At 70.8% G+C, this 57190-nt stretch carries 48 protein-coding genes; 23 read left to right on the top strand and 25 right to left on the bottom strand.

The window, feature by feature from the left end:
- Window positions 1-305: 305 nt before the first annotated feature.
- From ABIB16_RS09875 to ABIB16_RS09855, 5 genes are all read left to right on the top strand, one after another.
- Window positions 306-1523: a thiolase family protein gene (locus ABIB16_RS09875; RefSeq protein ID WP_354436253.1), complete on the top strand. Its 1218-nt coding sequence runs from the start codon at window positions 306-308 to the stop codon at window positions 1521-1523.
- A 4-nt stretch (window positions 1524-1527) separates the two neighbouring features.
- On the top strand, window positions 1528-2313 hold the full coding sequence (locus ABIB16_RS09870; RefSeq protein ID WP_100056935.1) for an enoyl-CoA hydratase/isomerase family protein: 786 nt from the start codon (window positions 1528-1530) through the stop codon (window positions 2311-2313).
- Window positions 2314-2321: 8 nt separating this feature from the next.
- Window positions 2322-3209, top strand: coding sequence for a 3-hydroxyacyl-CoA dehydrogenase family protein (locus ABIB16_RS09865; RefSeq protein ID WP_145950836.1), 888 nt, complete (start codon window positions 2322-2324; stop codon window positions 3207-3209).
- A gap of 114 nt (window positions 3210-3323) precedes the next feature.
- On the top strand, window positions 3324-3707 hold the full coding sequence (locus ABIB16_RS09860; protein ID WP_237069487.1) for an MmcQ/YjbR family DNA-binding protein: 384 nt from the start codon (window positions 3324-3326) through the stop codon (window positions 3705-3707).
- Window positions 3707-4201, top strand: a complete 495-nt coding sequence (locus tag ABIB16_RS09855) for an SRPBCC family protein (RefSeq protein WP_095695021.1) — start codon at window positions 3707-3709, stop codon at window positions 4199-4201. Before ABIB16_RS09860 ends, ABIB16_RS09855 begins: the two co-directional genes overlap by 1 nt.
- A 21-nt stretch (window positions 4202-4222) precedes the next feature.
- Here the strand turns inward: ABIB16_RS09855 and panD are convergent, their stop codons facing one another.
- Window positions 4223-4660: an aspartate 1-decarboxylase gene (gene panD / locus ABIB16_RS09850; protein ID WP_036318106.1), complete on the bottom strand. Its 438-nt coding sequence runs from the start codon at window positions 4658-4660 to the stop codon at window positions 4223-4225.
- Window positions 4661-4843: 183 nt separating this feature from the next.
- Window positions 4844-5836, bottom strand: a complete 993-nt coding sequence (locus tag ABIB16_RS09845) for a DUF559 domain-containing protein (protein ID WP_095353734.1) — start codon at window positions 5834-5836, stop codon at window positions 4844-4846.
- 277 nt (window positions 5837-6113) lie between these two features.
- Here ABIB16_RS09845 and paaZ point away from each other — a divergent pair, with 277 nt between their 5' ends.
- From paaZ to ABIB16_RS09830, 3 genes are all read left to right on the top strand, one after another.
- Window positions 6114-8234, top strand: a complete 2121-nt coding sequence (paaZ, locus tag ABIB16_RS09840) for a phenylacetic acid degradation bifunctional protein PaaZ (protein WP_354436252.1) — start codon at window positions 6114-6116, stop codon at window positions 8232-8234.
- A gap of 138 nt (window positions 8235-8372) precedes the next feature.
- Window positions 8373-9305, top strand: coding sequence for a 3-hydroxyacyl-CoA dehydrogenase (locus ABIB16_RS09835; RefSeq protein ID WP_354436251.1), 933 nt, complete (start codon window positions 8373-8375; stop codon window positions 9303-9305).
- A 115-nt stretch (window positions 9306-9420) separates the two neighbouring features.
- Window positions 9421-10371: a hypothetical protein gene (locus ABIB16_RS09830; protein WP_354436250.1), complete on the top strand. Its 951-nt coding sequence runs from the start codon at window positions 9421-9423 to the stop codon at window positions 10369-10371.
- 13 nt (window positions 10372-10384) lie between these two features.
- Here ABIB16_RS09830 and ABIB16_RS09825 read toward each other — a convergent pair whose 3' ends face one another.
- The 3 genes from ABIB16_RS09825 to ABIB16_RS09815 all read right to left on the bottom strand — a co-directional run bounded on the left by ABIB16_RS09825 (window position 10385) and on the right by ABIB16_RS09815 (window position 12929).
- Window positions 10385-10996, bottom strand: coding sequence for a TetR/AcrR family transcriptional regulator (locus ABIB16_RS09825; protein WP_002854256.1), 612 nt, complete (start codon window positions 10994-10996; stop codon window positions 10385-10387).
- Window positions 10997-11091: 95 nt separating this feature from the next.
- Entirely contained in the window at window positions 11092-12441 is a 1350-nt protein-coding gene (locus ABIB16_RS09820) for a phenylacetate--CoA ligase family protein (RefSeq protein ID WP_192593722.1), read from the bottom strand.
- A 71-nt stretch (window positions 12442-12512) separates the two neighbouring features.
- Entirely contained in the window at window positions 12513-12929 is a 417-nt protein-coding gene (locus ABIB16_RS09815; protein ID WP_145032636.1) for a PaaI family thioesterase, read from the bottom strand.
- A 215-nt stretch (window positions 12930-13144) separates the two neighbouring features.
- Here ABIB16_RS09815 and ABIB16_RS09810 point away from each other — a divergent pair, with 215 nt between their 5' ends.
- Window positions 13145-16735 carry a TM0106 family RecB-like putative nuclease gene (locus tag ABIB16_RS09810; protein ID WP_354436249.1) on the top strand — a complete coding sequence of 1197 codons (3591 nt, stop codon included), beginning with the start codon at window positions 13145-13147 and terminating at the stop codon, window positions 16733-16735.
- A gap of 1 nt (window position 16736) precedes the next feature.
- On the opposite strand, the gene ABIB16_RS09805 is transcribed toward ABIB16_RS09810, so the two are convergent.
- A complete protein-coding gene (locus ABIB16_RS09805) occupies window positions 16737-18317 on the bottom strand; it encodes an AMP-binding protein (RefSeq protein ID WP_206452512.1) in 1581 nt (526 codons plus the stop codon).
- A 184-nt stretch (window positions 18318-18501) separates the two neighbouring features.
- Here ABIB16_RS09805 and purB point away from each other — a divergent pair, with 184 nt between their 5' ends.
- From purB to ABIB16_RS09785, 4 genes are all read left to right on the top strand, one after another.
- Window positions 18502-19941 carry an adenylosuccinate lyase gene (gene purB / locus ABIB16_RS09800; RefSeq protein WP_206452513.1) on the top strand — a complete coding sequence of 480 codons (1440 nt, stop codon included), beginning with the start codon at window positions 18502-18504 and terminating at the stop codon, window positions 19939-19941.
- Between the two features lie 32 nt (window positions 19942-19973).
- A complete protein-coding gene (locus tag ABIB16_RS09795; protein WP_326847854.1) occupies window positions 19974-20870 on the top strand; it encodes a trimeric intracellular cation channel family protein in 897 nt (298 codons plus the stop codon).
- Between the two features lie 71 nt (window positions 20871-20941).
- Window positions 20942-21955 (top strand): trimeric intracellular cation channel family protein, encoded by a 1014-nt coding sequence (locus ABIB16_RS09790; RefSeq protein ID WP_230278222.1) that lies wholly within the window; start codon window positions 20942-20944, stop codon window positions 21953-21955.
- A gap of 67 nt (window positions 21956-22022) precedes the next feature.
- A complete protein-coding gene (locus ABIB16_RS09785) occupies window positions 22023-23579 on the top strand; it encodes a DUF1846 domain-containing protein (RefSeq protein WP_002858124.1) in 1557 nt (518 codons plus the stop codon).
- A 104-nt stretch (window positions 23580-23683) separates the two neighbouring features.
- Here the strand turns inward: ABIB16_RS09785 and ABIB16_RS09780 are convergent, their stop codons facing one another.
- From ABIB16_RS09780 to ABIB16_RS09750, 7 genes are read right to left on the bottom strand one after another with little or no spacing between them, the layout of a single operon-like run.
- On the bottom strand, window positions 23684-24082 hold the full coding sequence (locus tag ABIB16_RS09780; protein ID WP_230278223.1) for a very short patch repair endonuclease: 399 nt from the start codon (window positions 24080-24082) through the stop codon (window positions 23684-23686).
- 56 nt (window positions 24083-24138) lie between these two features.
- Window positions 24139-25038, bottom strand: a complete 900-nt coding sequence (locus ABIB16_RS09775) for a DUF6339 family protein (protein WP_230278224.1) — start codon at window positions 25036-25038, stop codon at window positions 24139-24141.
- A complete protein-coding gene (locus ABIB16_RS09770) occupies window positions 25035-25937 on the bottom strand; it encodes a hypothetical protein (RefSeq protein WP_230278225.1) in 903 nt (300 codons plus the stop codon). Before ABIB16_RS09770 ends, ABIB16_RS09775 begins: the two co-directional genes overlap by 4 nt.
- Window positions 25937-27922, bottom strand: a complete 1986-nt coding sequence (locus ABIB16_RS09765; RefSeq protein ID WP_230278226.1) for a hypothetical protein — start codon at window positions 27920-27922, stop codon at window positions 25937-25939. The genes ABIB16_RS09770 and ABIB16_RS09765 overlap by 1 nt, the downstream gene beginning before the upstream one ends.
- A 4-nt stretch (window positions 27923-27926) precedes the next feature.
- Window positions 27927-28910, bottom strand: a complete 984-nt coding sequence (locus ABIB16_RS09760; RefSeq protein WP_354436248.1) for a PD-(D/E)XK motif protein — start codon at window positions 28908-28910, stop codon at window positions 27927-27929.
- Window positions 28894-31605: a Z1 domain-containing protein gene (locus ABIB16_RS09755; protein WP_354436247.1), complete on the bottom strand. Its 2712-nt coding sequence runs from the start codon at window positions 31603-31605 to the stop codon at window positions 28894-28896. Before ABIB16_RS09755 ends, ABIB16_RS09760 begins: the two co-directional genes overlap by 17 nt.
- Before the next feature lie 35 nt (window positions 31606-31640).
- A complete protein-coding gene (locus ABIB16_RS09750; protein ID WP_206495987.1) occupies window positions 31641-32756 on the bottom strand; it encodes a DNA cytosine methyltransferase in 1116 nt (371 codons plus the stop codon).
- Window positions 32757-33135: 379 nt separating this feature from the next.
- Here ABIB16_RS09750 and ABIB16_RS09745 point away from each other — a divergent pair, with 379 nt between their 5' ends.
- Window positions 33136-33318, top strand: coding sequence for a hypothetical protein (locus ABIB16_RS09745; RefSeq protein WP_354436246.1), 183 nt, complete (start codon window positions 33136-33138; stop codon window positions 33316-33318).
- A 2-nt stretch (window positions 33319-33320) separates the two neighbouring features.
- Here ABIB16_RS09745 and ABIB16_RS09740 read toward each other — a convergent pair whose 3' ends face one another.
- The 7 genes from ABIB16_RS09740 to ABIB16_RS09710 are packed head-to-tail and all read right to left on the bottom strand — an operon-like array spanning window position 33321 to window position 43142.
- Window positions 33321-34280 carry an LD-carboxypeptidase gene (locus ABIB16_RS09740; RefSeq protein WP_502915477.1) on the bottom strand — a complete coding sequence of 320 codons (960 nt, stop codon included), beginning with the start codon at window positions 34278-34280 and terminating at the stop codon, window positions 33321-33323.
- Complete coding sequence (locus ABIB16_RS09735) at window positions 34277-35857, bottom strand: long-chain-fatty-acid--CoA ligase (protein ID WP_230278206.1); 1581 nt, start codon at window positions 35855-35857, stop codon at window positions 34277-34279. Before ABIB16_RS09735 ends, ABIB16_RS09740 begins: the two co-directional genes overlap by 4 nt.
- A gap of 39 nt (window positions 35858-35896) precedes the next feature.
- The gene (locus tag ABIB16_RS09730) at window positions 35897-37084 is read right to left on the bottom strand and encodes an acyl-CoA dehydrogenase family protein (protein WP_230278205.1); all 1188 of its coding nucleotides are present in this window, start codon (window positions 37082-37084) and stop codon (window positions 35897-35899) included.
- 46 nt (window positions 37085-37130) lie between these two features.
- On the bottom strand, window positions 37131-37982 hold the full coding sequence (locus ABIB16_RS09725; protein ID WP_044658735.1) for a CoA transferase: 852 nt from the start codon (window positions 37980-37982) through the stop codon (window positions 37131-37133).
- Window positions 37979-40156, bottom strand: coding sequence for a 3-hydroxyacyl-CoA dehydrogenase NAD-binding domain-containing protein (locus tag ABIB16_RS09720; protein WP_061866816.1), 2178 nt, complete (start codon window positions 40154-40156; stop codon window positions 37979-37981). Before ABIB16_RS09720 ends, ABIB16_RS09725 begins: the two co-directional genes overlap by 4 nt.
- Before the next feature lie 46 nt (window positions 40157-40202).
- Window positions 40203-41417 carry an acetyl-CoA C-acetyltransferase gene (locus tag ABIB16_RS09715; protein WP_036336657.1) on the bottom strand — a complete coding sequence of 405 codons (1215 nt, stop codon included), beginning with the start codon at window positions 41415-41417 and terminating at the stop codon, window positions 40203-40205.
- 45 nt (window positions 41418-41462) lie between these two features.
- A complete protein-coding gene (locus ABIB16_RS09710) occupies window positions 41463-43142 on the bottom strand; it encodes a long-chain-fatty-acid--CoA ligase (protein ID WP_061866815.1) in 1680 nt (559 codons plus the stop codon).
- Window positions 43143-43360: 218 nt separating this feature from the next.
- On the opposite strand from ABIB16_RS09710, the gene ABIB16_RS09705 reads away from it, so the two are divergent.
- The 3 genes from ABIB16_RS09705 to ABIB16_RS09695 all read left to right on the top strand — a co-directional run bounded on the left by ABIB16_RS09705 (window position 43361) and on the right by ABIB16_RS09695 (window position 47388).
- A complete protein-coding gene (locus ABIB16_RS09705) occupies window positions 43361-43966 on the top strand; it encodes a TetR/AcrR family transcriptional regulator (RefSeq protein ID WP_061866814.1) in 606 nt (201 codons plus the stop codon).
- 230 nt (window positions 43967-44196) lie between these two features.
- The gene (locus ABIB16_RS09700) at window positions 44197-44763 is read left to right on the top strand and encodes a DinB family protein (RefSeq protein ID WP_206451682.1); all 567 of its coding nucleotides are present in this window, start codon (window positions 44197-44199) and stop codon (window positions 44761-44763) included.
- Between the two features lie 93 nt (window positions 44764-44856).
- Window positions 44857-47388, top strand: a complete 2532-nt coding sequence (locus ABIB16_RS09695; protein ID WP_354436244.1) for an HAD-IC family P-type ATPase — start codon at window positions 44857-44859, stop codon at window positions 47386-47388.
- Window positions 47389-47394: 6 nt separating this feature from the next.
- Here the strand turns inward: ABIB16_RS09695 and ABIB16_RS09690 are convergent, their stop codons facing one another.
- Window positions 47395-48216, bottom strand: coding sequence for a hypothetical protein (locus ABIB16_RS09690; RefSeq protein WP_354436243.1), 822 nt, complete (start codon window positions 48214-48216; stop codon window positions 47395-47397).
- Between the two features lie 125 nt (window positions 48217-48341).
- On the opposite strand from ABIB16_RS09690, the gene ABIB16_RS09685 reads away from it, so the two are divergent.
- On the top strand, window positions 48342-48794 hold the full coding sequence (locus tag ABIB16_RS09685) for an acyl-CoA thioesterase (protein ID WP_010080066.1): 453 nt from the start codon (window positions 48342-48344) through the stop codon (window positions 48792-48794).
- Between the two features lie 97 nt (window positions 48795-48891).
- Here the strand turns inward: ABIB16_RS09685 and ABIB16_RS09680 are convergent, their stop codons facing one another.
- Genes ABIB16_RS09680 through ABIB16_RS09670 form a run of 3 tightly spaced genes read right to left on the bottom strand, consistent with a single transcriptional unit; the run spans window position 48892 to window position 50950 of the window.
- The gene (locus tag ABIB16_RS09680; protein WP_354436242.1) at window positions 48892-49527 is read right to left on the bottom strand and encodes an energy-coupling factor transporter transmembrane component T family protein; all 636 of its coding nucleotides are present in this window, start codon (window positions 49525-49527) and stop codon (window positions 48892-48894) included.
- Window positions 49527-50288, bottom strand: coding sequence for an energy-coupling factor ABC transporter ATP-binding protein (locus ABIB16_RS09675; RefSeq protein ID WP_354436241.1), 762 nt, complete (start codon window positions 50286-50288; stop codon window positions 49527-49529). The genes ABIB16_RS09680 and ABIB16_RS09675 overlap by 1 nt, the downstream gene beginning before the upstream one ends.
- Window positions 50285-50950, bottom strand: coding sequence for a biotin transporter BioY (locus ABIB16_RS09670; RefSeq protein ID WP_101963387.1), 666 nt, complete (start codon window positions 50948-50950; stop codon window positions 50285-50287). The genes ABIB16_RS09675 and ABIB16_RS09670 overlap by 4 nt, the downstream gene beginning before the upstream one ends.
- Window positions 50951-51252: 302 nt before the next feature.
- On the opposite strand from ABIB16_RS09670, the gene ABIB16_RS09665 reads away from it, so the two are divergent.
- From ABIB16_RS09665 to ABIB16_RS09645, 5 genes are all read left to right on the top strand, one after another.
- Window positions 51253-51669 (top strand): SUMF1/EgtB/PvdO family nonheme iron enzyme, encoded by a 417-nt coding sequence (locus ABIB16_RS09665; RefSeq protein WP_227448837.1) that lies wholly within the window; start codon window positions 51253-51255, stop codon window positions 51667-51669.
- A 112-nt stretch (window positions 51670-51781) separates the two neighbouring features.
- The gene (gene merA, locus ABIB16_RS09660) at window positions 51782-53218 is read left to right on the top strand and encodes a mercury(II) reductase (RefSeq protein WP_354436240.1); all 1437 of its coding nucleotides are present in this window, start codon (window positions 51782-51784) and stop codon (window positions 53216-53218) included.
- A gap of 59 nt (window positions 53219-53277) precedes the next feature.
- Window positions 53278-53940, top strand: a complete 663-nt coding sequence (gene merB / locus ABIB16_RS09655; RefSeq protein ID WP_036336638.1) for an organomercurial lyase MerB — start codon at window positions 53278-53280, stop codon at window positions 53938-53940.
- 163 nt (window positions 53941-54103) lie between these two features.
- Window positions 54104-55474, top strand: coding sequence for a dihydrolipoyl dehydrogenase family protein (locus ABIB16_RS09650; protein ID WP_036336637.1), 1371 nt, complete (start codon window positions 54104-54106; stop codon window positions 55472-55474).
- 122 nt (window positions 55475-55596) lie between these two features.
- Window positions 55597-55986 (top strand): heavy metal-responsive transcriptional regulator, encoded by a 390-nt coding sequence (locus tag ABIB16_RS09645; RefSeq protein WP_036334145.1) that lies wholly within the window; start codon window positions 55597-55599, stop codon window positions 55984-55986.
- Window positions 55987-56531: 545 nt separating this feature from the next.
- Here ABIB16_RS09645 and ABIB16_RS09640 read toward each other — a convergent pair.
- Window positions 56532-57190, bottom strand: a 659-nt coding sequence (locus ABIB16_RS09640; protein WP_354436239.1) for an IS3 family transposase, incomplete at its 5' end; no start/stop codon positions are given.

Raw genomic sequence — 57190 nt, 5'->3', positions numbered from 1 at the left:
GCGTCCTCCTCCGGAAGGGCGCGCCGTCGTCGTGCGGTGCGCGGGCCGGACCGGGCCGGCGCCGAGGCCCGCAGACACGCCGCCACGTCGGGGACGAAACGGCGCGTCTGCGGGCCTCCGTGCGGGGTGCGCCGGGTCAGACGCTGATCGACGTGGCCTCGGCGCGGCCGCCCGGCCCCGTCTCCGCCCCGTCACACCCCGCCCCCGCAGTTGACCCCCGTCACACCGGCCCGGGATACTGAACCTGAACGCACGGTCGGTAATTCGCCGCGCCCGCCTCGTCGTCGGTCACTCAAGGAGTCTCCATGTCCGCACAGTCCCAGGCCCTGCTCGTCGGCGGTCGCCGCACGCCCGTCGGCAAGTACGGCGGCGCCCTCTCCTCCGTCCGCCCCGACGACCTCGCCGCCCTGACCATCAAGGCCGTGGTCGAGGACGCCGGCATCGACCCGTCGGTCGTGGACGACGTCATCCTCGGCAACGCCAACGGCGCGGGCGAGGAGAACCGCAACGTCGCCCGCATGGCCTGGCTGCTGGCCGGCTTCCCGGACACCGTCCCGGGCATCACCGTGAACCGTCTCTGCGCTTCGGGCATGTCCGCGATCGGCATCGCCACCGCGATGGTGCGCTCCGGGATGGCCGACGTCGTCGTGGCCGGCGGCGTGGAGTCGATGTCCCGCGCCCCCTGGGTGATGGAGAAGCCGACGACGGCGTTCGCCAAGCCCGGTGCGGCCTTCGACACCGCGATCGGCTGGCGCTTCGTGAACCCGCGCTTCGCGGACGGCGAGTTCGGGGAGAAGTTCACCTTCTCCATGCCGGAGACCGCCGAGGAGGTCGGCGAGGTGGACGGCATCACCCGCGAGGACGCCGACGCCTTCGCCGCCCGCTCGCATGAGCGTGCGCTGGCCGCCATCGGGGCCGGCCGCTTCGCGGACGAGATCGTGCCCGTCGTCGTCACGGGCCGCAAGGGCGCGGAGACGATCGTGGACACGGACGAGGGCCCCCGCCCCGGCTCCACCCCCGAGGTGCTCGCCGGCCTGCGCCCGATCATCAAGAAGGACGGCGTGGTCACCGCCGGCAACTCCTCCTCCCTCAACGACGGCGCCTCGGCGATCCTCGTCGTCTCCGAGCGGGCCGCGCAGAAGTACGGCCTGACCCCGCGGGCCCGCGTCGTCGAGTCCACCTCGGCGGGCCTGGCCCCCGAGATCATGGGCCTGGGCCCCGTCCCGGCCACCGAGAAGGCCCTCGAGCGCTCCGGCTGGTCCGTGGCGGATCTGGGCGCCGTCGAGCTCAACGAGGCCTTCGCCACCCAGTCCCTGGCCTCGATGCGGCGCCTCGGCCTGGACCCGGAGACCGTCAACGCCGACGGCGGCGCGATCGCCCTGGGCCATCCGCTCGGCTCCTCGGGCTCGCGCCTCGTGGTCACGCTGCTCGGTCGGATGGAGCGTGAGGGCGCGGACAGGGGCCTGGCCACGATGTGCGTGGGCGTGGGCCAGGGCTCCGCGATGCTCGTCGAGAGGGTCTGAGCAGATGACCGGCTTCAGCCACTTCACGGCACTGCGCGTCGAGGAGCGCGAGGACCGCGTCCACGCGCGCATGGACCGCCCGGGCGTGCGCAACGCGATCGACCAGACCATGGTCGACGAGTTCCACGAGCTCTGCGCCCACCTCGAACGCGAGCCGAAGATCCTGATCATCTCGGGCACACAGGTGGAGTCGAAGCGCGAGCCGGGGACGTTCTCCGGCATCTTCGCCTCCGGCGCGGACATCGGACAGCTGCGCGAGCGCCGCCGCGACGACGCCCTGCGCGGCGTGAACTCCCAGGTCTTCGACCGCATCCACCGGCTGCCCATGCCCGTGATCGCGGCGATCGACGGCTTCGCCCTCGGCGGCGGCGCGGAACTGGCCTACGCGGCCGACTTCCGCATCGCCACCCCGGCGCTGAAGATGGGCCAGCCCGAGACGAGTCTGGGGATCACGGCCGCTGCGGGCGCCCAGTGGCGGCTCAAGGAACTGGTGGGTGAGCCGGTGGCCCTCGAGCTGCTGCTCGCCGGACGGATCCTGGACGCGCAGGAGGCCCTCGAGCTCAAGCTCGTCACCGAGCTGCACGAGCCGGACGCCCTCCTCGACGCCGCCGACGCCCTCGCCGACCGCATCGCGCAGCAGGACCCGCTGGCGGTGCGGCTGTCCAAGCGCGTCTTCCACCTCCCTCGCGAGGCCCACCCCCACGTGGACGAGATCGCGCAGGCCATCCTGTTCGAGTCCGAGGCCAAGTTCGAGCGCATGCAGGCGTTCCTGGACCGCAAGAAGAAGTGAGGACTGACATGACCGATCAGCAGCACACCCCTGACACCGCTCCGTCCTCCGTGCCCGCCGTCGTCGGCGTCCTCGGTGGTGGCCGGATGGGCGGCGGGATCGCCCACGCGTTCCTCGTCTCCGGCTCGTCCGAGGTGGTCGTCGTCGAGCGCGACCCGCGGTCGGCCGAGGCCGCCCAGGAGCGCGTCGAGTCCGACCTGGCCGCCTCCCTCGAGCGCGGGAAGATCGACGGCGACCTGGACGAGTGGGCGCAGCGCCTGACCGTCTCCGTGGACCGGGCCGACTTCGCCCGCTGCGACCTCGTGGTCGAGGCCGTGTTCGAGGACATGCAGGTGAAGATCGAGGCGCTCACCGACGTCGAGGCCCACCTGCGCGAGGACGCGTGGCTCGCCAGCAACACCTCCTCCCTGTCCATCGACGAGATCGCCACGCATCTGCAGCGCCCCGAGCGCTTCTGCGGCCTGCACTACTTCAACCCGGTGCCCGCCTCGAAGCTCGTGGAGGTCGTGATCGGCGAGCAGACCGGTGCGGAGCTCCAGGCCCTGTCCACCGAGTGGGTCCGCGGGCTCGGCAAGACCCCGGTCGTCGTCAAGGACGCCCCGGGCTTCGCCTCGTCGCGCCTGGGCGTGGCGATCGCGCTCGAGGCCATCCGCATGGTCGAGGAGGGCGTGGCCTCCCCCGAGGACATCGACGCCGCCATGGTGCTCGGCTACAAGTTCCCGGTCGGCCCACTGGCCCTGACCGACATCGTGGGCCTGGACGTGCGCCTGGGCATCGCGGAGTACCTCGAGTCCCAGCTGGGCGAGCGCTTCGCCCCGCCGCAGCTCATGCGGGACATGGTGGCCCGCGGCGAGCTCGGCCGGAAGTCCGGCAAGGGCTTCTTCGACTACCGCTGAGCCCCCGGGGCAGGCGCTTTCGAACGGGAGACAGGGCCTATCTCCCGTTCGAAAGCGCCCATTCCCCCGACATCACGTTCGAAAGTGCGGGGCGGCGCGGCTAACGTGACGGGCATGGACGAGCCCACGCTGCTGCGCGTCGCCCGCGACCGCGCCCTCGAGCTGCCGGGCAGCGCCGCGTCGCACCCCTTCGGCCCGGACACCGAGGTCATGAAGGTGCAGGGGAAGCTGTTCGCGGTGTTCATCGACCACGACGGGCGCCGCCTCGTGAACGTCAAGGCCCGCCCGGAGGACGGCGCCCAGCTGCGCGCGGCCCTGCCCGCGGCGATCACGCCCGGCTATCACATGGACAAGCGGCACTGGCTCAGCCTGGCCGCGCACCCGGACCTCGACGAGCAGCTCGTCCGGGACCTCGTCACGGAGTCGTACCTGCTGATCGTCGCGAAGCTCCCCCGCACCCGGCGCCCCGTGGACCCCGAGATCTTCGGCCGGGCCTGATGTCGGTCGACCGCCCCTTCCGCTTCACCCACCGCTGGGCCGTCCCCGCGGACGCCCGGTCCGTGCTGGCCCTGCTCGCCGACCCGGCCGGCTACCCACACTGGTGGCCGGCCGTCCCGCGCGTCCGTCGCCTGGGCCCCGACCGCGCCGCCGTCCGGCTGCGCGGGTTCGTGCCGGTGCGTCTGACGATGGAGCGTCTCATCGACGACCGCGCCCGCGGCCTTCTGGTCGCGCACCTGAGCGGGGACCTGACGGGCACCGTGCGGGTCACCGTCCACGACGACGGCGCCCCGGCCGGACACGCGCCGCACTGCATCGTGACGTGGGAGCAGGAGGTGGTGCTCACCTCGCCGTGGATGCGCGCCGTGGCCCACGTGCCGGGCGCCCGCACCGCGATGGGCCTCAGCCACGCGGCCGCGATGCGCTCCGCGCGTCGAGCGCTCGGGGCGAAGGCCGTGCCGACCGCTGATCCCGCTCGAAGGGCTCGTCCATGACGGCCCGGCGCCCCGGCCGGCTCAGAGCTCGGCCTGGGCCTCGTTCCACTCGCGGGACAGCGGCGGGCGGGAGAGGCCGTCGAGGAGGCCGTCGGCGGGGTCGACGCCGAGCTCCACGATCCTGTTGTCCGCGTCCACGTGGACGACCTTGGGCTGGAAGTTGCGAGCCTCGTCGTCGTCCATCTGCCCGTAGGCGATGAGGATGACGATGTCCCCCGGATGCACCAGGTGGGCGGCGGCGCCGTTGATGCCGAGCACGCCGGAGCCCCGCTCGCCCGCGATGGTGTAGGTCTCCAGTCGCGCGCCGTTGGTGACGTCCACGATGGACACGAGCTCGCCGGGGAGGATGTCCGCGGCGTCCAGCAGGTCCTGGTCCACGGTCACGGAGCCCACGTAGTGCAGGTCCGCCTGGGTCACGGTGGCCCGGTGGATCTTGGCGTGGAACATGGTGCGCAGCATGCGGCAGAACTCTCCGGATGAGGGGGTGGGTCGGGTCCGAGAGGACCGGTGCTCGATTCTACGCCGGTCCGGAGACGAGGGGCAGGGGCCGACGCCGGCCCGAGGCTCCCGCCCCTCTCGCCGAGGCCCGCAGACACGCCGTTACCGCCAGGCCGTAGCGGCGCGTCTGCGGGCCTCGACAGGTCAGATCCACGACGGCGGCACTCGGCCCGGCATCGTCCGCGCGGCCACCAGGCCCCGCAGCTGCCGCACGAAGAGCTCCCAGTGCCCCGGCAGGAACACGTCGGCGGTCACCCGGATCACCTCCCACCCCTCCGCGCGCAGGGCCGCGTCCCGCTCGCGGTCCTCACGCCACTGCCGGCGATCCGTGCGGTGCTGATCGCCGTCGTACTCGACGGCCACCTTGGCCTCCGCCCACACCAGATCGACGCGGAGCCGCTGTCCCGTGGCGAGGCGGATGCACGGGTTCACCGCGGGCTCGGGGACGCCGTCCAGGACGAGCCGCACCCGCAGCCGGCTCTCCTGCGGCGAGTCGGCCCCGGGACGCACGAGCTCCAGCGCCTCCCGGGCCGCACGGATCCCGCGCACCCGACCGCGTTCCTCGACGGCGGCGCGCAGCTCGGCCACGTCCGTCACCCCGGGAGGCAGCCGACGGCGGCGGGCCTCCGTCGGGGCGGTCCGAACCATGCTGTCCCCCAGCGCGACGAGATGCTCGAGCGGCCCGGCGTGCGCGGCGAGGTCCACGAAGGTCCACCCCGGTGCGGTCACACGCACCCCGTCCACGATCCGCACCGGTGCGTCGGCGCGGAGGCGGTGTGAGCGGATCCCGGCCCGGCTCGACGCGGTGCCGTGGCCGCGCGGGGTCGCGATGTGCACGGACCGGTCGGCGGCGAGCGGCCCGGTCAACCACAGGCCGAGCACCCGGGCGGCCGTGACGTGGCTGAACACGCCCTCGGGGTGCAGATCCTGCAGTGCCCGCACATGATCCATGGGGTCCGGTGCGACGCCGCGCAGGCCCCAGAGCCCCCAGCCGAGGGAGACCACGTCCCCGCGCCGCAGCCGGGCCGCACTCACGCCCGCCTCGCGCGCGGCCGGGGTCGAGAACACGGTCGGAGCGCGGAGGAGGCCGTCCAGTCCGCAGCGCATCGGAGGCAGGGGCGCGGGCGAGCGGGGCATGGGCCGAGCGTGCCCGATCCGGGCGGGCCGCCGTCGTCGTCCGCCGGGATCTGTGGACGACGCCCCACCGAGGCCCGCAGACACGCCGCTACGTCCTGGCCGTAGCGGCGCGTCTGCGGGCTTCGGCGCCACGGGCCGCGCCGCCAGGCCCTCCCCACGACGACGGCGTCACCCGCCCGGCTCCCCCTCCCGCGTGATGCACGTCTCGGCTAGGGTGAGGACCAATAACCGACCGATCGGTCGGGACTCGCCCGCGCCCCCGACACCAGGAGACCCCGTGACCGTCACCGCCCCCTCCCTCCCGGAGATCCTCCCCAGCTACGTCTCCGGCAGCTGGTGGACGCCGTCGCACCCGTCCAAGGTCACCGACGTGACGGACGCGAACACCGGCGCGCGCCTCACCGGCGTCTCCACCGACGGCCTCGACACGGCCGCCGCCATCGAGCATGCCCGCACCGTCGGCCAGCAGGCCCTGGGCGCGCTGACCATCCACGAGCGCGCTCTCAAGCTCAAGGAGCTCGCCCTCTACCTGAACTCCCGCGTCCAGGAGCTCTACGACGTCTCCTTCGCCACCGGCGCTACCCAGAAGGACCACGCCTTCGACGTCGACGGCGGCATCGGCACCCTCTTCACGTTCTCCGGCAAGGGCCGCCGCGAGCTGCCGAACTCCAACGTGATCATCGACGGCGACGTGGAACCCCTCTCCCGCGATGGCTCCTTCATCGGCGAGCACATCTACCAGCGCATCCCGGGCGTGGCCGTGCAGATCAACGCGTTCAACTTCCCCGTGTGGGGCATGCTGGAGAAGTTCGCCCCGGCCTTCGTCGCCGGCGTGCCCACCGTGGTCAAGCCGGCCACCCCCACCGGCTACGTCACGCAGAAGTGTGTCGAGCTGATGCTCGAGTCCGGCGTGCTGCCCGAGGGCTCGATCCAGCTGATCTCCGGCTCCGCCCGCGACCTGCTGGACCACCTGGACTACCGCGACCACGTCGCGTTCACCGGCTCCGCCGCCACCGCGGCCACGCTGAAGAAGCACCCGAACGTGCAGGAGGGCGGCGTCCGCTTCACCGCGGAGACCGACTCCCTCAACGCCGCCATCCTCGGCCCGGACGCGGACCCGGAGTCCCCCGAGTTCGAGGCGTTCGTGAAGGTCGTCTTCCAGGAGATGACGGTCAAGGCCGGCCAGAAGTGCACCGCCATCCGCCGGGTGATCGTCCCGCAGGACCGCGTCGAGGCCGTGACCGCCGCCCTCACCGAGCGCCTGGCCGCGAAGGTCGTCCTGGGCGACCCGCGCGTCGAGGGCACCACCATGGGCGCCCTGGCCTCGAAGGAGCAGCAGGGCGAGGTCCGCGGCGCGGTGCAGCGCCTGGTCGACGCCGGCGGTCAGGTCCGCCTCGGCGGCCCCGAGGGCTCGACCGGCGACGCCGACGCCGAGTCCGGCGCGTTCTTCGCCCCCACGGTGCTCACCTTCGAGGACGCACGCACCCCCGAGGTGCACAGCATCGAGGCGTTCGGTCCGGTCACCTCGGTGATCGGCTACACGGACGTGGCCGACGCCGTGGCCCTGGCCGCCCTGGGCTCGGGATCGCTCGTGGCCACGGTCGCCACGAACGACGGTGAGACCGCCCGCGCGTTCGCCGCCGGGATCGGCGCCCACCACGGCCGCGTGCACGTCCTGAACCGCCAGACCGCCACGACCACCACCGGTCACGGCGCCCCCGTGCCGGTGCTGATCCACGGCGGCCCCGGCCGCGCCGGCGGCGGCGAGGAGCTCGGCGGGGTCCGCGCCGTGAAGCACTACATGCAGCGCACGGCGATCCAGGGCTCCCCGGACATGCTCACGGCCATCACCGGCGTGTGGCATCAGGGCGCCGCGGCCCACACGGTGACGCGCGAGGACGTGGAGGCCGGCACGGCCGTGCACCCGTTCTACAAGTCCCTGGCCGAGCTGACGGTGGGCGACCAGTTCGCCTCCGGCCTGCGCACCGTCACCCTGGAGGACATCACCGCCTTCGCGGAGGAGACCGGGGACAGGTTCTACGCCCACACGGACGAGGAGGCCGCCATGGCCAACCCGTTCTTCCCGCGCCGGGTGGCCCACGGCTACCTGCTGGTCTCGTGGGCCGCGGGGCTGTTCGTGGCCCCGGATCCGGGCCCGGTGCTGGCCAACTACGGCCTGGAGAACCTGCGCTTCATCACGCCGGTGACCTACGACGACGCCATCCGCGTGACCCTGACGGCCAAGCGCATCACCCCGCGCGTGAGCGACGAGTACGGCGAGGTGGCCTGGGACTGCCGGATCCACAACCAGAAGGACGAGCTCTGCGCCCAGTACGACGTGCTGACGCTCGTGGCCAAGACCTGGCCGATGGCCCCGTCCGAGACCTCCCAGGGCTGAGCCCCCCTGCTTCGACGGGCCGTCCCGTGCGCCCGCTGCGCGCCGGGCGGCCCGTCGTCGTCCCCGGGAACAAGGAGCGTGCCCGGGACGTTCACCTGTACGTCCCATTCGGACCGCGAGAGAAGAAGGTCGACACACATGTCCGAGTTCACCCGTTTTGATCAGGTCACCGTGCTGGGCACAGGTGTGCTGGGTTCGCAGATCATCATGCAGGCGGCGTACCACGGCAAGAAGGTGATGGCCTACGACGCCGTCCCCGCCGCCCTCGAGGGGATCGAGCGCCGCTGGGCGTGGATCCGCCAGGGCTACGAGGCAGACCTCGGGGAGGGCTACGACCCGCAGCGCTTCGACGAGGCCATCGCCCGCATCACGCCGACCTCGGACCTCGGCGAGGCCCTGGCGGATGCGGACATCGTGGTCGAGGCCGTCCCGGAGAACCTGGAGCTCAAGCGCAAGGTGTGGGCCCAGGTGGGCGAGCTCGCCCCCGCCACGACCCTGTTCGCCACGAACACCTCCTCCCTGCTGCCCTCGGACTTCGCCGACGCCAGCGGCCATCCGGAGCGCTTCCTGGCCCTGCACTACGCCAACCGCATCTGGGCGCAGAACACCGCCGAGGTCATGGGCACCGCCGCGACCTCGCCGGAGGCCGTCGCGGGAGCCCTGCAGTTCGCCGAGGAGACCGGCATGGTCCCCGTGCACGTGCGCAAGGAGATCCCGGGCTACTTCCTCAACTCCCTGCTCATCCCGTGGCTGCAGGCCGGCTCCAAGCTGTACATGCACGGCGTGGGCAACCCGGCAGACATCGACCGCACCTGGCGCGTGGCCACCGGCAACGAGCGCGGCCCGTTCCAGACCTATGACATCGTGGGCTTCCACGTGGCCGCCAACGTCTCCCGCAACGCGGGCGCCGACTGGCAGCTCGGCTTCGCCGAGCTGCTCGAGAAGAGCATCGCCGAGGGCCACAGCGGCGTGGCCGACGGCCAGGGGTTCTACCGCTACGGGCCGGACGGGGAGAACCTCGGCCCGGTGGAGGACTGGAACCTGGGCGACAAGGACACCCCGCTCGGCTGACCTCCTCCGCTGACGGATCCGGGGCCGTCCGGTGCGCACCACGCATCGGGCGGCCCCGACGCATGCCCCCGCCACTTCCTTGTGGCATCCGTCACAGCGCACGTAGAGTCGGGCCATGACGACCTCCCGACTCCCCCTGTTCGGCGTCCTCGCCGTGGGCGCGCTCGCCCTCGCCGGGTGCGCGGGCGGCGGCGGCGCGGAGCCCTCCTCCCCCGCCCCGTCGTCGGTGTCGTCCACGACGACGGCGGCCTCGTCCGCGTCCACGTCACCCGCGGCCAGCAGCTCCACGGCCCCCACGTCGCCCGCGGCCAGCACCTCCACGGCGAGCACGGCCAGCGCCTCCGCCTCCAGCAGTCTGTCCCTCGAGATGCCCCCCGCGCTGGACGGGCAGCGGACCCTGGCGGTGCAGGCCGCCGTGCAGCGGGCCGCGGGGCCGGGGTCCGAGGTGGGGCTGAGCGCCGCCTCGCCGCTGGAGCGGCAGACGGAGCTGCGCCAGCGGGCCGCCGGCCTGGAGCAGGCGGTCGACGCCGGCGCGAGCCCGGCTCCCACCCGCAGCGCGGAACAGCAGGCCTGCCTGGACGCCACCCGCTCCGCCCTGGAGCGGGACGCCGAGGCCGGGGCCGCGGACCTGGGGCTCACGGCCCAGCCGGAGACGGCCGCCACCACGGGCGGCGGGCCCACCACGACGCCGGCGCCCTCCTTCACGGCGTCCCCCGACGCCGAGGTCACTCCGCTCGGCGTGCGCGTCACCGTGTACCCCACGGAGGAGGCCGCCCGCGCCGCCCTGGAGGACGCCCGAGCGGCGGCGCAGGCCTGCACCGGGGTGGACCTGGCCGGGCTCGACGTGGAGAGCGTGACGCGGACCGAGCACGAGGGCGGCACCGCCTACACGGCGCTCCCGGCCCCCGGGGGGTCCGTCTATTCGCACCTCACGGCCGTGCAGGACGGTGCCCGCATCGTGGCCGTGGCCCAGGCCGACGCGGACGGCGGGGTCCCCGCGGACGCCGAGGACCGTGCGGCCTCGATCGTGGCCGACGTGCTCGCCGCGCTCGACGGCGAGGGCTGAGGACGGAGGGCCCTCAGCCCCGCAGACCCCCGAGCACCACGCCCGTGACGGCGTCGATCATCTGGCCCGGCCCCTGCTGGCCGGGGGCGCCGCGATCCGGCCGGTACCAGTCGACGATCGAGTTGATCATGCCGAGCGCCAGGCGGGCGAGGTTGCGCGGGCTCACATCGGAGCGCACCGCACCCGCAGCCTGGGCGGCCTCGAGCAGGTCGCCCAGGCGCCGGGTGATCTCGCGGCGGCGCTCGACGGCGGCCAGCTCGACCGCCGAGTTCCCGCGCAGGCGCAGCAGCAGGGTCACCTCGGGCTGCTTCTCCGCCAGCACCCCGAGCGTGCCGCGGATGGCCGCCTCGACCTGCGCGCCGGCGTCGGCCCCGCTGGCCACCACATCGTCCAGGCACGCCTCGAGGGCGTCGAGCGCCTCCGTCACCGCGTGGTCGAGGATCGCCTCCTTGGACTCCACGTGGTGGTAGATCGCGGACTTGGAGATGCCCAGGTGGGTGGCGAGCATGCCCATGGACGTCGCCTCGTAGCCGTGCCGGTTGAAGAGCTCGACGCACTCGGCCAGCAGCGTCTGCCGGTCATAGCCGGGCCGGCCGCGGCGCGGGGTGGGGCTGCTCTGGGGCACGGGGCTCCTTCGGAGGCGGGCGGACGCCGACGACGACGGCGCACCGGTCCACTCTACCGGGCGCGCCGGCGTCGGCATCGGCCGCGGGGACGGGATCAGGCCTGGTCGCGCAGGTCGTAGATCCGCTTGAGCTTGCCGGAGGAGCGGGCCAGGGACTCCGGCTCCACCACGTTGATCACGCACGAGGAGCCGATCTTCGTCTTGATCTCCATGCGCAGGTGCGCGGCACAGGCCTGGGCCTCCTCGAGGGTCGCATGATCGCGGCGCTCGATGTTCACGGCCATCTGGTCCATGCGGTCCGGCCGCGTGATCTCGAGGGTGAAGTGCGGCGACAGGGCCGGCTCCTTGAGGGCCAGCTCCTCAATCTGCGACGGGAACAGGTTCACGCCGCGCAGGATGATCATGTCGTCCGAGCGGCCGGTGATGCGGCCCATGCGGCGATGACCCGGGTGCGTGGTGCCCGGCAGCAGGCGGGTGAGGTCGTGGGTGCGGTACCGGATGATCGGCAGCGCCTGCTTGGTGAGCGAGGTGAAGACGAGCTCGCCGTGGCGGCCGGTCTCGAGGACCTCGTCCGTGAGCGGGTCGATGATCTCGGGGCGGAAGTGGTCCTCCCAGATGTGGGAGCCGTCCTTGGTGGCCGCGGACTCGCCGGCCACGCCCGGGCCCATGACCTCGGAGAGGCCGTAGATGTCCAGGGCGTCGAGGTCGAAGGTCTGCTCGATCTCGCGGCGCATCTCGTCGGTCCACGGCTCGGCGCCGAGGATCGCGACCTCGAGGGAGGACTCGCGGGGGTCCAGGCCGAGCTTCTTGAAGCCGTCCGCGATGGTCAGCAGGTAGGTGGGCGTGGAGAGGATGGCGCGCGGCTGGAAGTCGGTGATCAGCTGCACCTGCTTCTCCGTCTGCCCGCCGGACATCGGGATCACGGCCGCCCCGATGCGCTCGGCGCCGTAGTGGGCGCCGAGGCCGCCGGTGAACAGGCCGTAGCCGTACGCGTTGTGCACGCGGTCACCGGGGCGGATGCCGCCGGCGCGGAAGCAGCGGGCGACGAGGGTGGCCCACGTGGCCAGGTCGTCGTCGGTGTAGCCGACCACGGTGGGCTGGCCGGTGGTGCCGGAGGAGGCGTGGATGCGGCGCAGCTCGGGGCCCGTGGCGGCGAACGCGCCGAACGGGTAGCTCTTCCGCAGGAACTCCTTGTCCGTGTACGGGAACTTGGCGAGGTCGCCGAGCTCCGTGAAGTCCGAGGGGTGGACGCCGTGCGCGTCGAAGTGCTCGCGGTACGCGGGCACGTTCTCGTAGGCGTGGTGCAGGGTCCAGCGGAGGCGCTCGAACTGGAGCGCCTCGATCTGGTCCCGGCTCATCGTCTCCTCGGGGTCCGGGGCCCCGCGGTCGGCGGGGGCGGGCAGGGGTGCCGGCGTGTACGGGTTGGGGATCGAGGCCTCAAGCATGGCGTCCTCCTGGGGATGCGGGGTCGGGCGGCGGTCGACGACGGCGGCGCACCGGCGGGTGCGCCCGTCGGTCAGCGTCCGGGGGCGGGGATGGTGCGGGAGCGGCCGCGGAAGGCGGCCACCGGGGTGCCGTCGTCGGTGGTGACGGTGATGTCGTAGACGGCCGAGCGGCCCGCGGCGGCGACCAGGCGCCCCTCCGCGACGAGGGTCTGCCCGGCGCGCGTGGCCGCGAGGAAGTTGACGTCCACGCCGGAGGCCACGGTGAGGGTGGAGCCGTCCGAGGCGGGGTCGTTGCAGGTCAGCGCGAAGCACGTGTCCGCGAACGCGAAGACGGCGCCGCCGTGGGCCAGGCCGAAGCCGTTGTGCTGGTCCTCGGTGAGCGTCATCCGGATGCGCGCGTGGTCCTTCTCGGCGGCCTCGAGGGTGACGCCGAGCCACCGCGCCACGCGGTCGTCGGCGAGCATGGGGTGGTGGGCGGTCTCGGTCATGGGCGGGCCTCCCTGCCGGCACGGGCGCGCCGGCGCGGCGGCGCAGAGAATTACTGAACGATCATTAGGTAACTCTCTGGATGTGACCCACGTCAAGTCCGGTCCGGTGTGTGACGCGCGCCGGCCCCACCCTGCCGCCGCCGGGGCGAGGCGCGCCGGGACCGTGTGCGCGGGCCCTGCCCATCGCGTCCGCGGCTCCTGTCTAGGGTGACCGCATGGTGACCTTCGCGCCGGACCGCGCCTCCTTCATGCTCAGCCCCTCGGACATCACCGCCGCCGCGACGTGCACGTACGGGTGGCTGCGCGGGACGGTGGACCCGAGACTCGGTCGCGCCGAGCGGATCGGCGTGGAGGACGCGTTCCTGGAGCGGGTCTCCCGCCTCGGGGACGAGCACGAGTCCCGCGTGCTCGCGCGCCTCGAGGCGGAGCACGGCGCGGACCAGGTGGTCCGGCTCGCCCGCCCGGAGCGCTACACGCCCGAGGGCGTGCGGGCCGCCCGGGAGCGCACCGCGGCGGCGTTGGCCGCGCGTCCCGCCGTCGTGTTCCAGGGGATGCTGCACGACGGCGCGTTCGGCGGCTTGGCCGACTTCCTCGTGCTCCGTACGGACGAGGAGCACCCCGAGGGCGCGTACGAGGTGGTGGACACGAAGCTGGCCCGGCATGCGCGGGTGACGGCGCTGCTGCAGATCGCCGCGTACGCGGACCTGCTGGACGGCATGGGCGTGCCGCGGGCGCGGCAGGGCAGCCTGTGGCTCGGGGACGGTTCCCGGCACGTCGCGGACCTGGACGAGGTGATCCCGGTGTACCGGCACCAGCGCGCCCGGCTGGAGGCGCTGCTGCAGGATCACGTGGCCGCCGGGGCGCCCGCCCGCTGGGGCGACGACCGCCTGAGCGTCTGCGGCGCGTGCGAGGCGTGCGAGGAGGCCGTCGCCGAGCACCGGGACGTGCTGCTCACGGCGGGGGCCACGCGGTTGCAGCGCACCCGGCTGCGCGAGGCCGGCATCACGACCATCGAGCAGCTCGCGGCGTCCGTCGCACCGCCGGAGGGCATGGCCCGCCGCACGTGGGAGTCACTGCGGGACCAGGCGGCGATCCAGCTGGAGCCGGCCGGGGCGGACGGGCTGCCGCCGCATCGGATCGTGGACCCGCGCGCCGTGGCGGGGCTGCCCGTGCCGGACGCCGGAGACGTCTTCTTCGACTTCGAGGGGGACCCGCTGTGGGTCTCCGCGGACGGGAGCATGGAGGGCCTCGAGTACCTGTGGGGATGGGTCGAGGCGCCGGGCGGGGACACCGCGCGGACCGCCTCGGCCAACTTCCGGTTCACGGGTCTGTGGGCGGACACCCGTGCCGCCGAGCGGGCGGCGCTCGAGCAGTTCGTGGCGTTCGTGGAGGCGCGGCGCGCGACCCACCCGGGGATGCGGATCTACCACTACGCCGCGTACGAGGTCACCGCACTGAAACGCCTGACCGTGCGCCACGGCGTGGGCGAGCGCGAGCTGGACGACTGGCTGCGCGCGGGGCTGTTCGTGGACCTCTACTCCACGGTCCGCGCCGCCCTGCGGGCCGGTGTGCCGAGCTACTCCATCAAGAAGCTGGAGCCCCTCTACATGGGGGCGGAGCACCGGGCGGAGGACGGCGTCACGACGGCGGCGGACAGCGTCACCGAGTACCACCGGTACGTCGCCGCGATGGAGGCCGGGGACACCGAGGTCGCGAGGGCCATCCGCGCTGACATCGAGGACTACAACCGGTACGACTGCGTCTCCACGGCGCGGCTGCGGGACTGGCTGCTGGCACAGGTCGGGCCCGAGGAGGCCGCCGGCGCGGACCGTCCCGCCGACGACGCCGCGACCGGGGACGAGCCGCTGGTCGAGGCCGCGCCGTCGCTCCAGGAGCAGGACGCGGCCCTCGCCGCCTCGCTGCAGGCGCTGGCAGATGTCGAGAGGGACGAGGCGGGTGGGACGGGGGCCCCGGAGGCGGAGCTCGACGGCGGGCGGCGCGGTATCGCCCTGCTGGCCGCGGGCCTGGGCTACTTCGCCAGGGAGAACAAGCCGCTGTGGTGGGCTATGTTCGATCGGGCCGTGTCCGCCCCGGACGAGTGGCAGGAGCCGCGCGCGAACCTGGTGTTCGACACCGTCGAGTCGGTGGGTGCGTGGGAACGGCCCACCCCGCGGAGCAACCCCGCCCGGACGCTGACCGTGACCGGGCGCCTCGAGCCGGGCACCGAGGTCCGGCCGCGTCGGAACAGCCAGGAGAGGTTCAAGCTCAACGCCCTGTACGAGCGGCCGCCGCGCTGGGCGGAGCTGGCCCCCAACGCCGTCCGCTGGCAGAGCCGATCGCCCGTGGACGTGACCGAGGTGGAGGAGATCGCACCGGGCCGGTTCCGCGTCAGCCTGCTGCAGCGCCTCAGCACCAAGCACGAGCCGGAACCGCACGGGGAGGTGCCCATGGCGGTCTTCCACCTCAACTATGTCCGGCCCGGTGGCCTCCTCGAACGCATCCGGGAGCAGGCCGCCGAGGCCGCCCGCCGCGGCCGACTGCCGGACGGAGCGGTGTTCGACATCCTGGCGCGCCGTGCCCCGCGCACCACGGGCCGGACCCTCGCCGCGATCGGGGCGGACGTACGAGACGGCCGACGGGACGGCGTCGGGGGCCTGGTCGAGGCGGTCGAGTCCGCACGCGGCTCCTACGTGGCCGTGCAGGGCCCTCCCGGCACCGGCAAGACGTACGTGGGCAGCCGCGCGGTGAAGGAACTCCTGGACCGGGGCTGGACGGTCGGCGTCACCGCCCAGTCCCACGCGGTGGTGGAGAACTTCCTCGACCAGCTGATCGGCGTCGGTGTGGACCCCGACCGCGTGGGCAAGGAGCCCAAGGACCCGGACGGACCGCACCGCTGGACGTCCCTGGGCTCATCGGAGGTCCATGCCTTCCTGGCACCGGGCCGGGTCCTGGGCGGCACCGCGTGGACCTTCGCGAACGCCGCGGCCCAGCCGGTCGACCTCCTGGTGGTGGACGAGGCAGGGCAGCTCTCCCTCGCGCACCTCCTGGGCGCGAGCGCCCTGGCCGAGACGGTGCTGCTGCTGGGTGACCCGCAGCAGCTCCCCCAGGTCAGCAGGGGCGAGCACCCCCAGCCCATCGGCGACGCGGCCCTGACCTGGATCGCGGAGGGCGCCCCCGTGCTCCGCCCCGACCGCGGCTTCTTCCTGGACACCTCGTGGCGCATGCATTCGGCGCTCTGCGCACCGGTCTCCGAGCTCTCCTACGCCGGCGAGCTCGGCGCGAAGGAGGACGTCACGGACGCCCGCCGGCTCGACGGCGTGGAGCCCGGGCTGCACCCGTGGCCGGTCTCCCACACGGGCAACGCGGTGTCCTCGCCGGAGGAGGCCGCGGCCGTCGTCGAGATCGTCCGGTCACTGCTCGGCCGCACCTGGTCCACCGGCCCGGACGACCCCGGCCGGCCGCTCGAGCCGTCCGACGTGATCGTGGTGGCCCCGTACAACGCGCAGGTCGCCACGGTCCGGGAGGCGCTCGACGCCGCCGGTCTCGAGGGCACCACCGTCGGCACCGTGGACAAGTTCCAGGGCCGGGAGGCCGCCGTCGCGATCCTGACGATGGCGGCGTCCTCACCGCAGGAGGTGCCGCGCGGGCTGGACTTCCTCCTGAACCGTAACCGGCTCAACGTGTCGATCTCGCGCGGGCAGTGGGCCGCCTACCTCGTCCACTCCCCCGCCCTCGCGGACGCGCTGCCCACCCGCCCCGAGGACCTGCCGATGATCGGCGCGTTCCTGCGGCTCGTGCACCGTTGAGTCAGCCGGCGGCGCCCTGGCGCAGCAGGAACCGCTGCAGCTTGCCGGAGGGGGTCTTGGGCAGCCGGTCCACGAAGTGCACCCGGCGCGGGTAGGCGTGCTTGGAGTACTCGTCGCGGACCTTGGCCTGCAGCTCGGCCGCCAGGGCGTCCGGGTCCGCGACGGCCCCGGCGGGCACCACGAACGCCACGACCTCCTCGCCCCGCACCCCCTCCGGGTCCGGCAGGCCGACGACGGCGACCTCCTGCACCCGCGGGTGGTCGATGAGCACGGACTCCACGTCGAACGGGCCGATCCGGTAGCCGGCGGCGAGGATCACGTCGTCGTCCCGGGAGGAGAAGAAGAACCAGCCGTCGTCGTCCTGCCGGGCGGTGTCCCCGGTCAGGTACCAGCGCCCGTCCGGGGTGAAACGCTCCGCGGTCTTCTCCGGCTCCCCGAGGTAGCCGGGGAACCAGAACAGGGGCGAGGCCGCGTCGATCGCGATCTGCCCGTCCCGGATCTCGGCGGCGATCCCCGGCAGGGGCACACCCATCGAACCCGGGCGGGGCGGCGCGGCCAGCTCGGGGTGCGCGAGGGTGCAGATGACCATGCCCAGCTCGGTCTGGCCGTAGTGGTCGCGGATCTCCGTGCCGAGGGCCGTCCGGCCCCACTCGAGCACGGACGGCGGCAGCGGCTCCCCCGCCGTGGACACGCGCCGCAGCCGCAGCGGGGCGTCCTCGGTGACCTCCCCGGCCTTGGCCAGCGCGCGGAACATCGTGGGGGCGCCGGCGAGGTTCGTGATGCCCTGCGAGCGGATCACCTCGACCATGGTCGCCGGGGAGAAGGCGCCGCGGTACTGCACCGAGGTCGCCCCGAGCACCAGCGTGCCGACGATCCCGTAGTACAGCCCGTACGCCCAGCCGTGGTCGGCCGCGTTCCAGAACAGGTCCTCGGGGCGCAGGTCCACCGCGCACGTGAGGTAGACGGCGAACGCGGCGGCCGCGCGCAGCGGCACGGGCACCCCCTTGGGGCGGCCGGTGGTGCCGGAGGTGAACAGCAGGGCGATCGGCCCGTCCCCGCCGACGGCGACGTCCTCGGCCAGCGGCGCGGAGTCCGCGAGCGCGTCCCACTCCGGGCCGGTGCGGATGATCTCGATGCCGGGGATGTCCGTGAGCTTCTCGGCCTGACGGGGTTCGGCGACGACGAGCCGCGCCGCCGCGCCCTCGATGCGCATCCGTGCGGCGCCCTCTGCGAACGCGGTGAACAGCGGCACGTGCACGGCGCCGAGCCGCCAGAGGGCCAGCAGCGTGATGACGAGCTCCTCCCGTTTGGACATCATCACGGGGACCCGGTCGCCGCGCGTGACGCCGCGGGCGGCGAGACCGGTGGCGAGGCGGCGGGAGCGGTCGGCCAGCTCGCCGAAGGTGAGGTCGACGGCGGACATGTCCTCCGCCACGAACCGGAACGCCACGGCGTCGGCCGGCCAGCGGTCGCAGAGCAGGTGGGCGGTGCAGGCGTCCGGGGTCTCGACGTCGGCGACCCACCCGGCCATCAGCCGGTCGATCGTCCCGGCCTCGTGGGCCTGCCCGGTCCGTTCCGTCATCTCGGTCTCCTCATCCCTCTCGGCACGCCGACGCCGGGCGACGGCGACGTCAGCCACGGTAGGTCCACCGCGCCCCGGGCCACCGGGCGCGTCCGCATGTTGCACCCGCCACCCCGTCGCGGTCGAGGACGGACCCGGTCGTCGCCTGCGTCGGGCGTCCGCGGCGCCTGCCAGAATGGGGGCCATGACCTCGCAGCCCGCGCCCGCGTCCACCGCCCACCGCCGTTCCCTCGCCGAGGCCGGCATCGCCCTCGGCCCCCTGGACGGCCGCTACCGCGCGGCGGTGGAGCCGCTCGTGGAGCACCTGTCCGAGGCGGCGCTGAACCGCAACCGCATCCACGTGGAGGTCGAGTGGTTCATCCACCTGGCCGAGCAGCGCGTGCTGCCGGGTCTCGAGCCGCTCACGGCCGAGCAGCAGGCGGGCCTGCGGGCGATCGTCACGGACTTCGACGCGGAGTCCGTGGCCGAGCTGGCGGCCACCGAGAAGGTCACGGTGCACGACGTGAAGGCCGTCGAGTACTTCATCGCCGACCGCCTCGAGGGGCTGGGCCTGGGCCGGCTGAAGCCGCTCGTGCACTTCGCGTGCACCTCCGAGGACATCAACAACCTCGCCTACGCGGTGGGCGTGCGCGACGCCGTCGAGCAGGTCTGGCTGCCGGCTGCCCGCGCCGCCGTGGCCACCGTCTCCGCGATGGCCGCCGAGGCCGCCGAGACCCCCATGCTCTCCCGCACGCACGGCCAGCCGGCCACGCCCACCACGCTGGGCAAGGAGATGGCCGTGTTCGTGCACCGTCTGACCCGTCAGACCCGGCGCATCGCCGGCCAGGAGTACCTGGGCAAGATCAACGGCGCCACCGGCACCTACGCCGCCCACCTCGCCGCCGCCCCGGACGCGGACTGGCCGGCCCTGTCCCGGTCCTTCGTGGAGCACCTCGGCCTCACCTGGAACCCGCTGACCACCCAGATCGAGTCCCACGACTGGCAGGCGGAGCTGTACGCCGACGTCGCGCGCTTCAACCGGATCCTCCACGGCTTCTGCGTGGACGTGTGGAGCTACATCTCCATCGGCTACTTCGCGCAGATCCCCGTGGCCGGCGCGACCGGCTCCTCCACCATGCCGCACAAGGTGAACCCGATCCGCTTCGAGAACGCGGAGGCCAACCTCGAGCTCTCCTGCGCCCTGCTCGACTCGCTGGGCGCCACCCTCGTGGAGTCCCGCTGGCAGCGCGACCTCACGGACTCGACGTCGCAGCGCAACATCGGCGTGGCCCTCGGCCACTCGGTGCTCGCCCTGACCAACGTCACCAAGGGCATGGGCCAGCTCCAGGTGGCCGAGCCCGTGCTGGCCGAGGACCTCGACACGAACTGGGAGGTCCTCGGCGAGGCGATCCAGACCGTCATGCGCGCCGAAGCGATCGCCGGCGTGCCGGGCATGGACAACCCCTACGAGCGCCTCAAGGAGCTGACCCGCGGCCACCGCGTGGACGCCGCCCGCATGCGCGAGTTCGTGCAGGGCCTGGGCCTGTCCGAGGGCGCCGAGGCCCGCCTGCTGGAGCTGACCCCGGCCGGGTACACCGGCGTGGCGGCGGAGCTGGCCAAGGAGTTCGGACCAGCGCAGGGCTGACCCGGGGCCGCCTGACAGGGGACGATGGGCGGGTGCTGCTTCCGTCTCTCCCCGTGTGGCTGCTGTCCGCCGCCCCCAAGGACCCCGCCGAACTCGAACGGGACGTGCCCGAGCCGATCGACGCGCACGGCGAGCTCGCCGACGCGATCACCGCGGCGATCACCGCCGTGGACCTCGTGGGCGTGTTCTTCTTCGCGATCTCGGGCGCCGTCCTCGCCGTGCGCAAGGGCTACGACATCGTCGGCTCCCTTCTGCTGGCCCTCATGGTGGGCACGGGCGGCGGCGTCGTCCGTGACCTCGTGGTCGGCCGGGACGTGCCCGCGGCCTTCGACAACCCCTGGTACCTGATCCTGCCGGCGGTCGCGTCCCTGGCGGTGTTCCTCCGCATCTTCGACGGCGAGCGCGGCCACCACGCCGTCATGGCCTTCGACGCCATCGGCCTGGCCGTGTACTGCGTGGTGGGCACGCGCATCGCCCTACTCGCCGGCCTGAGCCCGGTCGCCGCCGCAGTGCTGGGCCTGGTGACCGCCGTCGGCGGCGGCATCCTGCGCGACGTCGTCGCTGGGGAACCGCCCGCCGTGTTCGGCGGGCGCGGCTGGTACGCGCTGCCGGCCATCCTCGGCGCGGGCACGACGGCGGCCCTCGGCCAGGCGGAGCTCCTGAACCCGCTGACCTCGGCGGCGGTGATGGTGCTCGTGCTCGTGCTGCGCGTGGTGTCCCTGCGCAGGGAGTGGCTCGCCCCGGGGGCCGAGATCTCGGGGAAGACCCAGCGCCAGCGCCTGGATCCGCACGACGAGCCGCCCGTGCCGGACATCCGCGACCGCAAGGGCAGGGACGGCCCGCCCGCCGACCCCGGCGAGGACGGCCCCCCGGCGAACGAGGAGACGCCGGGGGCAGGCGAGGACGTCCCCCCGGGGACACCCGGGTGAACAAACGAGCCACCGCGCGGGCCGCACGGGACAATGGCCGGTGAACCCCGGACTCGACGGAAGGAGCCGCCGTGGACGTGCAGCAGTTCTTCGCCACCCTCACCGACGTCCCGTGGCTGCTCACGACCCTGGACCTGATCGGGATCTTCTTCTTCGCCACCTCGGGGGCGCTGCTGGCGGCCCGCAAGCAGTTCGACCTTGTTGGCTCGATGGCGCTGTCCCTGCTGGCCGGGCTGGGCGGCGGCTTCACCCGGGACATCCTGCTGGACCGCGGCCTGCCCGCGTCCCTGGAGAACCCGGTCTACCTGGCCCCGCCGGTGCTCGTCTCCCTGCTCGTGTACGTCAAGCTGATCCACCCGAATCGGCTGAACCTGACCATCACCCTGTTCGACGCCGCCGGGCTCGCCCTGTTCACGGTGTCCGGCGTCCTGCTGGCGCACTCGATGGGCGTGCACCCGGTGTCCACGGTGGTGATCGCGATGGTCACGGCGCTGGGCGGCGGCGTGCTGCGGGACATCGTCGCCAACGAGGTGCCGTCCATCTTCGACCCCCGCGGCGTGTACGTGCTCCCCACGTTCCTGGGCGCGGTGCTGGCGACCGTGGTGGCGATGAACGGCGCGCTCAACACGTTCACCGGCTTCCTCATCGCGTTCCTGATCTTCGCGGTGCGGATGATCGCCTACCGCTACCAGTGGCGGTTCTTCGGCGCGGAGATCTCCCAGGACAAGGAGTCCCTCGCGCGTCTGCGGCGCCTGGCCACGCAGGCGCAGGAGGCGGCCGCCCGCCGGGTGGAGCGCACCCTCGAGCGCCGGCTGCGCGCCCCCGGCGCCCCCGCCTTCCCCGACGACGACACGCACGAGTCCTACGGCCCGCGGCAGGAGTACGAGGACCAGGTGCGGGTGGACGACTACGATCCGCAGACCCAGACGATCACCGTCGTCGACCCCGCCTCACACCAGCAGGTGCGCCTGGACCGCGGCACCGGCGTCATGGACGTCACTGACCTGCGCACCGGGCGCACACGCAGCTTCGACGACCCCGAGCACGACTGGATCGCGGACGACCCGGAGGACCAGCGGGACTGAGGGATGTGGTGGGTGCGACTCCCAGCCGGGGCCACGCGCCCCGCGGACAGGTCTATGCTGAGAGTCCATGACCGGCACGCATGAGACCGCCCGCCCCGCCAGCACCACCACGGAGGCCGCGGCCTCCGGCCCCCTCCACCGCGTCGGATTCGACCGCGCGAAGTACATCGAGCTCCAGTCCCAGCACATCCAGGAACGCCGCCGCCAGATCGGCGGGAAGCTGTACCTGGAGATGGGCGGCAAGCTCTTCGACGACCTGCACGCCTCCCGCGTCCTGCCCGGCTTCACCCCGGACAACAAGATCGCGATGCTGGACCGCATCAAGGACGAGACCGAGATCCTGGTGTGCTTCAACGCCAAGGACCTCGAGCGGAACAAGGTCCGCGCGGACCTGGGCATCACGTACGAGGACGACGTCCTGCGCCTCGTGGACGTGTTCCGCGAGCGCGGGTTCCTGGTGGAGCACGTGGTGGTCACGCAGCTGGAGGACGCCAACCACCGCGCTCTGGCGTTCCTCGAGAAGCTCGAGCGCCTCGGCCTGAAGGTGGCCCGCCACCGCGTGATCCCCGGCTACCCGCACGCCATGTCCACGATCGTCTCGGAGCAGGGCTTCGGCGCCAACGAGTGGTCCGAGACCACGCGGGACCTCGTCGTCGTGACGGCCCCCGGCCCGGGCTCCGGCAAGCTGGCGACGTGCCTGAGCCAGGTGTACAACGATCGGCAGCGGGGCATCCCGGCCGGCTACGCGAAGTTCGAGACGTTCCCCATCTGGAACCTGCCGCTCGAGCACCCGGTGAACGCCGCCTACGAGGCCGCCACCGTGGACCTGGACGACATCAACCTGATCGACCCGTTCCACCTGGCCGAGTACGGCGAGCGGGTGACCAGCTATAACCGCGACGTCGAGGTGTTCCCGCTGCTGTCCGCGCTGCTGGAGAAGGTCACGGGCACCACCCCGTACAAGTCCCCCACGGACATGGGCGTGAACATGGCCGGCGCGGCGATCGTGGACGACGAGGTGTGCCAGGAGGCCGCGAAGCAGGAGATCATCCGGCGCTACTACAAGGCTCAGGTCAATGAGGCCCTGGAGGGCGCGGACGACACCGAGTCCGAGCGCGTGGCCCTGGTGATGTCCAAGCTCGGCCTGAGCTCGGAGGACCGCCCGGTGGTGGGTGCCGCGCAGCTGGTGGCCGAGCGCACCGGCGAGCCCGGCGCGGCCGTGCAGCTGGCGGACGGCACCCTGGTGACCGGCAAGACCTCGGAGCTGCTGGGCTGCTCCGCCGCGGTGCTGCTCAACGCCCTCAAGGTGCTGGCCGGCATCGAGGACGACGTGCACCTGCTCTCCCCCGCCTCGATCGAGCCGATCCAGACGCTCAAGACCGTGCACCTGGGCTCCAAGAACCCGCGGCTGCACACGGACGAGGTGCTGATCGCGCTCTCCGTGTCCGCGGCGACCGACGAGAACGCGAAGGCGGCCGTCGAGCAGCTGGCCAGCCTCGAGGGCTGCGACGTGCACACGACGACGATCCTCGGCTCCGTGGACGAGGGCATCTTCCGGTCCCTGGGGATGCTCGTGACGAGCGAGCCGAAGTTCCAGAAGAAGGGGCTGTACCGGAAGCGGTGACGGGGGCGGCGCGGGCGGGCGGGCGCTTTCGTTGACGAAACGGGCGGCCCCGGGGCGTTTTCGTTCGAGAAGTGGGAGCGGGCCGCGCGTGGGCCGCGGCCCGCTCAGGAGGCCCCGGTAGTTCGCCGGGGCCTCCGTTCGTTGACGACGGCGACAATGCGCTCCGCGACGACGGCCGGGTCCTCGTGCTCCCAGAAGCGGAGGACGAGCCATCCTCGCTCGGTCAGTACCCGGGTGGTCTCCGCGTCGCGAGTGCGATTGGTGGCGACCTTGTCCGACCAGTAGCCGCCGTTGGCCTTCGGAGCGATGTAGTGTTCCGGACAGCCGTGCCAGTAGCAGCCGTCGATGAGCACGACCACACGAGCGGGCCGGAACAGGATATCCACGGTGCGGCGCAGGTCCTTCTCCGGCCGAGCGTTGACACGGTAGCGCAGGCCGGCTGCGTGGAGCCGGCGACGGACGGCGAGCTCGGGCTTGGTGTCTCGGGCCCTGTTCCCGCGCATCGTCGCGCGCGCCACCGGAGAGGAAGCCCAAGAGGTGCCTTCGGAACCTCCGCTCGTCATCTCCCTCCGAAGAGACGCCGAAGCGTGGGCCGGCGACGGGCAGTGGGCTGCGGCGCCGACTCAGGAGCAAATTCCACCGGAGCCAGGGACTCGCTCGCGACCGCATCAACAGCCATGGTGGATGACTTCGCGCCTCTCACATCACGGCCCCGCGGTTCTGATGCCTCCTGATACTGGTGGTCCACGACAGAGCGCAGACAATCCACGTCACTTGTCGTCAGATCAGCGAAACCTGTAGCGGCTCGAATCGGCATGATGAGCTGCCGATAGCCTTCCCCCGTCTTCTCTCCTCTGGCAGTCCCCTCAGCAAGGAACTTCTCCATCACGATTCGAGCAACGGCCGGGTTTCTCCATAAGGAGGGTCTCTCGAGAATGGCAGCGTAGAGGTCCTCCGAGGGACGGCGGGACTCCACAATCTCGGGGCCGAACAACACCCACCGCTTCCAAAGCCTCTCCATCACATGCCGCCGGTTGCCACCGATGAGGCGATCTTGGAACGACTTACGACTCGGCGCTGTCTGGGACGAGCGAATTCGACGCGTTGCCAGGTCGGGGAGCAGGGCGAGAGCTAGGAAGTCCCAGACCTGTGGATGAGCGAACTCCGCGCGTTGTCCAGAGGACATTGTGAAGAGGGCGCGGCCGAGAGCCAGATCGAAGTCCGCCATGCTCGACTGCGGCGCGACAGAGACTTCTTCGAGCAGGGCCTCACGCAACCGCAGCAGCTCGTCCACTGTGGCAGGGGCTCCGCCGGTGGAGGGGAAGGCATCAGGAGCCGCCACGGCATCCTCAACCACCCCACGGTCGAATTCCATCACCCCGTCGCTCTCCCACAGGAAGATGCGCTGCTGGCGTGCAGCTGTCGGCGACAGTCGCGGCATGAGCGTGTACTGATTCATGCGTCTCCCTCCAGCAAGTGAGTCGCGGACATCAAGAGGTACTCGAAGTACTCGGGCTCATCTCGGTAGATTCCACACACCTCCCGCAGTGAACGTTGGAAGAACCGAGCCGCGATCCGAGCCGCGGCAGCGGCGATGGACTCAGGGTTTTCCTCGGCCACCGCGTCCACATCACCGCTCAGAGACGCATCGGACCCGCTCTCCGCAAGATCCCGACTGAGGCGATGGGCGGCGGCGATCAGCTGGCGTGCGATGTCAGCCTCAAGCAGTGCCATAGAAATGCGTGGTGCTGTCCCGTCGAGCAGGTCGATCGCCTGGGGATAGTCCTCGTTCACATAGAGGCGCATCGACGACCTGAATCCGTCCTCGAGACCCGCAGCGTAGAGGTCGAAGCGCCACGGGGCCGCTTGCCAGGACTCGTTCCTGAACGACACCACGCTTACCGGGAAGCCGGGCTGACTCGGTTCCAGCGAGACCTTCTCCGTTTTGGCCTCCGCCACGATCCGGTCTCTGAGCCAGGGCTGGTCAGCAACCGGCGCCACGATCGTGGCCGCCAAATCGAGCTGAGCCGTGACCTCATGTGCATCAAGACGTAGCTCTCCACGCGCGACGAAACGGTCGCCGCTCCGCGTCAACGGTGTTCGGTGTGTGAGGATGAACGCCGTCGCCGAGCAGGTCACAGAAACCACGAGCACAGGAGACCCCGGTGATTCGAGTGCCTCCAGCGCGTCAGCATCAACACTCACGTCGATCAGAAATGTGAGAGAAGAGTTTGCATCGCAATGCTCCGCGAGATCCTGGAGAGAGACATCGCGACCATCGCAGTCGACCGCCCACCGCTGCCACGAGGCGGAGCTCGGGTCCAGACGGGGAAACGGTGAGAGGAACAACGGCGCCATCAAGCCCCCCTGCCCACGACGAGGTCGAAGGTCATCGCCGCGGTGAAGTGGGGCGTGATCTTCACCGACCCCTCAGTCGGTCCTGTGATCGTGATGCTAGGCCCCGAACGACGTTCAGTACCCAGGGCCCACTCCACGTCAACATTCGACGCGTCCATCTCCACCGCACCGCCCCACTCACGCGCCTTGACCACTGCCTCCACGATTCGCTCGCGTCCCTTCTCGTTCTGCACTTCGAAGTCAATCTCCCAGGCTCCACCTGGGAGCTGCCGGCTGCCTCGAAGTTGCACCGTGGCGTTACCCTGGTTGCCTGGCCTTCGACGTCCGCCGGACGAGGATCCACCCGCGTGGTCCCCCTGTGCAGTCGTGTCTTCCGAGCTCGACATGCTTCCGGGAGAACTCGGGGCGGGAAGTCCCGAAGGGGAGGTGTCCGAGCCCGTCGGCACGAATGAGTTGAGGGCACGGGAAAGCACGCGCGCGGACCGGACCTCTCCCCGGATCTTCTTCGCCGAGTCCTTGCGGACAAAGCCGCGCACCTTGGAGGCTACGTTCTGCATCGTGTGGCCTACGACGTAGACCGCCACGGGGTTGTCCGGGATCGAGACATTCCAGGCGTCATGCGTCGCCGGCTCTGATGCAGCGAAATGCCGATCGCACTCCGGAGTCGGCTTGAAAACGCCGAACCACTCGTACATCTCACCTTCGTCGACGGGCATCGGAGTGTAATTGACCACGATCTCCGTCTCGGAACGCATCACGGAAAGGCTGTCCCGCTTGCGTGCCTCCTCATCGGAGGCCAGCGGGTCCCTTAGAACCTTCGCCATGTAGAGGTGTCCTGCCGTCCGATCATCCCGCCCGCCGAAGTAGTCCTCAATCGGGTAGCCGGCAGAGGCCTTGGGGTTCAGACGGATCGGAGTCACTGCCTCCTCTCGGATGCCGACCGGGACAGCCCAGGGAGAGGCGGCGTCTTCTCCGAGCTGAGCAGATCGGATGGCGGCGAGGCCGTGCGCATACACGGGAAGACGCTCCTCGACGACAGTGGCGATGTCGACCTCCTCACCACGTACGGAGAACTGGACGATCATGGGGGCATCCCCGTCACCGTATGGCACCACCTTGGGCCAGGCACTCGCCACCAGCGCATCGAGCATCTGTTGCCCGAGCATGTCGCACTGCTCGTCCGTGCCCACCGGGACCCACTCGTCCACGTCTCCGTCCCGGTGAGTGAGCACGGTAGGAGCGAGGACGAGGATCGACGTCCCCGTCTCCTCCTCGCCGAAATGCGTCTCGAACAGCGCCTCGCCCAGGAATTTGGCGTGGTCACCGCGCAAGGGGAGGATCTCCTCCTGGTCCATGTCTCCCCACCAGTGGGCTCCCGTGTACCGCTTGCCACCGATGTCGAACTCATCGTGGAGAGCCGAGGCGATGAGCCTGTCCTCGAGAGTCCCGTCGCCTCGTTCGCACCGGGTCCAGTAGACAACGGCGTGGGCTGCCGACGCCTCAAAGGTCGCCGTCTTGCCGAAGCCGTAGGTCCCTCCAGAGCCGCCCCCCTGGGGCTTCGTGGTCCCGATGTCGAAGACGAAGGCGTTGAAGTTGTTCGGCTGTCCGGGTGGGGCGGCTTCGCCTGACCTGACGGGCCCGTTCAAGCCGGTGGTCCCACGGTCGAAGATCTCCACCACATGGAGGTCGGGAGAGGTCAGCGCAGCCTGCAACTTTCCCAGCTTCAGATCCTCAGTGATCTCCGTGAAGATTTGCGTGGAGAGAATCTCCCGGACAGAGGTGTCCGCGCGGCGGATGCTGGCGCCGTAGGCGGGGAACCAGTTCTCATGATCTGCCGCGTCCCATGAGTTCTGCAGAGTCTCCCGAACAAGGACGTCCAGGCGGGTGAGATGACCCTGGGTGTTCAGAAGTTTGCCGCGGCCTCCGCTGGTCTGGTCACCCGGCCCACGAGGCTTGGAGTAGCGGCGCAGTCGAACCTCAGCCACCAAGTCAGGCCTCCTCTCGAGCGATTCTGGTGAAGTCGAACTCCTCGCTGAAGCCGTCCCCCAGGGCGGACAGGTCCAGTGAGTAGCTGAGGTCCGAGACAGCGTTGACGACAGCCTCGGGCAGGACGGAGCGCCGTAGCACCGGGGTGCTCTCCGTGATATGCCAGTACTTCGTGGAGACCAGCTTGAACCGATGGTCCTCCGTTCCCGGCATGTCGACGACGTATCCCAAGGCCGCCAGCCGTTTGCGCATACCAGACTCGTCGACTCCTGCGTCGACGATCTCCTCGACCAGGTCGGAGAGCCGCTCTCCGCGCGGGTGGGGATCCACCTCAGTGACGGCGAGGTAGAGATCAGAACCTTCCGAGGGCTCCAGCTGACGAAGACCGTGAATCGTGACGGCCTGGCGGTTCTGGAGTGCGGCGGTCTTCACCTCCATGCTGACCACGTCGCCCACGAAATCATGCCGGCCCCGCTCCGGGCCTTCCCACAGGGTCAACGCCGAGGCGCCATGAACCGCAACGATCTGGCGGAGGATGCTGAGCTCCCCATAGAGGCCCTCCAGCGCCTGCTCGCTGATCCCCTCGCGGGCGATCATCAGCAGTCGGCGCCATTCGCGCACCGTACTAGCGAGTGCGTCATAGACAGTCCCGCCCGCATCCACGCTGGCATTGACGTCCTCGAGGAACGTGTGGAACACCCCCTCGAGCCGGGGTTCGAGGCACCGGATCTGCACTGCTCTCAGCGCATCTCCGAGCTCATTCTGAATCGTCGCCGACGCGAGACGAATGGCCTGGCTCACTTCAATGTTGAGAAGCCGGTCGTCCCCGGACTCGAAGAAGGCGGTCGGCGTGCTCAGCTGGTCCTTCCCCACCCACACGCGACGGCCGACCGGCCGTCCCTGTACTTCGACGACGTGGAACTCGGAAGCGCTCCATACACTGGGCTCATTCGCCACACGCGCGAACGCCTCACGCATTCGGGTCATTCTCAGGCTCCTCCTCATCAGCTGCGGGGATCTCGACCGCGAGGAAGTCCCCGTCATGCGTGAGCAGGCCCTCCGTATCCGAGGGGAGGACCATCGCGTAGCCGAAGAAGGGTTCGTTCATATCAACTTCGGCCAGGGCGGGGTCGATCTTCTTAAGCACTTCCTGCATATCCTCGCGGTCCTTCGCACCGGACCGAGCTCGCGACATGCGCGAGATCGGATAGAGGATCAGCAGGCCTTCTCCGTTCGCACCTCCCTCATTCTTCGGGCGCAACCGAGCGGCGCTCTGCTCATCACCGTTACCAGCGTCTTCTGCAAGCGGGCTGCCCTCAGTCGCCAGGTCCGCGATTCGGTCGTTGCCGGACATGAGCGCTCGGATGTTGACCGACCCCTCTTCGGGGTCCTTGATTGGCGCGCGCCGCACCGCCTTCACCTGAAGGCCCTGCTCCGCGAGCACCTGTTCCCCGCCACCGGCCGCCAGCACGACCCGCCAAGACTTCTCCGGAAGCTTCTTCGCAGCCCAGTCGAGAGCCCGCTTGTGCTCCTCCTGGTGTTTGGGGTGCATGGCGAACTTCTCAAAGAACTCCTGAACACGTTCGAAGCTAACACCCTTGTAGAGCTTCGACCCCTGACCGGGCGCCGATGTCACGGCATGATCGGAGATGCGGTGAAGGAAGTCGACAGCGATACGGGTGTTCGTCTTCTGCAGACCCGACGTCGCGAAGTCGAACAGAATCGTCTGCTTGTTCCGGCCCTGAAACGTGTACTCGATCTGGCGAGCGTGCTTCATCTTGGCGGGAGCCGTCACCTCAAGACGGCCGGGATGCCGGCGGATCTTGAGCCCGATCTCGCCGGGAGTCTTTCCCTGGCTCGCCATCTCGGTGATCTCTCGACGCACCTCGGCCTCCACCTGAGCAAGGAACTGATAGTCGGAGTCCAAGCCCTCCGCCAGCCAGATCCGTTGCAGGTCCTCGTATCCTGGCCGGTAGCCGAACCAGCGGCCCATCTGCAGGAGGGTGTCGTAGGCCTTGGAGCTACGGGTGAAGAAGGAGACGAAGAGCCCCTCAAGTGTCAGACCTCGGGAGAGGGTTCCGCCACCGATAACGATCACCGTGGACGGGTGCTCGTCGTCGTACACCAGCCGATCAGCGTGAGCCTCCTTGCCGTTGTCGACGACGACGCGCAGCACGCGAAGCACGTTCAGGATCTCACCCTGGATAGCCGGCCAGGTCGGCGCAGGGCCGTCTCCGGTGTAGAGCTCCGCGACACGGTCCTCCTCCTCGTTGAAGATCGCACGGAACTCGGAGACATCGCCTTCTCGTGCTCGCTCCTTCATGGGATCTAGGAAATCGTTGATCGCCTCCTGCATGGCGAAGTGCGGATCCGTGCGCTCCGTGGTGTGGACGAGCATCGACGAATGCTTGTCCTTCTGGCCGCGCAGACGACGGATGGCGCTCGCCACGATGAACCACCGGATGGCATCACCGAGGGAACTGGTCACCGTCGGAACGAAATCGGCGGCGTCCTTCTGCCGCTGGGGACCCAGATCGCTCCATTCCTCGCGCGGGATACGGCGAATAACGTCGAGTCCCTCGGATTCCTCCCCGTCGAGGAACCCATCGCGGATTCCGAAGAGGGTCTCCGCCCCGAAGTAGTTCTTGGGTGTCGGCATGACGGCGAGAAAGTCCCGCGGATAGAGGCTCTCGAGGGATCCGGCCGAGGGGTCGTCAGGATCGGCAGCATCCTGAGGGTCCATGAGCACGTTCGCAAAGGGAGTGGCCGTGTAGCCGACGTACGTTCCGTTCCGAACCTTCGACCACACGCGACGCAACTTGGCATTGATCTTCGTCGGGTCATCCTCCGGATTCGGCGAGCTGTCCGGGGTCGCCTGATCGGATTCGTCGTCGATGATGAGGATCGGAAGCCTACGGAGTGTCTGCTCGTCGATCTGGTCGAGGAACTTCAGCAGATGGTCGAGCCGAGAGGTCTGCTTCTTCATCACCGCGATCATCGTGCGGGCTCCGTCCAGAAGGCTGGACACAGTCGACGCGGCGTTGACCCAGCTGGCGGCCTGAAGATCAGTCTGGGTCGTGGTCAAAGTGATCCACTGCTGGGCATTCTCCTCCACACCCAGGTCCCTCGTAATGCGCTTCTGGGTCTGCGCACGGAGGTTGTTGTAGGTGCCGGAGAAGACGAGCACAAACTTGTAGTTCGCATCCAGGGCCTTAGCCGCGACAGCCGCGTAGTTCGCCGTCTTGCCGGACTGGACATTTCCTATGACCAGGCCCCGACGGCGCTGCATCGAGTACGGCTCGGCGAGTTGCGACACGATCTGATCGCTCGAGCGGTCGATCGAGGGGATCGCTTCTGCCAGACCCGTGCTGAGCATCTTCTCACGAAGCTGGGACCAGCGCGGGCCTGCCGACGGCAGATACCAGGAACGATGAGAGCTCTCATCGTTGTCCGAATCCACCGCAATTGCACCGCCTGTGGGATCAATCCGGACACGGATGCGCTCGGCCCACTTGTCAGTCTTAACCCGATGATCATGCAACAGTTCACGTAGGGCTATGACCATCTCATCGTCAGAGTCATCCAGCAGTGAGTCCACTGCCTCCTCCATGGTCCGGCCACGCTTCATCCGGTTCACCACCTGGCGGGCGAGCAGATCCTTCATTGCCGAGTTGTCAGTCATGTGCTGGTCCTCCAGGTGGATGCAGGGATCGCGTCTCAGAACAGCCGCTGGGGCGAGGAGCTGTCGCGTGCAGTCGTCAGAGTCGGAGCAATGCTCTCATAGGGAATCCCCAGCAGGCTCCTGAACAGCGCCGTGAAGACGGCCTGCGCTCCCAGCGGGGGAACTGCCATGCCGACCTGCTTCCGGATGGAGTCCCGCCTCCCCTCGAAGTGGAAGGTGTCAGGGAATGTCTGGAGGCGTGCACGCTCACGATTGGTGAGGGCCCGGGGTTCATCCCAGTGGTAAACGTGAGTGCCACCGCCTCCGGACCCCGTCACGGTGTACGAAGGCTTGGCCGGGTCGAGACGTCGGTAGATCTGGCTGATCGTGGCGCCACGGACATTGAGCCGAGCCTGGTCTGTCATGCGCTTCGCATTGAACGCATTCTCGCCCGGATCGATGAGCTCCAGGCGCTCGACCACTTGTCTGGACTGGCGGGTGCGCTCATTGTTCGTGACGGATGCGTCCATTGGCGCCGCGACGACTTCTCCTGACGTGACGAAGGCATATCCCGTCCCGGGTCCGTGAGTGGGGGCTGGCACGGCGTACTCGACGTCGAGATCATCGCGAACCCCCACGACGAGAACGCGATGCCGCGCCTGGGGAACGCCGTACTGTTCGAACCGGTAGAGGTGCGGAGTGATCCGATATCCGGCGTCCTTGAGCTCCTCCAGAATCACCTGGAACGCGCGACCGCCGTTCGCGCTTCGAATGCCGCCCACGTTCTCGGCGACGAACCACTTGGGCCGCTTTGCCTCGAGAACCCTGACACCGGTCTTGTAGAGGCCGCCGAAATCACCGTCGAGCCCCTTGTGCTCACCGACAAGGCTGAAGTCGTTGCAGGGAAAACCGAAGGCGAATCCGTCAATGTCGCCGAAGGAGTCGATGTTCTCGGCAGCGGCTCGCGCGTCACCGACTTTGACAGACTTCAGCGTCGCGCCGGGAATGTTGCGTCGGTACGTAAGACAGGATGACTCGTCAATGTCGACAGCCCACGCGTGCTGGAGAGACATCCTGTCCCGCAGTTCAGGGTCCCTCTCGACTGCCTGGTGGGCGCCGAGTGCCATGCCTCCAGGCCCGGAGAAGAACTCCCCCATCTTGAACGTTTCCATGCAACCTCTATCGCTCTTCGCCGCAGACCTGCTGGGAAGCGCGCGCGGCATACTGCAGCTTAGCGCGATTCTGCCGTCTCGGCAGCCTGGAGGGCACCGTGTTCACACGCGGCGCCCGCTGGGCCTCTTCCACGGGGACATCGCGTGTCAGAGGATGACCGGAACTCATGAAGCCTTCGGAAGGACGAGGACGATGGCCACACTGCCCTGGACCGCAGGTGAGACTCTGCTCGCTCTCGGACTTGCTCATCACCTGGAGTGGGCCAACCCGAGTGAGGGGACACCCTCAGTCGTGGGCCTGTCTCGTCTACTCGCTCAGGGCCCCTTCGATCCAGGACTTAGCCTGCCGGGCAACTTTCGAAATCCGAATGCCGTCAAGATGAAGGTGTCCAACCTCATCTGGCACTACACCGGCGGAGAGCACGGTCTCAAGCAGGGAGCAGTCCAGGACCTCGCCCTTGTGGAGCTCTACAGGTCAGACCCGGCGCTCATGCTCGGCCTGGCGCGCGACCTCCGCTCCCTGGTCGAGCAGTCATTTGGAGATGCGGCGCTCGTCCCCTGACCTCACGAATACTCCGCCCATACCCGCCGCTCGACCCCGTCCACGGTCATCTTGCCGCCATGCGGCACCACCCACTGCGGCCGGGTGTGGCCGAACGGCACGCCCACGCACACCACCGCATCCGGGTTGTAGCGCCCGACCTCCTCCAGCACCACATCACCCTGCTCCGCGCGCAGCCGCGCCCGCTCCTCCGCACCCCGCGGCGCCTCGAAGGAGCTCGTCGGCGGGCGGGCCGCCAGCACGGCGTCCACAGCGCCGAGCACGCCGCGCTCCCCCAGGATCCGCAGCAGCCGCTTCACCTCGCCGGCGCTCGGCAGCTCCTCGCTGGTCTCGATGAGCAGCACCCCACCCTCGAGCACCGCCATGTCCGCAGGCCCGCGGCCGGCCGCCATCACCCACGGCAGCACCTCGAGGCAGCCGCCCCACGTCCGGCCGGTCACCGAGCGCCGCGGCCCGGCCCAGCGCCACGGTGAGGCGCCCTCACCGACGCCGGGCGCGCCGTCGTCGTGCGGGCCCGGCACCGGTTCGCGCGTCCCGAACTCGGTGAGCGCCCGCGGGTCCAGCCAGTCGACGCCATGGTCCTCCGACTCCCCCGGCTCCGTGATCTCCAGCCGCCCTCCTGTCAGCAGGGCGGCCCGCAGGGACGCGGCGTGCACCTCATCCACAGCCGGTCCCGGCCCCAGGTGCACCTGGGTGGAGCCGCCGTAGAAGCTCGCCACCCCGTTGCCCCACAGCCACTGGTGCAGGTTGGTGTTGTCGCTGTAGCCGAGGAACGGCTTGGGGTCCGCACGCACTGCGTCCGCGTCCAGGTGGCCGATCACGGTGATCTGGTCCTCCCCGCCGACCGTGGCGATCACCGCCCGGATCTGCGGGTCCGCGGGAGCGTAGCGAGAGGCCACCTGTCTGTCGTTCCTCTCGCTCAGACCAGACGACCTGCGCCCGGACCGCCCGGCGCCCCTCACCCCTGACGCAGCTCGCGGCGCAGGATCTTGCCCGTGGCGTTCTTCGGCAGCCCGTCCAGGACGGTCACCTCCCGCGGCTGCTTGTAGCGGGCCAGCCGTTCGGCCGCGAACGCCTGGAGCTGCTCCCCCGTGACGGCGCTGCCCGGGGCCAGGGAGACGAAGGCCGCGATCTCCTCGCCCAGCCGCTCGTCCGGCACACCCACCACGGCGGCCTCGACCACGTCCGGGTGCTCGTAGAGGACCTCCTCCACCTCGCGCGGGTACACGTTCATGCCGCCGCGGATGATCACGTCCTTGAGCCGGTCCACGATCATCACGTACCCGGCCTCGTCCCGGCGGGCGATGTCCCCGGTGCGGAACCAGCCGTCCTCGTCGAACGCCGCCTCCGTGTCCTCCGGGCGGCCCCAGTAGCCGGCCATGATGCCCTCGCCCCGGATGCGCAGCTCACCGGAGGTCTCGAGGTCCTCCTCGGGCACCTCGGTGCCGTCCATCGCGACGATCCGGAACTCGAAGCCGTCCACCGGCCGGCCCACGGTGCCCGGGCGGGTCGGCGCGTCCACGGGGTTGAAGAAGCACGCGCCCGCGTTCTCGGACAGTCCGTAGCCCTCCAACACGGGCACGCCGAACAGCTTCTCCGCCGCGCGCAGCGTCTCCACCGGCAGGCTCGCACCGCCGGAGAGGGGCATGCGCAGCCTCGAGAAGTCCGCCGGCTCGGCCCCGGCCTCACGACGGGTCCGGGCCACGGAGAGGAACGCCCCGTGCATGGTGGGCACGCCGGGCAGGAACGTGATGCCGTGGTCCTGCAGCTGGTCGTAGGCGGCCTCCGGCACGAACCGCGGCATCAGGGACAGGGTGGACCCGGCGAACACCGCCCCGTTGAGCACCACCGAGAGCCCGAACACGTGGAACATCGGCAGCGCCGCGAACACGACGTCGTCCGGGCCGAGCCGGCCCAGGCCGGTCGCCGTCGCCATGGCGTTGGAACGCAGGTTCGTGTGCGTCAGCCGGGCACCCTTGGGCCGCCCCGTGGTGCCCGAGGTGTAGAGCAGGACGGCGTCGTCGTCGGGGTCGCGCGGGGTGATCTCCGTGACCGGGGCGATGCCCTCGGCGGCGCACTCCCGCCCGACCGCTTCGAGGTCCAGGGTGACCACCTCGACGTCGACGTTCCCGGCCACCTCGTCCACGGCCGGCAGCCCGGGCATGGCCCAGAGCACGCGCGCCCCGGAGTCCTCGAGGAAGTACTCCAGCTCACGGGCCGTGAACAGCGGGTTGAGCGGCACCATCACCGCACCCAGGCGCATGAGCGCCTCGTAGACCGCCACGAAGGCCGGGACGTTGGGCAGCAGCACGGCCACCCGGTCCCCCGGGCCCACCCCGCGGTGGCGCAGCCAGCCGGCCGTCGCGGCCGTGACCTGGTCCAGTTCGCGGTAGGTCATGCGGGCCTCGCCGATCCGCAGGGCCACGGCATCCGGCTGCCGGGCCACGGTGGCCGAGAGCAGCTCGGCCACATGACCCCGGCGCTCGGTGGGCCGGCCGTGGGTGGTCGCGGAGGTGTCGGGGGTCTCGGAGGTGGTCACGGTGGCTCCTGATCTGGTGGGGCGGTCGTCGGAGGGGGTTCAGAGGAAGGCGGAGTGACCGGTGAGGCCGCGGCCCACGATCAGCGAGTTCACCTCGTAGGTGCCCTCGTACGTGAAGATCGCCTCGACGTCGCAGAAGAACCGGCCGAGCCCGACGTCGGCGAGGATGCCGTTGCCGCCCATCATCTGGCGGCCCAGCGCGGCCGACTCGCGGCACATCTGGGAGGTCTTCAGCTTCACCAGGGAGGCCTGCGTCATGGACACCTCGCCGGTGGCCTCCAGCTGCACCGCCCGGTGCGCCATGCCCAGGGTGGCCGCCAGGTTGGCCGCGATCTGCACGAGCAGGGACTGCACCAGCTGATGCCCGGCGATCGGCCGGCCGAACTGAGTGCGCTCCAGCGCGTAGCGGCGGGCGGCGTCGAGGATGCCCTGCTGCGCGCCCACGGCCTGCCAGCCCAGGCCGTTGCGGGAGCCCAGCAGGATCACGTTGGTGTCCGCGAAGGTGTTGGCCTTCTCCAGCTTGTTCTCCGCCGGGATGCGCACGTCCGTGAAGGTGATGTCCGCGTTCTGGACGATCTTCACCGCGGTCTTGTGCCCGATCTTGGTGGCCTCGTAGCCGGGGGTGTCGGTCTCCACGATGAAGCCCTTGACCTGGTCGTCCTCCTCGTCCCGGGCCCACACGATCGCGATGCGGGACATGGTGCCGTTGCCGATCCACCGCTTGGCCCCGTTGATCACCCACTCGTCCCCCTCTCGGCGGGCCGTGGTGGCCATGCCGCCGGCGACGTCGGAGCCGTGCTCCGGCTCGGTCAGCGCGAAGCAGCCGGTGTACTCCATCGCGTACAGGCCCGGCAGCCACGTCTGCTTCTGCTCCTCCGAGCCCAGGGCCTCCAGGGTGGCCCCGACGAGGTCGTTGTGCAGGGCGAAGTACACGCTGAGGGAGATGTCCGCGCGGGCCAGCTCGGCCATCAGGTGCCCGCGGAACAACGGGTCCTCGGTCATGCCGCTGATGTGGTTGTAGCCCAGCTCCCCGACGCGGCGGGCGATCTCGTGCGGGAACTCGTCCCGGCTCCAGGCCTCCGCCACGTGCGGGGTGACGATCTCGGCCAGGGCGGCGCGGATCTCCGTGAGCTCCTCCTGCTGCTCGGGCGTCAGGAGGCGGTGGTACTCGAGGACGTCGACGTCGACGTCGATCAGCGAGCGGGTGCGGGAATCCGTGGTGGTCATGAGGGGCTCCTGGAGGTCGTTCGAGGGGGGTGCTGAGTCGTGGGGGTCAGGCGGTGGGGCTGGCCAGGGCGGTGAGCGGGATGCCCCGCTCCTCCCCCCATGCCTGCCAGTGGGCGGCGTCGTGCCGGGAGAGGGCCTCGGTGAGCTGCGCGCGGACGTCCCCGTCCGCGTCCAGCCCGAGGCCCTCGACAAGCGCGGCCGCGAAGTGCGGCTCGAGCGCGCCGACGGCCACATGGCCCTCGGCCGCCGGATACACCCCGTAGTGGGGCAGGGCCCCGCCCAGGGGGCTGCGCGGGCCCGTCATGCGGTGCCGGTTGGGCAGGGCCAGGGCGTGCGCCGCATCGGCGAGCGCCACCGTGGCATGCCCGCCGTCCCCGTCCGCGCCGCGGGCCCACAGCAGGGCCAGCGCGGCGGAGACGGCCCGCTCGGCACCGTGCAGATCCGCCGCGAGGATCCGCGGTGGAGCCCCCGGCGCCAGCAGGCCCGCCGCGGCCTGGTAGTTGATGTCATGGCCTGGCACGTCCGTGCGGTCCCCGTCGTATCCGGTGATGTCCACCTGGCAGATCCGCCGGTGGCGGGCGCGGACGGCGTCGGCGTCCAGGCCCAGCCGGCGCAGCGCCCCGGAGCGGTGGGAGGTGAGGAACACGTCCGCCTCGGCCAGGATCTGCTCCATCTCGGCAGCCCCGGCCTGGGACTTCATGTCCACGGTGCGCACCGACTGCCCGCGGTGCAGCTCCTCGTAGAGGGCCGGCACCAGGGTGGCCACGGGGTCCCCGCTGGGCGGGAGCACCGTGACGATGTCGGCGCCCAGCTCCTGCAGGCGGGCCGCGGCGACGGGCCCGGGCAGGTTCAGCGCGATGGTCACCACGCGCACCCCGGCCAGCGGTGCGGCGCTCATCGGCCCGGCCCCTCGCCTCGCTCGGCCAGCTGCCGGAGGGTGCCGCCGGGACGGAACCGCTCGCCGTAGCGGTCGGCCAGCTCGTCGGCGCGGGCCACGAACGCGGCCGGTCCGCCCTCGCGGTGCGTCATGAACGTCACGGGCCCACCGGTGTGCGGCGGGAAGCCGATGCCGAACACGCCGCCGAGGTTCGCCGAGGGGGCGTCGGTGAGGACGCCGTCGTCGAAGCAGCGGGCCGTCTCGATGGCCATGCGGTACAGCAGGCGGTCCTGCAGGTCCTGCTCGGGCACGTCCGCCCCGGTGGCGAAGTGCTCGGCCAGGCCTGGCCACAGGTGCTTGGGGCCCTGTTCCGGGTACTCGTAGAAGCCGGCGCCCTGAGCGCGGCCCGGGCGGCCGAACTCGTCCACCATGCGCTCCACCACGCGCTCGCCCGGACGCACCGGACGCTCACCGCCGGCCTCGGCGACGGCCTTCTCCTCCTCGCGGCGGATGTGCTGGATCAGGGTCAGGGAGACCTCGTCCATCATGGCCAGCGGGGAGGCCGGGAAGCCGGCGTGGCGGGCCGCCCGCTCGATCCGCTGCGCGTCCACGCCCTCCTCCACGAGGGCCGCGGCCTCGAGCACGAGCGTGCCGTAGACGCGGGAGGTGTAGAAGCCGCGCCCGTCGTTGACCAGGATGGGCAGCTTGCGGATCTGCTGCACCAGGTCGTAGGCGCGCTCCACCGTGCGCGGGGAGGTCTGCTCACCACGGATGATCTCCACGAGCTTCATCCGGTCCACCGGGGAGAAGAAGTGCAGGCCGATGAAGTCCTGGGAGCGCTCCCGCGGGCCCTGCAGCAGGGTGATCGGCAGCGTGGAGGTGTTGCTGCACAGCAGGGTGTCCGGGCCGACCACCTTCTCCACCTCGGCGAACACCGAGTCCTTGAGCTCGACGTCCTCGAACACGGCCTCGATCACCGCGTCCACGTGCGCGAGGTCCTGATAGTCCTCGGTGGGCTGCACGCGGGCCAGGACGGCGTCGGCGTCCTCGCGGCTCATGCGCCCCTTCGCCACGCGCCCCTCGAGGAGGGCGCCCACCCGCTCACGGCCGCGCTCGGCGGCCTCCAGGCTGACGTCCTTGAGCATCACGTCCACGCCGTTGAGCGCGAGCGCGTGGGCGATGCCCACGCCCATCATCCCGGCGCCCAGCACCGCCGCCGTGGTGATCGTGCTGCGCTCGCGGGAGGGACCGCCCAGGGCCGCGCCGGAGCGCAGCGCCTGCATGTCCGAGTGGAACGCCTGGATCATGGCGGAGGAGGTGTGGCCCGTCACGAGGGACACGAAGTACCGGGTCTCGATGCGCGAGGCGGTGTCGAAGTCCACCTGCGAGCCCTCCACCGCGGCGCTGAGGATCGCCTTCGGGGCGGGCAGGTCCGCGCCGTGGAGCTGCCGGCGCAGGGTGGCGGCGAACGCGGGCAGACGGGAGGCGAAGGAGGCTCGGGCGGGGGTGCCGCCGGGGATCCTGAAGCCCTTGACGTCCCAGGGCTTCGCGGCGGCGTCGGCGTCGTCGCGGTGCTCCAGGATCCAGCGCTTGGCGGCGGGCACCAGGTCCGCGGGGTCGGTCACGACCTCGTCGATGATCCCCTTCTCCATCGCGGCCCGGGCGTCGCGGGCGGTGCCCTGCAGCAGCCACTCCATCAGGGCGCGCTCCACGCCCACCATGCGCACCAGGCGGGTGATGCCGCCGCCTCCGGGCAGCAGGCCCAGGGTGACCTCCGGGAGGCCGCCCTTCAGCCCCGGGTCGTCCACGGCGATGCGCCGGTGGCAGGCCAGGGCGATCTCCAGGCCGCCGCCGAGCGCCGTGCCGTTGATCGCGGCGACCACGGGGCGGCCGAGGGTCTCGAGGCGGCGCAGCTGGCCCTTGACCCGCTGCGTCAGCGCGAACACGGACTCCACGTCCTCGGGGCCGGCCTGGGCCAGGGAGTCCAGGTCGCCGCCGGCGAAGAAGGTCTTCTTCGCGCTGGTCAGGACGACGCCGGTCACCGTGTCCCGCTCCGCCTCCAGGCGGTCCACGACGGCGTCCATCGCGTCCTGGTACCGCTCGTTCATCGTGTTGACCCGCGCCTGCGGGTCGTCCATGGTCAGCGTGACGACGCCGTCGGCGTCCTGGTCCCAGGTGATCATGTGCTCACTCATGCCGGTGCTCTTCCTGCCGTGCTGGTCGGTCGGGTGGGTGGGGCGCTCAGACGCGCTCGACGATCGTGGCGACGCCCATGCCGGCGCCGATGCAGAGCGTGGCGATGCCGGTCCGCAGGTCGCGCCGCTCGAGTTCGTCCACGAGGGTGCCGAGGATCATGGCGCCGGTGGCCCCCAGGGGGTGGCCCATGGCGATCGCGCCGCCGTTGACGTTGGTCTGCTCCTCGGTCCAGCCCATCTCCTTCATCAGCAGCAGCGGCACGGCCGCGAACGCCTCGTTGATCTCCACGAGGTCGATGTCCGCGGCGGTCATGCCGGCCACCTCGAGGGCCTTGCGGCACGCCGGGGTGGGGCCGGTGAGCATGATGGTGGGCTCGGAGCCGACGACGGCGGCGGAGACGATCCGGGCCCGCGGACTCATCCCGGCCCGCCGGCCGGCCTCCTCGGAGCCGATCAGCGTCAGCGCGGCGCCGTCGACGATGCCCGAGGAGTTGCCGGGGTGGTGCAGGTGCTCGATCCCCGCCAGCGAGCTGTACTTCTCCAGCGCCACGGCGTCGAAGCCCGCCTCCCGGCCCAGCGCCTCGAAGGAGGGCTTGAGCGTGGCCAGGGTCTCCACGGACGAGTCGGGGCGGATGGTCTCGTCCCGGTCCAGCACGGTCATCCCGTTCATGTCCGTCACCGGGACCACGGAGCGGGCGAACCGGCCCTCCTGCCACGCCGCCGCAGCACGGCGGTGGCTCTGCGCGGCGAAGCGGTCCAGCTCTGCGCGGCTGAATCCCTCACGGGTGGCGATCAGGTCCGCGGAGACGCCCTGCGGGACGAAGTCGGTGGCCAGGGAGGTGGCCGGGTCCATGGCCCACGCGCCGCCGTCGGAGCCCATGGGCACGCGGGACATGGACTCCACGCCGCCGGCCACGAGCAGAGACTCCCAGCCGGAGCGGATGCGGGCGGCGGCCTGGTTCACGGCCTCGAGCCCGGAGGCGCAGAACCGGTTCAGCTGCACGCCGGCCACGGTCTGCGGCAGGCCCGCCTTGAGGGCGGCCACCCGGGGCAGGACCGCGCCCTGGTCGCCCACCGGGCTGACGCAGCCGAGGATCATGTCCTCGATGTCGGCGGGGTCGAGCCCCTCATGGCGGTCGCGCAGCGCGTGGGTCAGGCCGACGACGAGGTCGATCGGCTTGACCTCGTGGAGGGAGCCGGAGGGCTTGCCGGCACCGCGCGGCGTGCGGAGGGCGTCGTAGAGGAAGGCGTCCTGGGTCACGGGGTCTCCTGGGGTCGGGGTGGGTCTGGGGAGGTGGCGGGCCGCTCAGCGGCCGGAGGTGAGGGCGTCGGCGTAGTCGGCGCGCAGCTTGCGCTTGTTGACCTTCCCGACGCCGGTCCGGTCGATCTCCGTCACGAAGCGGACCTCGTCCGGCAGCTGCCAGGTGGCGAAGCGCTCGGCGAGTGCGGCGAGGACGGCGTCCTGGTCGACGTCGGAGTCCTCGTCCCGCACCACGAGGGCCAGAGGACGCTCCTCCCACTGGGGGTGGGGGACGCCGATCACGGCGGCGTCGCGGACCCCGGGGACGGTCATGATGTGGTTCTCCAGGTCGATCGAGGAGATCCACTCGCCACCGGACTTGACCACGTCCTTCAGGCGGTCGGTGACCTTGAGGTAGCCCTCCGGGGAGAGGTAGCCCAGGTCCCCGGAGCGCCAGTAGCCCTCGTCGTCGAAGCCGGCCTCGGTGGCCTCGGCGTTGTCCGCGTAGGAGGTGGTCACCCAGGGCCCGCGCAGGCGGATCTCGCCCACGTTCTCCTCGCCGGGCGGCAGCAGCTCGCCCAGGGGGTCGGTGATCTTCACGTCCACCCCGACGACGACGAGGCCCTGGAACCGCTTGAGGTTCCACCGCTCATCCTCGGAAAGGGTGTCCATGAGGCTCGGCTTCATGCGGTTGAGGGAGACGATGGGCGAGGTCTCCGTGGCCCCGTAGGCGTGGATGACCTCCGCGCCGGTGAGCTCGTCGAAGCCGCGCATCATGGCCACGGGGGGCTCGGTCGCGCCGCACAGCAGGCGCACGCCGTCCATCCGTGGGGGCGTCTCGAGGGTGCGGAGGTGGTGGAGCATCGGCATGAGGATCGCGGGGGCTGCCGGGGCCACGGTGACGCCATGGTCCACGAGGGTGGAGGTCAGCCACGGGGTGTCCGTGAGGTTGAACCGGCCCGGCAGCACCAGGCGCGCGCCCACGGCGACGGCGGCGAACGGCAGGCCCCAGCACTGCGCGTGGAACATGGGGGTCAGCAGCAGGGCGGTGTCCGCCATGGTCATGCCCAGGGTGGACACCACGGCGTGCGCGTGCAGCCAGGTGGCCCGGTGCGAGTAGAAGACGCCCTTGGGACGGCCGGTGGTGCCCGTGGTGTAGCAGGCGCCGGAGGCGGAGCGCTCACTCACGTTCGGCAGGTCCGCTGTCTCGAGCGGCTCCTGCCCGTCGAGGAGGGCCTCGTAGGAGAGGACGTCGCCGCGACCGGCCCAGTCGGCGGGGAGCTCGCCGTCGCCGGCCACGATCCAGCGGATGCCCCCGGGCAGGTGCGGTTCGAGCGCGGCGGCGAGCTCCAGGAGGGTCTCGTCCACGACGATCGTCCCCACCTGCGCGTGGGTGATCACGTAGGCCAGGTCCGTGGGCGCCAGGCGCAGATTGAGCTGCACCATGGTCGCGCCCAGCAGCGGGACGGAGAAGTAGGACTCGAGGTGGCGGACGTCGTTCCACAGCAGCAGGCCGACCCGGTCCCCCGGCCCGACGCCCTCGGCGCGCAGGGCCGCGGCCATGCGGCGCACCCGCTCCCACACGGCCGCGTAGGTGGTCTGCCACCGGGAGCCGCCGCCGCGGGTGTGGATGATCTGCTGATCCCCGAAGGTCCGGGCGGCGTCCCGCAGGAGGCGAGTGGTGGTGAGCTGCTCGTCGTCGCCCATGGTGGACGGGGTGCCGAGGACGGTGTCGGTGGTCTGCATGGGTCCCCCTGGGAGGTGTGGTGGTCGCGGAGGCGGGCGGCAGTCGTCTGTGACATGCCTCACTGAGCTGATGTTGCACACTCAAGCACGATGTTGCACTAGCGTGCAAGAAGGGTGCGGGGGGCGTTTCGATCCCTGCCGTAGGGTTCAGCGAGCCCCCGCATCCTCATCTCCCGACCACGGGCCATCCCATCCGCCGACCCAGCCCCGAGGACCCGATGAACACCCCCCTGCCCTTCGATCAGGACGATCTCTCCTCCCCCGCGCGCCTGCGCCTGGCGGCCCTCGAGCTGTATGCCGAGCGGGGGGTCGAGATGGCCAGCGTCCGCGAGATAGCGCAACGGGCCGGCGTCGCCCCCGGGCTGGTGCGGCACCACTTCGGCAGCAAGGCGGGGCTGACCCGCGCCGTCGACGACGACGTGCTGCGCCTGATCGCCGCGACCCTCGACGAGGTCCCGCTCGTGGGCACCCCACAGGTGGTGTCCGCGGCCCGCGACGCGGCGTTCGCGGACCTGCTGGCCGACCACCCGGTGGTGGGGGCCTACGTGCGCCGCTCGCTGCTGGAGGCCGGCGGGGAGACCGAGTCCCTGCTGGAGCGCCTCGTGGACCTGACCACGGAACAGACCGAGCGCCTGCGCCGGTCCGGCTTCGCCCCGCGGCGCAGCATGCCGACGTCCGTGTTCGGCACCGTCATCCGGCAGATGGGGCACCTGATGGTCGACCCGTCGGCGGACCGCATCTGGCGCCGGATCGCCGAGACCCAGGAGGGCGCCGCCGAGCAGGCGAGCCCGCGGGTGCGACTCGTGGTCGATCCGCCGCGGTGAGCAGGATCGCCTCCGACCGCGAGGGCGTCATGCACCTCGTCCGCCAGGCCGACGACGCCGGCCCGCCCGTTCCGGGAACGCCTGCGGTCGGTATGGGCGCACTTTTCAGGCTCAAAGCGACCGCACGCGTTCCAGGTCCGCCACCTCACCCGCCCCCGGCCGCCCGCGCCCCCGCCCCCGGACGCGCCGTTTCCCGAACGACAACGCGGGTGGGGCGTAGCCTGGCCGCCATGACCACCGTGTTCTACGACGACCAGGGCCGCCCCGAGCCGCCCTTCGCCGCGGGCGAGGCTGCCACCCTGCTGGGCTTCCTCGACTTCCTGCGCGCCACGATCGAGTGGAAGACGGCGGACCTGGACACGGCGGCGCTGCACCGCCGGCTGCCGGGGCACCCGTCCGCGATGACGCTCGGCGGCCTGCTCAAGCACCTCGCGTTCGTCGAGTTCTGGTGGTTCGAGGCCGTCGCCCTCGGCGAGCCCACCTCGGCGCCCTGGGTGGGAGCGGACTTCGACGCCGACCCCGACTGGGACTGGCACAGCGCGGCGCAGGACTCCGCGGCGGACCTGCGCGCCCTCTGGCAGGGCCAGGTGGAGCGGTCCCGGCAGATCGTGGTGGACCTGCTCGCGGCGGACGGCGACGACGGTGCCGCAGCCCTGGCCCGCGCCCACCGGATCCGGGAGGGGCGGGACCCGGTCTCGCTGCGGTGGATCCTCACCCACATGATCGAGGAGTACGGCCGCCACGCCGGCCACGCCGACCTGCTGCGCGAGGGGATCGACGGCCAGGCCGGCGAGTGAGCCCGCCCCACCCGCAGTCCCGCCCACGGTCGCACCCGGGTTCATCCCCACGTCGGATGCCCGGCCCCGCGCCGGCTGGGTAGATTCTGTGCCATGGCCTCCCCCTCCCCTGCGTCCGCGCACCCGTCCGCCCCCGAGAGCGGGACGGGCCTGGGGTTCACCGGCGCGGCGGGGATCACCGGGCTCACCGCCGCCGAGGTCGCCGAGCGGGAGGCCGCGGGCCTGGTCAACGTGCAGTCGCGGGACACGTCCCGCTCGCTGGGTCAGATCCTGCGCGTGCACGTGTTCACGCTGTTCAACCTGGCGATCGCGCTGTGCGCCGTCGTCGTGATCCTGATGGGCCGCTGGCTGGACCTGCTGTTCTCGCTGGCGGCCGTGGCCAACGTGGTGATCGGCGTGGTCCAGGAGTACTCGGCCAAGCGGAAGCTGGACCGGATCGCGCTGCTGCACCAGGACGACGTCGTCGTCATCCGGGACGGGGCGCGCGTGCCCCTGCCGATGGCGCAGATCGTGCGGGACGACGTCGTGGTGCTGCGCCGCGGCGACCAGGTGCCCGTGGACGGCGAGGTCCTCGTCTCGGACGGCCTGGACATGGACGAGGCGCTGCTCACCGGCGAGAACGACCCCGTGCCCAAGACCCCCGGGGACGCCGTGCTCTCGGGCTCGGCCGTCGTGGCCGGCGCGGGCCTGGTGCGCGCGACGGCGGTGGGCTCGGCCTCGCACGCCGCCCGGCTGAGCGCCGAGGCCCGCCGCTACTCCGCCATCCACTCGGAGCTGCGCGGCGCCCTGGAGAAGGTGGCCCGCTGGCTGACGATCGCCCTGGTGCCGATCATCGCGGTGATCGTGCACGGTCAGATGACGGCCGTCGGCGGCTGGTCCCTCGCCCTCTCCCAGCCGCGCGAGGCCGCCCTGGAGCCCGCGCTGATCGCGTCCGTGGCGGCGGTGACCAGCATGATCCCGCAGGGCCTGGCGCTCATGACGACCATCGCGTTCGCCGTGGCCGCGCTCAAGCTGGCCCAGCAGGAGGTCCTCATCCAGGAGCAGCCCGCCGTGGAGGTCCTGGCCCGCGTGGACACCGTCTGCCTGGACAAGACCGGCACCCTCACCGAGGGCGGCGTCCGGTTCGACCGGCTCACCGCGCCCGCCTCGGCAGACGCGTCCCCGGACGCCCACGACGACGGCGCCCCGGCCGAGGTCGGCGATGGGCCTCGGGCCGTGCTCGCCTGGTTCGGCGCGGACCCGGACGTGAACCCCACCGCGGCGGCCCTGCGCGAGCCCTTCACGGCCGTCCCGGCGGTGGACCCCGTGGCCCAGGTGGCGTTCTCCTCCGCGCGCCGGTGGTCGGCGGTCGCGTTCGGCCCCGAGGCCGGGGCGGCGGCCGGCACGTGGCTGCTCGGTGCGCCCGAGGCTCTCGTGGACGAGTGGCACCTCGGCCCCGATGCCGCCGAGGCCGTCCGCGCCCAGGTCCACGCCGACGCGGACGCCGGCCGCCGCGTGCTGCTGCTGGCCCGCACGGACGAGCCCCTGATCGGGGAGGCGCTGCCCGCCGGAGGCGTCCCGGTCGCCGTCGTGACGTTCCGCGAGAACGTGCGCCCGGACGCCGCCGAGACCCTCGACTACTTCCACGCCCAGGGCGTGCGGACCGTGGTGATCTCCGGGGACAGCCCGCGCACCGTGGCCGCCGTGGCCCGCGAGGTGGGCCTCGAGGTGGCGGGCCAGGCCTACGACGGGCGCACCCTGCCGGACGAGCCCGGGGAGCTCGCCGCCGTGATGGCCGAGCACGACGTGTTCGGCCGCGTCAGCCCGGACCAGAAGAAGGCGATGGTGCAGGCGCTGCAGTCGCGCGGGCACGTGGTGGCCATGACCGGCGACGGCGTGAACGACGCCCTGGCCCTGAAGACCGCGGACCTGGGCATCGCCATGGGCAACGCGGCCCCGGCCACCAAGGCGGTGTCCCGGATGGTGCTGCTGGACGGGCGCTTCGACCGCCTGCCGCGCGTGCTCGGCGAGGGCCGCCAGGTGATCGCGAACATGGAGCGGCTCGCCCACATCTACCTGACGAAGACGACGTACGCGCTGCTGTTCGGCGTGGTGTTCTCCCTGTTCGCGTGGCAGTTCCCGCTGCTGCCGCGGCAGGCCTCCACCGTGGACTTCATCATGATCGGCGCGCCCACGTTCTTCCTCGCCCTGCTGCCGAACCCGCGCCGCTATGTGCCCGGCTTCCTGGGGCGGGCGCTGCGGTTCGCGATCCCCTCCGGCGCGGTGATCCTGCTGTCCATGGTGGCCTTGCAGACGTACGTGCGCCTCACCGCCGGCGACGTCGACCTGGCCCGCCAGCAGGCCGCGTTCATGATCACCCTGACCCTGCTGGGCCTGTGGGTGCTCAGCGTGATGTCCCGGCCGCTGAGCGCGCGCGTGGTGGTCCTCATCCTGGCGATGTACGCGGTGCTGGCCGCCGTCGTGCTGGTGCCGGCCTCCCGCTGGTACCACCGGATGGAGGTCCCGCCCACGGACGTGCTCGTGGCCGCGCTGGTGGTCGCCGCGCTCGGGTGCGGACTGATCGAGGTCATCCACCAGGTGCACCGCCGGCACGTGGCGAGGGTGCTGGCCGCCGCGGGGGCCTGAGACCCCTCAGCGGCGGGCGCGACGCACGGCGGCCCGGTAGTCGAGCCACGTCCACACCAGCACGACGACGGCGACCAACAGGTACGCGACGTCCCACGCGCTGAGCCGCTCCCCGGCCACCACGCCCGGGAGACGGGTGGCCAGGATGAGCAGCACGAGCGCGGTGACCGCCCAGGCCCGCCGGCGGGGCGCGGCGACCCGGTCCTTGCGGAAGCCCACGGCGTACGACTCCGGGGAGCCGAGCTCCTCGGCCAGCGGGCGCCCGGCCGCGGCCCCGCGGGCCCGCGCGTCACGGACGATCTCGGCCACCCGCGCGTCGGGCAGGTCCTTGCGCAGCCGCAGGACGCCGGCGAGGCGGCGGGCCCAGGCGTCGTCGTCGAGGGCGGCGGGGGGCTCCCCCACGGGCCGGCGGGCCGCCGGGAGCAGCCGGTGCGCGAGCCAGGCGAGGCCCGCGCAGACCGGGGCGACGGCGAGCAGCCAGAACGTGCTCCCGGTGAACAGGTGCGTCGGCGCGTTCACCTCCACGAGCCACCAGGCGAGCACCAGCACGAAGGCCAGGAGGGCGCCGCCGGCCACCAGCGTGGCGGCCAGCCGCGGGACGCGGACGAGGAGCCGCTCCCAGAGGACCATCACCGCCACCCCGGCCACGCCCATGAGCACCGGGGCCAGCAGCAGCCCCCACGTGTAGTCGGTGGTGAGCCCGTCCCGGAGCAGCCAGACCAGGCAGAACAGGACGGCGATGCCGGCGGCGACCGTGAAGCCGACCACCGGCACATCGCGCCAGGTGGCGTCGGGTGCGGCGGGGTCGGGGTGGGGGCGGATGGTCATCGGTCGGGTCCCTCCTGTGTGCTCCGTTGCGGATCCCTTCCGGCGACCCTACGGCCCGGTCGAGCACGTCTGCGCATCGGGCGCCCTCCCTCGTGCCGGCGTCGCCGTCGCTCTACCGTTGAGCCATGGACTCCACGCTCTTCACCCGTTCGGCCGACCGCGCCGCCCACGACGACGTCAACTTCCGCACCCGCAAGTGGGTCAAGCCGGAGGACCTCAACGCGAACAACACCCTCTTCGGCGGCTCGCTGCTGCGCTGGGTCGACGAGGAGGCGGCCATCTACGCGACCCTGCAGCTGGGCAACCCGCGGTGCGTGACGAAGCTGATCTCGGAGATCAACTTCCTGGCCTCGGCGAAGCAGGGCGACATGATCGAGATGGGCCTGCGCGCCACCGAGTTCGGGCGCACGTCCCTGACCATGCGGGCGAAGGTGCGGAACATCGTGACCGGCGAGATGATCCTGACCATCGACAAGATCGTGTTCGTGTCCCTGGGCGAGGACGGCAAGCCCGTGCCCCACGGCTTCACCGAGATCACCTACGACCGCGACCGTCTGCCCCTGGACGGCCCCCTCTGAGCCGGCCCGCCACCCCACGCGGTCCGGGGGCGGAACTCGGGGATCCCCACCCCGAATACCGCCGAGTTCCGCCCCCAACGCGGAAGGGCGGGCAGCTCTAGTCGATGCCGCGGGCGGCCAGGGCGTCCCCGACGTCGTCCGCGTGCTTGAAGCTGAGCACCAGCAGCGGCAGCGCCCAGGCCCACGGCGCCATCCGCACCCCGCGGGCGGCCTGCGCATGCCGGATCTGCTCGGCCAGCGCCCGCAGGTGGCCGATCGAGGAGAGCACCAGGCCCATCGCCAGGCCCACGCGGTCGGCGCGGAACCCCGCCCGCGCCAGGCGCGGCCCCGCCCACGGGATCCGCTCGACCGGCCGCAGCACCGCCTCGGCCACCCCGGTCATGTCCGCGATCCGGGTGGTGCGCGTCAACACCTGCGCGGTGAGCACGAGCCCGAGCACGCGCGCCACCATGAGTCCGGCCGCGAACGCGTCGGTGAAGATCCACTGCGCCGCGAACAGGACCACGTAGAACAGCCACAGGGCGCGCAGGTCGGAGGCGATCATCGCCGCCCCGCGCCGCAGCCCGAAGCCCACGAGATACGCGGTCACGGCACCCACGACGGCGGCGCCCGCCGTCCACAGGGACAGCGGCAGCAGGGTCAGGGCCAGCACCCACACCGCGAACAGGCCCGTCTTGAGGCCGGCGCGGGCGCGGTGCAGGGGCGAGTCGCCGCGGATGTACAGGGAGAGCATCAGCGCAGCTCCGCCGCCACGGCGTGGTCCAGGAAGCGCTCGTACGCCTCGACCACGTCCTCGGCCGGGCCGGTCCGCTCCACACGGCCGCCGTGGATCCACACGGCCTCGTCGCACGCACGGGCCAGCTCGAGGTCGTGGGTCACCAGCAGCAGCTGGAACCCGTCCGGGGCCGAGGGGTCGGCGGCCAGCAGCCGGTCGGCCACGATCCACCGGTGCCGGCCGTCCAGCAGGGAAGTCGGCTCGTCGGCGATCACCAGGGACGGCCCGGCGGTCATCACCGAGCACATCGCCAGCCGCTGCGCCTGTCCCGAGGACAGGGACAGGCACGCCCGGTCCGCGAGCGCGGTGAGCCGGTGCTCCTCAAGCGCCGCGGCCACGCGCGCGGCGACGTCGTCCTTGGTCAGGCGGCGGCCGGCGTCGTCCCGGAGCGACTTCACGGTCAGCTCCACGTCCTCCCGGACGGTGGGCATGACCATCTGCGCGGCCGGGTCCGCGAACACGAAGCCGACGGTGCGGCGCAGCGCCTTCACGTCCCGGACGGCGTCCACCCCGTGCACGGTCACCTCCCCGGCGACGACGTCGGCCAGCCCGGCGATCGCGCGGGCCAGCGTGGACTTGCCGGAGCCGTTCTCCCCGATCACCGCCACACGCGGGGCGGTGAGGGTGAGGTCCACGCCGTCGAGGAGCACGACGACGCCCTCGGGGCCGTCGGCCTCGACGCGGACGCCCGTGAGGGTGACGGAACGGTCCGCGCTCATCGGAAGGCGCGGGGGTAGGCCTTCCACAGGCCGACGACGAGGATGACGGCCACGACGAGCTTGATCAGGTCACCGGGCACGAACGGGGCCATGGAGAGGACGGCGGCGCCGAACTCCATCCCGGCGATCCCCACGAAGCCGAGCACGCCGAAGAAGTAGACCATCACGACGCCGCCGATCAGCCCGGCGACGGCCGCCCCGAGCGCGACCCGTCCGGCACCGAGGCCGGGGCGGGCCCGGGAGGTGAGGGCCCAGAAGATCAGGCCGACGATCAGCGCGGACGGGATCCAGCCGAGGATGAAGCCGGCCGTCGGGCCGGCGAACACGCCCAGGCCGCCCCGGCCGCCGCTGAGCAGCGGCAGGCCGAGCGCCACGAGGCCGGCGAACAGCGCCATCGAGGCGGCCCCGCGCCACGGGCCGAGGATCACGCCGGCCAGGATCACGGCGATGTTCTGCAGCACGATCGGGGCGGGCACACCGGCGACGGCGATCGGCGGCACCAGACCGAGGACGGCCATCAACGCGGTCATGACGGCGATGCGCGCGAGGCTGCCGCCGGCGGAACCGCGACGGGGGCGGCCGGCGTCGGCGGGGCGGTCCGCCGTCGTGGTGGCCGCGGGGCGGACGTGGCCGTCGTGGGACGAGGGCACGGAAGTGCTCATGGAGGGACTCCTGGTGCGGAAGCGAGTGCGAGGGGGCGCTCAGCCGAGGCGCGGGGCGCATGGCGAGTGCCCGACGGGCTGAACAGTGTTCAGGAGTCTACTGCAGGGGCGAGGTGGTCAACGCTGACCCTGGGATGGACTCTGCACTGAGGTGCCGGGATGCAGCTGTCGAGATGCAGCGAAGATTTCACAAACGCGCAAATATGTTTCATGCGACCATGAGTCACTTAGGTATTGACATTTGAACCTTGATCGACTAGGGGTCATAGTTCTCCAGTCAGCCCGTGTGCGACGCTGACACCATGAACCAGCCCTCCATGGCCACCCTGTCTTCGGGAAAAATCACCCTGCGCGACGCCCGCCGCGGGACCACACGGGATGTGGAACTGGAGCCCTTCGAGATGGCAGTGCACCCCCTCCATGACCGGAGCACCGGACGCCCGCTCACGCCTCTGACATGGTTCGAGACCATCAACCTCTGCAACGAGCTATCCAATGCCGAAGAGCTGCAGCCGGCCTACACGCGTGCTGGGGACGGACGCTCCGTTACCTGGAACACGAGCGCTGACGGGTACCGATTGCCCACCGAGGCCGAGTGGGAGTACGCCTGCCGCGCCGGAACGACCTCGCCCGCCTACGGGCCGCTTGAAGACATCGCCTGGACCGGCCTCGACCACCTCGAGGGCCCCCAGCCCGTCGTCCGTTCAGAGAACCCTTGACCTTCCCCCGTAGGGGAAGGTGCAGACTGAAGATCAACCACTGGAAAACCAGCCATCAGCTTCTGCCGTCACGCAATGAACCGGTGCCCGATGGCAGTGTAGGGAGATTCGCATGAACGAGGCAGTACCGCATTTCGATCTGGCGATCATCGGTTCCGGTGGTGGCGCGTTCGCTGCCGCGATCAGGGCAACGAACCTCGACAAACGGGTCGTCATGATCGAACGCGGGACCGTGGGCGGGACCTGCGTGAACACCGGATGCATCCCCTCCAAGGCTCTGCTCGCCGCAGCCGAGGCACGCCACACCGCCCAGGACGCCGGCAGGTTCCCCGGCCTCACCGCCACCGCGGGACCCGTGGACATGGAAGCACTCATCGCGGGAAAGCGCGCCTTGGTGGAGAACGTGCGCTCCGATAAGTACGTGGACCTCGTCGCGGACTACGGGTGGGAGCTGCGCCACGGCAATGCTGTATTCACCGGCACCGCCGCGGACCCTGCGCTGGAGGTCACCGCGCAGGACGGGACCAGGGAGACGATCACGGCCGCCCACTATCTGGTCGCGACCGGCTCCACCCCGTGGGCCGCACCGATCAATGGTCTGGACACGGTCGATTACCTGACATCGACCACGGCCATGGAACTCGACGAGGTACCCGAGTCCTTGCTGGTCATCGGCGGCGGGTACGTCGCCCTGGAACAGGCCCAACTCTTCGCCCGCCTCGGCTCGAAGGTCACCATGCTGGTGCGCTCTCGCCTGGCATCGGGTGAGGAACCCGAAGCATCCAGGGCATTGATGAGCGTCTTCGCCAACGAGGGCATCCGGGTCATCCGCCGCTCCACCGTCTCCTCCATCACCCAGGACACGGACGGCGGCATTGCCGCCCAGGCCGACATCGCCGGCGGGCGCGAAACCCTCCGGGCCTCCAAGGTCCTCATCGCCACGGGTCGGCGCCCGGTCACCGACGGGCTAAACCTGGCCGGGGTGAGCGTGAAGACCGGGGACAAGGGGGAAGTCGTCGTCGAGAACACCCTGGTGAGCTCTAACCCACGCGTTTGGGCTGCGGGGGACGTGACCGGGCACCCCGAATACGTGTACGTCGCCGCATCCCACGGCACCCTGATGGTCGACAACGCCTTCAGCGACGCCGGCCGCGCCGTGGACTACAGCCACCTGCCCCGCGTCACGTTCACCAGCCCTAACCTCGCGGTTGTCGGCATGACCGACAAGCAGGCAAGAGACGCCGGGATCAGGTGCGAATGCCGGGTTGTACCGCTGGAATACATACCCCGCGCCGTGGTGAACCGGGACACCCGCGGATTCATCAAGATGGTCGCAGACGCCGACACCGGCAGGATCGTCGGTATCACCGCCGTCGCGAAGGAAGCCGGCGACCTCGCTGCAACAGGCGTGTACATCCTGCAGGCCGGGATGACCGTCGATCAGGTCGCGAACCTCTGGAGCCCGTACCTGACCATGGCCGAGGGCATCAAGATCGTTGCCCAGTCCTTCAAGACGGATGTCTCCAAACTTTCCTGCTGCGCCGCCTGAACACCTGAACCACCGATCGCCGAACACTGACACACCATGCCTTGAAAGGAACGACCGCGATGAACAACATCAGCGAGGTCACTGACCGGCTTGCGTCCAACGAGACGGGGATGGAGCCCTGGCTGTGGATGCCCCTACTGAAACTCCTCGCCCTGGGCGACCCGGTCGACGTGAGCGACCTCGCCGCGGCGACCGGCCGTGCCGGGGAGGAAGTCCGCACTGCCCTCAAGGCGATGGGCGACACGGAGTACGACGGGTCCGGGCGGATCATCGGGCAGGGCCTGACGCAGCGCCCCACGCAGCACCGGTTCGAGGTAAACGGTGAGCAACTCTACACCTGGTGCGCGCTGGACACCCTGATCTTCCCGACCCTGCTGGGCGCATCCGCGCGTATCGAATCCTCACATCAGGCCACAGGCACCCCGGTACGGGTGGCTGTCACAGCGATGGGTGTCACCAGCGTGGAGCCGGCCACCGCCGTGGTGTCCCTGGTGAACCCGGAGGACATCAGCTCCGTCCGCTCATCGTTCTGCAACCAGGTCCACTTCTTCGCCTCACCCGACGACGCAGCGCCCTGGCTCGAAACCCACCCCGGCGGCACCATCATGCCTGTCAAAGAGGCCTACGAACTCGGATCCTCCATGGCTGAGAAGATGCTCACCCACACACCAGGACCCGCCACCGACCAGGTAAGCAACGGCGTCCAAAGCTGCGCCTGCTGAACCAACCGACCACCCACCACTACCCGCCGGACCACCACTGGCAACTGGAGGGCTTGCACGGGTTCAGTACCGGTGCAGGAGGCGGGCCGGGGCCGGTGCGAGATGTTGACGAAGGACCGGAAAGAGCCGGGAAAGATCCGCTGAATCTGAAGGAGAAATTCTCATGAGTGAACATTTCGATGTTGCCGTCCTCGGTCTGGGCCCAGGCGGGGAGGTCGCGGCCGACCGGCTTCTGAAAGCCGGGAAGAACGTCGTGGTCTTCGAGCGGGAACTAATCGGCGGGGAATGCGCCTACTGGGCGTGTATCCCTTCCAAGACCGTCCTGCGGCCGCCGGAAGCGCGCACGGAAGTTCAACGGGCCGCCGGTGTCTCCGGCGCCGAACTGGACTGGGCTGCCACTGCAAAGTACCGGGACTACATGATCCGGAACCTCGATGACCAGGCACAGGTCGACGGGTACATCAAAGAGGGCGCCGTGGTGATCAAGGACGAAGCTCGGATTACCGGACCGGGCCGGATCCAGGCTGGAGACCGCGAGATCACAGCCGAGCACATCATTATCGCCACCGGCTCCGACGCCGTGATCCCACCGTTGGACGGCATCGACCAGATCACGGCCTGGACGAACCGTGAAACCTACACCACCAGCACGCTCCCCGAGCGGGCGGTCATCATCGGCGGCAGCGCCGTCGGCGTGGAAACCGCGACGTTCCTGGCCCGCTTCGGAGTGGCCATCACCCTGATCCACTGCGGCGAGAGGTTACTGGACCGCGAAGGGCCCCGGGTGGGGGAACTTGCCCACCAGTACCTGCAGGAGGCCGGCATCGACATCCGGCTGGCCACCTCCGCCGTCCAGGCGCGGCGCGAGGGAGCCGACAGCATCATCGAGCTTCAGACACGCGACGGCGATCCAGCCGGTGAGGTGGCAGCAGACGTCGTGATCTTCGGTACCGGCCGCACACCACGCACCGAAGGACTCGGCTTCGAACACGCTGGCGTAACCCTCGGCGACCACGGAGAAATCCAGATCGACGACCACTGCCGCGCCGGCGAAAACACGTGGGCCATCGGCGACGTCACCGGCATCATGCCTTTCACCCACGTCGCGAAGTACCAAGGCCGGATCGCCGCCGACGCCATCCTCGGCCGACCCCACCCGGCCACCTACGACGGCATACCGCGTGTCGTATTCACCGACCCCGAAATCGCCGGCGCCGGACTAACCCAGGAACAGGCAACGAAGCAGGGCATCCGCACCATCGCCACGGAACTGGACCTCGCCGACGCCATCGCCCGACCCTGGACCTACGAGCAGGACCCCCGCGGGCACCTCGGCCTACTCGCCGACGCCGACCGGAAGATCCTCATCGGAGCCTGGGCCGTCGGCCCCATGGCCGGAGAGTGGATCCACCACGCCTCCCTCGCCATCCGCACGCAACTGCCGATCGACACGCTCCTGGACCAGGTCGCCCAATTCCCGACCTACCACGAGGCCTACCAGGTCGCCCTCGAACAACTCGACCTCACCCCCTAACCGGGTCGAGAAACGTACAGGCGGGAGCACGAAGGAATTGGCACACCACAAAGACCCCCATCACCTTCGTGATCTTCCAGCAAAATGGAAGATTACGGAGTCTTTCGAGAACGAGGTGAAGCATGCGTATCGGTGAAGTAGCGGCGGCCTCCGGCGTGACGACCAAGGCCTTGAGGTTTTACGAGGAGCGAGGGCTCCTGCCGCAGGCCGACCGAGCCACCAACGGCTACCGCGACTATCCAGAGGACACGATCGTCAGGCTTGAATTCATCCGGCGCAGCCAAGTTGCCGGCCTCACTCTGGCCGAAATCCTCGACATCCTCCAAATCCGGGATGCTGGCACGGCGCCGTGCGGCCACGTGCGTGATCAGCTTGCCGAGCACCTGACGAACCTGGACAGGCACATCGCCGAACTCACCGCGCTCAGAGAAACCGTTGCCGGCCTTCACGGAACCGCGGCGGCCGGCGACCCCGCTCAGTGCAATGCCGAAGTCATCTGTAGCTACCTTTGATCATCGGCACATCCACAACCAGACGTTTCAACGGAATCACTCAGCGACGACGGACCGCAATCCATAAGCCGCACCGCCGGCAGACGTAAGCCGCGCCATCCGCCAACGCGTGCAACCTGCTCAACGGCAGACGCCGCCCACAGCACGAACAGTGCGCACTGGTGTCGCTGGTTTGGACCATTGTCCATCGTAAGACCGACTCTTCAACCACAGGCCCTCTAGGGCGGGGTCTAGGATTTCACGACAAAACGTTTGTTGCGCCAGGGGTGCCTATGAAACCCGCCGTCAGCCGGACGTAGAACCTGTCGTCTGCGGAAAGCTCAGATCCGATCACCCACCTGATTAGCAGGCCTTAAAGCGTTACAAAAACCACGCCATTTAGCGCTGCGATTCACACCGTCTCTGACGTGATGGTCTCGTGGGCGGGCGGGGCGTGTAAAGGGGTATACCTGCCTGGACGTGCCCCGCAGGGCCCCTGGTGGCCTGTCGGCAGGGAAGCTGCGCTCGGCTCATGGACCAGCGTCCCCCCTCCTGAGCCGCCCCCTTCATTCGGTCCGGACGTTCTGTGAGTCGCCGGTTTCCATTTGATGGGTGCACTGCCGAGCGTACTCGGCTGGGGTTAGGTAGCCGAGCGAGGAGTGCCGGCGGTGGTGGTTGTACTCGTCCTTCCAGTCGCCGATGATGACCTGTGCGTGCAGCAGCGAGTAGAAGCTGTTGATGTTGAGGCACTCGTCGCGGATCCGGCTGTTGAACGACTCGACGTACCCGTTGCGCCACGGCGAGCCCGGAGGGATGTAGGACAGGCCGGTGCGGGTGCCGGCCCAGTCGGCCATCGCCTCGCTGATGAACTCCGGCCCGTTGTCCGACCTGAGCACCGCCGGGGCGCCCCGGGCGGCGACGAGGTCCTCGAGGTGGGCGGTGAGTCGGTCGGCGGTAATCGAGCGCTCCACGAGCCCGCCGATGCACTCCCGGGTGTGTTCGTCGACGATCGAGCAGATCTTGATCGGTCGTCCGTGCTCGTCGGCGTCGAACTGGAAGTCCACCGCCCACACCACGTTCGGCGCGTCCGCCGTCGGCGCGTCGACGGTCGAGGACCCGACGCGCTTGCGTCGACGCCGCTGCGGGACCCGGAGCCCTTCGTCACGCCACAGGCGTTGGATCTTCTTGTGGTTCACCACCCACCCCTCGGCGCGGGCGTCGTGAT

The organism is Micrococcus sp. UYEF5 (assembly GCF_040546065.1).
Taxonomy (GTDB): Bacteria; Actinomycetota; Actinomycetes; order Actinomycetales; family Micrococcaceae; genus Micrococcus; species Micrococcus luteus.
This window is presented reverse-complemented; position numbering and strand designations above follow the sequence as displayed.

Excerpts from the sequence above, each read along its gene's own strand:
- ABIB16_RS09875 (WP_354436253.1), top strand. The coding sequence starts at position 306 with ATGTCCGCACAGTCCCAGGCCCTGCTCGTCGGCGGTCGCCGCACGCCC.
- ABIB16_RS09870 (WP_100056935.1), top strand. The coding sequence starts at position 1,528 with ATGACCGGCTTCAGCCACTTCACGGCACTGCGCGTCGAGGAGCGCGAG.
- ABIB16_RS09865 (WP_145950836.1), top strand. The coding sequence starts at position 2,322 with ATGACCGATCAGCAGCACACCCCTGACACCGCTCCGTCCTCCGTGCCC.
- ABIB16_RS09860 (WP_237069487.1), top strand. The coding sequence starts at position 3,324 with ATGGACGAGCCCACGCTGCTGCGCGTCGCCCGCGACCGCGCCCTCGAG.
- ABIB16_RS09855 (WP_095695021.1), top strand. The coding sequence starts at position 3,707 with ATGTCGGTCGACCGCCCCTTCCGCTTCACCCACCGCTGGGCCGTCCCC.
- panD (WP_036318106.1), bottom strand. The coding sequence starts at position 4,660 with ATGCTGCGCACCATGTTCCACGCCAAGATCCACCGGGCCACCGTGACC.
- ABIB16_RS09845 (WP_095353734.1), bottom strand. The coding sequence starts at position 5,836 with ATGCCCCGCTCGCCCGCGCCCCTGCCTCCGATGCGCTGCGGACTGGAC.
- ABIB16_RS09835 (WP_354436251.1), top strand. The coding sequence starts at position 8,373 with ATGTCCGAGTTCACCCGTTTTGATCAGGTCACCGTGCTGGGCACAGGT.
- ABIB16_RS09830 (WP_354436250.1), top strand. The coding sequence starts at position 9,421 with ATGACGACCTCCCGACTCCCCCTGTTCGGCGTCCTCGCCGTGGGCGCG.
- ABIB16_RS09820 (WP_192593722.1), bottom strand. The coding sequence starts at position 12,441 with ATGCTTGAGGCCTCGATCCCCAACCCGTACACGCCGGCACCCCTGCCC.
- ABIB16_RS09815 (WP_145032636.1), bottom strand. The coding sequence starts at position 12,929 with ATGACCGAGACCGCCCACCACCCCATGCTCGCCGACGACCGCGTGGCG.
- ABIB16_RS09810 (WP_354436249.1), top strand. The coding sequence starts at position 13,145 with ATGGTGACCTTCGCGCCGGACCGCGCCTCCTTCATGCTCAGCCCCTCG.
- ABIB16_RS09805 (WP_206452512.1), bottom strand. The coding sequence starts at position 18,317 with ATGACGGAACGGACCGGGCAGGCCCACGAGGCCGGGACGATCGACCGG.
- purB (WP_206452513.1), top strand. The coding sequence starts at position 18,502 with ATGACCTCGCAGCCCGCGCCCGCGTCCACCGCCCACCGCCGTTCCCTC.
- ABIB16_RS09785 (WP_002858124.1), top strand. The coding sequence starts at position 22,023 with ATGACCGGCACGCATGAGACCGCCCGCCCCGCCAGCACCACCACGGAG.
- ABIB16_RS09780 (WP_230278223.1), bottom strand. The coding sequence starts at position 24,082 with ATGCGCGGGAACAGGGCCCGAGACACCAAGCCCGAGCTCGCCGTCCGT.
- ABIB16_RS09775 (WP_230278224.1), bottom strand. The coding sequence starts at position 25,038 with ATGAATCAGTACACGCTCATGCCGCGACTGTCGCCGACAGCTGCACGC.
- ABIB16_RS09770 (WP_230278225.1), bottom strand. The coding sequence starts at position 25,937 with ATGGCGCCGTTGTTCCTCTCACCGTTTCCCCGTCTGGACCCGAGCTCC.
- ABIB16_RS09760 (WP_354436248.1), bottom strand. The coding sequence starts at position 28,910 with ATGACCCGAATGCGTGAGGCGTTCGCGCGTGTGGCGAATGAGCCCAGT.
- ABIB16_RS09755 (WP_354436247.1), bottom strand. The coding sequence starts at position 31,605 with ATGACTGACAACTCGGCAATGAAGGATCTGCTCGCCCGCCAGGTGGTG.
- ABIB16_RS09750 (WP_206495987.1), bottom strand. The coding sequence starts at position 32,756 with ATGGAAACGTTCAAGATGGGGGAGTTCTTCTCCGGGCCTGGAGGCATG.
- ABIB16_RS09745 (WP_354436246.1), top strand. The coding sequence starts at position 33,136 with ATGAAGGTGTCCAACCTCATCTGGCACTACACCGGCGGAGAGCACGGT.
- ABIB16_RS09730 (WP_230278205.1), bottom strand. The coding sequence starts at position 37,084 with ATGACCACCACGGATTCCCGCACCCGCTCGCTGATCGACGTCGACGTC.
- ABIB16_RS09725 (WP_044658735.1), bottom strand. The coding sequence starts at position 37,982 with ATGAGCGCCGCACCGCTGGCCGGGGTGCGCGTGGTGACCATCGCGCTG.
- ABIB16_RS09720 (WP_061866816.1), bottom strand. The coding sequence starts at position 40,156 with ATGAGTGAGCACATGATCACCTGGGACCAGGACGCCGACGGCGTCGTC.
- ABIB16_RS09710 (WP_061866815.1), bottom strand. The coding sequence starts at position 43,142 with ATGCAGACCACCGACACCGTCCTCGGCACCCCGTCCACCATGGGCGAC.
- ABIB16_RS09705 (WP_061866814.1), top strand. The coding sequence starts at position 43,361 with ATGAACACCCCCCTGCCCTTCGATCAGGACGATCTCTCCTCCCCCGCG.
- ABIB16_RS09700 (WP_206451682.1), top strand. The coding sequence starts at position 44,197 with ATGACCACCGTGTTCTACGACGACCAGGGCCGCCCCGAGCCGCCCTTC.
- ABIB16_RS09695 (WP_354436244.1), top strand. The coding sequence starts at position 44,857 with ATGGCCTCCCCCTCCCCTGCGTCCGCGCACCCGTCCGCCCCCGAGAGC.
- ABIB16_RS09690 (WP_354436243.1), bottom strand. The coding sequence starts at position 48,216 with ATGACCATCCGCCCCCACCCCGACCCCGCCGCACCCGACGCCACCTGG.
- ABIB16_RS09685 (WP_010080066.1), top strand. The coding sequence starts at position 48,342 with ATGGACTCCACGCTCTTCACCCGTTCGGCCGACCGCGCCGCCCACGAC.
- ABIB16_RS09680 (WP_354436242.1), bottom strand. The coding sequence starts at position 49,527 with ATGCTCTCCCTGTACATCCGCGGCGACTCGCCCCTGCACCGCGCCCGC.
- ABIB16_RS09675 (WP_354436241.1), bottom strand. The coding sequence starts at position 50,288 with ATGAGCGCGGACCGTTCCGTCACCCTCACGGGCGTCCGCGTCGAGGCC.
- ABIB16_RS09670 (WP_101963387.1), bottom strand. The coding sequence starts at position 50,950 with ATGAGCACTTCCGTGCCCTCGTCCCACGACGGCCACGTCCGCCCCGCG.
- ABIB16_RS09665 (WP_227448837.1), top strand. The coding sequence starts at position 51,253 with ATGAACCAGCCCTCCATGGCCACCCTGTCTTCGGGAAAAATCACCCTG.
- merA (WP_354436240.1), top strand. The coding sequence starts at position 51,782 with ATGAACGAGGCAGTACCGCATTTCGATCTGGCGATCATCGGTTCCGGT.
- merB (WP_036336638.1), top strand. The coding sequence starts at position 53,278 with ATGAACAACATCAGCGAGGTCACTGACCGGCTTGCGTCCAACGAGACG.
- ABIB16_RS09650 (WP_036336637.1), top strand. The coding sequence starts at position 54,104 with ATGAGTGAACATTTCGATGTTGCCGTCCTCGGTCTGGGCCCAGGCGGG.
- ABIB16_RS09645 (WP_036334145.1), top strand. The coding sequence starts at position 55,597 with ATGCGTATCGGTGAAGTAGCGGCGGCCTCCGGCGTGACGACCAAGGCC.